Source organism: Thioalkalivibrio sp. ALE21 (genome assembly GCF_003208255.1).
Classification (GTDB): Bacteria; Pseudomonadota; Gammaproteobacteria; order Ectothiorhodospirales; family Ectothiorhodospiraceae; genus Thioalkalivibrio; species Thioalkalivibrio halophilus.
Genome location: NZ_QKMA01000005.1, coordinates 57,334 through 111,186, shown reverse-complemented (window position 1 = coordinate 111,186; position 53,853 = coordinate 57,334). Strand labels below are relative to the sequence as shown.

Sequence of the window (53,853 nt, the reverse complement as noted above, 5' to 3'; positions counted from 1 at the left end):
GGTGTGGCGGGCGCGCACGACCAGTGCGTTTCCGCCGCTTCCGCTTCCAAGGGAACAGTATCGAAGCATGCCGACAGTGCCGGTGCTCGGCGGTCAGCGGCGAAAGCCTTCCTCGATCTTTTCGAGGAGGAACCGGGTGTCGTCCTCGTCCAGCGGTTCGCCGTCGATGTCCCGTGCACGCAGGAGGGACTGGCCGTTGTCCGCGGAGAGTTCGATCCGGTAGCGCGTGTCTGCGCGGCGGTCACCGCGACCGAACAGGCGGCTGAAGAAGCCACCTTCGTCTTCGTCGGCGCTGTCCGGGCGATAGGTGACTTCGTGCACCCCGCTGCGGCGGTCGCGTTCGTCGACGAGGAGGCCGGAACGGTCGAGGCGGGTGCCGAGGTGCCGCCATACCTGGTCCGCGTCGCTGTCAAAGCGAAGAACCAGTTCGTCGCCGACATTCTCGATGCGTGCGCCCGGCACCCGCTGGACCTCCGATTCGTCGGCGCGCTGACCGCCTTCGCCGGGGTCGCCGGTGAGCAGGAACAGGCGCAGGCGATTGAGCATTTCCGCCTCCAGCTCCGGATCGGAGGGGCGGGAAACCCAGAGGAAGCGTTCTTCGCCCACGGGCTGTTCTTCGGCCCCGCGATGGGTGATGTAGACCGCGGTGCGACCGTCGTCCTCGCGTTCGACGCGCAGGCGGTACCGGTCACGGGTGTTCGAATCGTAGAGACCGCCAATGGTCCGGGCGATGAAACCGCGGGTGCCGCTGAACGGGATACCGGCGCGGTCTTCGGCCCACTGGGTTTCCATGATGCCGACTTCCGGTTCGTTGCGTTCCAGCGGCAGGTTCTGGCTGTCCCAGAACGCGGCCAGGCGATTCCACAGGTCGTCCGGGTCGGTATCGACCGTCAGCCAGCGCGTATCGCCGTCACGCCAGATCTGTACATCGCTGTCTTCGGGCAGGACCTGGACCTCGCCGGCTCGCGGCGCCAGGGCGCCCGTTCCGCCGGGTGTGCCGGTCTGTCGGGTATCGGGCTGCTGCATCTCGCGGGCGCTGACGCGTTCTCCCGGCGCGTCGGGGACGCGGTAGCCGTCGCGGCTGTCGGGGGCGCTGAGCTCGGGCGGAACCTCGAGGTCAGGGGCCTGACGGGATTCCTGATAAACAGGGCCACCGTCATCGGTACCGGCGCAGCCGGCGGTACCCAGGGCAAGGGCGACGGCCAGCGGCAGCGCCGCGGGCAGGTAAGCGCGTACGGTAGTACGAGCGGAAAAGGACGAAAAACGGGTCATGAACGGTTCATACCTCGATGCCGGCCTGGCGCATGGCGTCCAGAACCGGGGCGTGAAACGGAGCCGAAAGCGGTGTCAGCGGGAGGCGGATGCCTTCTTCCATCATGCCCATCTGCTGCAGCGCCCATTTGACCGGGATCGGGTTGGCTTCCAGGAACAGGGCCGAGTGCAGCCCGTCCAGCTGGCGGTTGATCTCGCGGGCTCGTTCGGCATCGCCTTCGCGTACTGCCCGGCACATCTCCGACATCAGACGCGGCGCGACGTTCGCCGTGACCGAGATGACGCCGTGGCCGCCGGCCAGCATGAAGGCAAGTCCGTTGGCATCCTCGCCGCTGAACAGGTCCAGGCGGCTCCCGACGCGTTCGACCAGCTCGGCAGTGCGCTCGTTGCTGCCGGTCGCCTCCTTGATGCCGACGATGTTGGGCACCCCGGCGAGGCGCTCGACGGTTTCGGGCAGGATGTCGACCGCCGTCCGGCCGGGCACGTTGTACAGGATCTGCGGGATGTCCACCGCCTCGGCGATGGTCTTGTGATGCAGATACAGACCTTCCTGGGTCGGCTTGTTGTAGTAGGGGGCGACCAGCAGGCAGGCATCGGCACCGGCTTCCTTCGCGCACCGGGTCAGGGCGATGGCCTCGCGGGTGGAGTTGGCTCCGGTTCCGGCAATGACCGGGAGGCGGCCATCGATGGTGCGCACGACGTGCGCGATGGCCTCGCAGTGTTCGTCGAAATCGAGGGTGGCCGATTCGCCGGTGGTGCCCACGGCGACGATGGCGTCGGTACCCGACTCGACATGGAATTCCAGCAGCCGATCCAGCGCTGGCCAGTCCAGGCTGCCATCGGCGTGCATCGGGGTCGCGAGCGCGACCATGCTGCCTTGAAACATCGCCCCCTCCAGGACAAGTAATGGTGCAGTCTAACGGGGGACTGACAGGGCATTCAAGAAAGCGCCGCGTTGGCCTGTACCCGGGGAGGTGATATGTTCCGGCATCATGATCCACGCGATGCGCCATTGCCGTTCGCCATCCTGCTCGCCGGTTGCAGGAGGCCGGGCCCGTGGCTGAGGTCGTCGGGGCCGGTACGCACACCGAGCTGGTGCTGAGTCTGCTGGGGCCGGACCGGCCGGGCCTGGTGACTCAGGTGACCCAGCACGTTGCCGAATCCGGTTGCAATCTGGAAGCCAGTCGCATGGTGGTGCTTTCCGGCTACGCCTGCATGGCGGTGACCGCCAGCGGAAACTGGAAGACCCTGGCGACCCTGGAAGGGCGGCTGGAACGTCTGGAACGCGAGAGCGGGCTGGTGGTGACCGCGCGTCGCGGGCCGCTGGAGGAGGCCGGAGAGGCCGCCATGGCCTATGCCGTGGACGTCATCGCCCTGGATGCCCCGGGGCTGCTGCACGGCCTGGCGAACTTCTTCGCCACGCGGGGCGTCAACCTGCGGGATGTACAAAGTCGCGTCTACACGGCGCAGCAGACAGGCGCCCGCATGTTCGCGGCGAACATCGTGATCGACATCCCGGCCGCGCAGCATCTGGCGACGCTGCGGGGCGAATTCATGGACTTCTGCGACGAACTCAATCTCGACGGGGTGCTGGAGCCGATCAAGGCCTGAATGCCGCCCCGTCCCCGACCGGAGACACGAGAATGACGGTTGCGATCGATCAGCCCGTACCTGCCGATATCCGCCTGCCGGCCACCGGCGACCAGGAGCTGGCGCTGGAGGATTTCCGCGGGCGCACGGTGGTCCTGTATTTCTACCCCAAGGACAACACGCCGGGGTGTACCAACGAGAGCCGTGACTTTGCCGAGCGCCTGGCCGATGTCGAGGCAGCGGGGGCGGTGATCCTCGGCTGCTCGCGCGACAGCGTGAAGAGCCACGAGAATTTCCGCAGCAAGCAGGAGCTGCCGTTCGACCTGCTCAGCGATGCGGACGAGCGCCTGTGCGAGGCCTTCGACGTCATTGGCATGAAGAACATGTACGGCAAGCAGGTGCGCGGCATCGAGCGCTCCACGTTCCTGATCGACGCGGACGGCGTGCTGCGCCGGGAATGGCGCAAGGTGAAAGTCCCCGGCCACGTGGACGAGGTGCTCGCCGCGGTGCGTGAACTCTCGGGCTGACATCGAGCGCGTTTCTGCCCCTGCCCCTGCGCCCCGGAGGCCCGATGATCGAAGACCGCGAACCCGGCCGTCATCTGTTCGTGCTGGACACCAACGTCCTGATGCACGACCCCACCGCGCTGTTCCGTTTCAAGGAACACGACATCTTCCTGCCGATGGTGGTCCTGGAAGAGCTGGACCGGGGCAAGAAGGGGATCTCCGAGGTGGCGCGCAACGTGCGTCAGGTGAGCCGGTTCATCGACGAGCTGATGACCGGGGCTACCCACGAGGCGATTGTCGCCGGGCTTTCGCTGACCGCGACGTCGCTGGAGGACTCGGATCTCGGCGGCCATGGCCGGCTGTTTTTCCAGACCCGCAGCCTGAATTCGCATTTGCCCGAGTCGCTGCCGGGCTCTTCGGCCGACAACGATATCCTCAGCACCGCGCAGGCGCTGGAAGAAGAGCTCCCGGATGTCCGGGTGACCCTGGTGTCCAAGGACATCAACCTGCGCATCAAGGCTGCGGTGATCGGCCTGCATGCGGAGGATTATCACAACGACCAGGTGCTGGATGACGTTTCTCTGTTGTACTCGGGGATGCAGGAGCTGCCCGGGGACTTCTGGGACACCCACGGCGCGGCGATGGATTCCTGGCAGGAGGCCGGCCGGACCTATTACCGGGTGAAGGGGCCGCTGGTTGCGGAATGGCATCCCAACCAGTTCGTCTATCGCGAGGGCGAGCAGCCCCTGAGTGCCATCGTGCTGGAGGTGGATCGGCCGGCCGAGAGCGCCGTGATCGAGCTGGTGGACGACTACATGAATCCCCGGCACACCGTCTGGGGCATCAATGCCCGCAACCGCGAGCAGAACCTGGCGCTGAACCTGCTGATGGATCCGGAGGTCGATTTCGTCTCGCTGGTGGGAGCGGCGGGGACGGGCAAGACCCTGCTGACCCTGGCGGCCGGCCTGGCGCAGACGCTCGAGGACGGGACCTACAAGGAAATCATCATGACTCGGGTGACGGTGCCGGTGGGCGAGGACATCGGCTTCCTGCCGGGTACCGAAGAGGAGAAGATGACCCCCTGGATGGGGGCCCTGATGGACAATCTCGAGGTCCTCGGCGGCAACACCGAAGGGGCCGGGGAATGGGGCCGGGCGGCCAGCGGGGACATCCTGACCAGCCGCATCAAGATTCGCTCGCTCAACTTCATGCGCGGGCGTACCTTCCTCAGCCGCTACATCATCCTGGACGAGGCGCAGAACCTCACCAGCAAGCAGATGAAGACGCTGATCACCCGTGCCGGGCCGGGGACCAAGATCGTCGCGCTGGGCAACATCGCGCAGATCGATACCCCGTACCTCACCGAGACCACCTCGGGGCTGACCTATGTGGTGGACCGCTTCCGTGAATGGACGCACAGCGGACACATCACGCTCACCCGCGGCGAGCGCTCGCGGCTGGCGGATTACGCTTCCAACAACCTGTAGGTGGCGCAGGTCGCGCTGCAACAACCGCGAAGGAAAATCCGGCCCCGTCATTGCGAGGAGCCGCAGGCAACGCGGCAACCTTCCGAAGCTGGCGCCGAGTCAGATACGGGCTCAGATGGTCCCGGACGGAGATCGCCACGTCGCTTCGCTCCTCGCGATGACGATGCAGGCGATAACCCGTCGCGATGACGATGCGGGCGATAACCCGTCGCGATGACGATGCGGGCGATAACCTGAGCCCGGCCCCCTGCGGCCCCCCGCAATGGCGGGGCGCGGGTGGAGCGGGTGGGGGTCTAGCCGTCCTCGCTGTAGCGCACGCAGGCGCGGTCGGTCTCCCACAGGGTCAGGGTGCTGACGCGCAGCCCGGGGCGGTTCAGGCGTTCCGCCAACTCGCGGAAGAACCAGCGGGCGATGTTCTCCGCGGTGGGATTGACGGTGTCGAACGGCGGCACGTCGTTGAGGTAACGATGATCCAGCTGCCCGGCGATCTCGCGTGCGGCGCTCTTGACCACCTTGAAATCCACCGCCATTCCGGTGTCGTCCAGGGTTTCGGCCTCGACCTCGGCTTCCACCTTCCAGTTGTGGCCGTGCATGTTCGCGCACTGCCCCGGGTAATCGCGCAGGGTGTGCGCGGAGGCGAAGTCGGTCAGGACGCGCAGGGTATAGCGGGCACTCATGTTCGGATTCCGGAAGCGGTCGGCCGGCGGGCCGGGAGATGGCTGTCAGCCTGCAAAGCCTAGCCGGCCGCCCGGTGCGGCGCAATTCTCCTGCCCGGCCGCGTGGCGAATCGCTGCCAGCACGCCGGCGGTATCGAGACCGCATTCGGCGAGGATGGTCTCGCGCGGCCCGTGTTCGGTGAAGCGGTCGGGGATGCCGAGGGTCTGGCAGGGGATGTCCAGCCCCTCCGCCGACAGCCACTCCAGGACCGCGCTGCCGGCGCCGCCGGCGCGGGCATGATCCTCCAGCGTCACCAGGCGGTCGTGTTCCGCCGCCAGGCGGGCCAGGCAGGCGGTATCCAGCGGCTTGACGAAGCGCATGTTGACGACCGTCGCATCCAGGGCTTCGCCGGCCTCCAGCGCCGTATCCAGCAGGGCGCCGAAGGACAGGATGGCGATGCGTTCCCCCGCACCGTCCGCGCCCGCCTCGCGACGGATCTCGGCCTCGCCCACCGGCAGCGGATCCAGACGGTCGCCCGGCTCCGTACCCGGGCCGCTGCCGCGCGGATAGCGCACCGCGGCCGGACCGTTCCAGGCAAAGCCGGTCGCCAGCATGCGGCGGCATTCGGCCTCGTCGGCCGGGGCCATCAGCAGCAGGTTGGGTACGCTGCGCAGCAGGGCGATGTCGAAGGTACCGGCATGGGTGGGGCCGTCGGCGCCGACGATGCCGGCCCGGTCGATGGCGAACAGCACCGGCAGATCCTGCAGGGCGACATCATGGATGACCTGGTCCATGGCCCGCTGCAGGAAGGTCGAGTAGATCGCGACCACCGGGTGCTGGCCCTCGCAGGCCATGCCGGCCGCCAGGGTCACTGCGTGCTGCTCGGCGATGCCGACGTCGAAGTAGCGCTGCGGGTACTGTTCGGAGAAGGCGACCAGGCCCGAGCCCTCGCGCATCGCCGGGGTGATGCCCAGCAGGCGCTCGTCGGCCGCCGCCTGGTCGCACAGCCACTGGCTGAAGACATCGGTGTAGGTCGGTGCCTTCGGGCCGGAGGGGGTGAGGCCGTTCTCCGGTTCGAACTTGGACACGCCGTGATAGCGGCAGGGGTCCTCTTCGGCCGGGGCATAGCCCTGGCCCTTGCGGGTGACCACGTGCAGCAGCTGCGGTCCGTGTCCGCCGCGCAGGTTCTTGAGGATGCCGGCCAGACCGCTGACATCGTGACCGTCGACCGGCCCGAAGTAGCGAAAACCGAGCTCTTCGAACAGCGTGCCGGGCACCAGCATGCCCTTCATGTGCTCCTCGGCGCGCTGGGCGAACGCCTTCATCGGCGGCACGAACTCCAGCATGCGCTTGGAGCCCTCGCGCATCGAACTGTACAGGCGCCCCGACAGCAGCCGGGTGAAGTACTGGTTCATCGCGCCCACGTTGGGCGAGATGGACATGTCGTTGTCGTTGAGGATGACCAGCAGGTTGCAGTCCAGCTCGCCGATGTGGTTGAGCGCCTCGAAGGCCATCCCGGCGGTCATCGCGCCGTCGCCGATCACCGCCACGTGGCGCCGGTCGAGGCCTGCGTGGCGGGCGGCCAGGGCCATGCCCGCGGCGGCGCTGATGGAGGTGCTGGAATGCCCGGCGCCGAAGGCGTCGTATTCGCTCTCCGCGCGCTTGGGGAAGCCCGCCAGCCCGCCGTGCTGGCGCAGGGTCGCCATGGCCTCGCGCCGCCCGGTCAGGATCTTGTGCGCATAGGCCTGGTGCCCCACGTCCCAGACGATCCGGTCGTCCGGGGTATCAAAGGCGTAGTGCAGGGCGATCGCCAGTTCCACCGTCCCGAGGTTGGCGGCCAGATGTCCGCCGGTGCGCGAGACACTGTCGATCAGGAAGGTGCGCAGCTCCCGGGCAATCTCCGGCAGTTCGGCGCCCGGCCGGGCGCGCAGATCGGAAGGCCACTCGATGGCATCGAGGAGGGGGGTGGCTTGCATCGCGGAGGGCACCGGCTCAGTGGATGCGGTCGACAATGTAACGCGCGAGATGGCGAAGCAAATCGGCCTCCGCATCCAGGGGTTGCAGCGCCTCGAGTGCCTGGTCGACCAGCGCCACCGCGCGTTCGCGCGAGGCTTCCAGGCCCATCAGCGCGGGGAAGGTCGACTTGTCCAGGCGCGCATCCGCTCCGCAGGCCTTGCCCAGGGTCTCCGGATCACCCTCGACGTCCAGGATGTCGTCGCGGATCTGGAAGGCCAGGCCGATGCATTCGGCGTAGTCGGTCAGGCGCGCCAGCAGGGCGTCGTCGGCGCCGCCGGCCAGCCCGCCCAGGCGAACCGAGGCGCGGATCAGGGCGCCGGTTTTCAGCCGGTGCATGCCCTCCAGACCCGGCAGGTCCAGGCGCCCGCCGCAGGCTCCCAGATCGATGGCCTGGCCCCCGGCCATGCCCTGCAGGCCGGCGGCGCGGGCCAGTTCCTGCAGCATGACCGGGGCGCGCCCGGCCGGCAGTGCCGCCGTCCCGCTCGACAGCGTGACAAAGGCCTGCGCCTGCAGGGCATCGCCGGCGAGGATCGCGGTGGCTTCGTCGTAGGCCCGATGACAGGTCGGGCGCCCGCGCCGCAGATCGTCGTCATCCATCGCCGGAAGGTCGTCGTGGATGAGCGAGTAGACGTGGATCATCTCCACCGCCGCGGCTGCGGCATCCAGCGCGTCCTGCGGGGCCCCCAGGGCCTCGCCGGTGGCATACACCAGCAGCGGGCGCAGGCGCTTGCCGCCGGAGAGCGTGGCATAGCGCATCGCCTCGATCAGACGGGCGTCGGGCGCGCCGGCCGGATCGAGGGCTCGGTCCAGGACCCCCTCGATGCGTTCCTGATACGCGGGGATGGCCTGTTCGGGCGAGGTGGTGGCTGTCACGTCGGGCGTCCGCGGGTCCGGATCAGAAGGGCACCGGGGCATCGTCATCCGTCGCGGGCGGGGTCCCGCTGGCGGCTTCCGGGTTGCCGGAGGTTTCGGTGGTCAGGGCTTCCATGCGCCGCTGGGCCTCGTCGAGGGCCCGCTGGCAGCGATCGACCAGCTGCATGCCCTGCTGGAACTCTTCCAGCGACTGTTCCAGACCCAGCTCGCCCGACTCCATGCGGGCCACCAGGGTCTCCAGGGCCTCCAGGCTGGCTTCGAAGTCGGCCGGGGTTCCGGGTGCGGGATCGGGAGTCTCGTCGGACATGGCGATTGTCGGCTGCAAAAACGGCCAAAGTACCGGATCCGCGCGTGCGTGAAAAGCACGAGGGGGCAGGTTGACAGGGCCGGGGGCAGGGCATACATTTGCGATACGGTTTAGACAGAGTCTAAATCACCCTCTGCACTCGATGCGACACTCGCTCGTTGTGTCTGTGTAGAACCCATACGAAGAAGGAGAGACATCATGGATCTGAAAGGCAGCAAGACCGAAGAAGCCCTGAAGGAAGCGTTTGCCGGCGAATCGATGGCGAACCGTCGCTATCTGTACTTCGCTTCCAAGGCGGACGTGGAAGGCTACAACGACGTCGCCACCGTGTTCCGTTCCACCGCCGAAGGTGAAACCGGCCACGCCCACGGCCACCTCGAGTATCTCGAGAGCTGCGGCGATCCGGCCACCGGCCTGGAGTTCGGTTCCACCGACGCGAACCTGAAGACGGCGGTCGCCGGCGAGACCCACGAGTACACCGACATGTACCCGGGCATGGCCAAGACCGCGCGTGACGAGGGCTTCGACGAAGTCGCCGACTGGTTCGAAACCCTGGCCAAGGCGGAGCGGTCCCACGCCAACCGCTTCCAGAAGGCGCTGGACCAGCTGGACGACTGATCGTCGCGGCTCGTGTCCCGCAGCGGGGCCGGTTCAGCCGGCCCCGTCTTGTCTGCAAGAACAGAACAATCAGAACATCCGGAGGGATGAATGTCTGCGCCGACCCATCAACGTGAAGGCAGTCTCGAAGCCCCGACCCGCCATCCACTGGACTGGAAGAACCCCGAGTTCTACAACGAGGAATCGTTGTTCAGCGAGCTCGAGCGCGTCTTCGACATCTGCCACGGCTGCCGGCGCTGCGTCAGTCTGTGTCATTCATTCCCCACGCTGTTCGATCTGGTCGACGAATCCGAGACCATGGAAGTCGACGGGGTCGACAAGAAAGATTTCTGGCAGGTGGTGGATCACTGCTACCTGTGCGACCTGTGCTACCTGACCAAGTGCCCCTACGTCCCGCCGCACGAGTGGAACGTGGATTTCCCGCACCTGATGCTGCGGGCCAAGGCATTCCGGTTCCAGAACGAGGGTGCGAAGACCTCGCACAAACTGCTCTCCAGTACCGACACGGTGGGCAAGCTGGCGGGCATTCCGGTGGTGGCCGGCGCGGTCAACGCGGCCAACAAGAACGCAACGGTGCGCAAGCTGCTGGACAAGACCGTCGGTGTGCACCCGGACGCCCCGGTGCCCGAGTATCACTCGAACAAGGGCCGTTCGCGCGTGGCGAAGGTGGCCGGCGGGGTGAGCAACCCGGAGCCGGCCGGCACCACTCAGGGCCGGGTCGCGCTGTATGCCACCTGCTACGGCAACTACAACGAGCCGCACCTGGTCGAGGATCTGGTCAAGGTCTTCGAACACAACGGCATCGAGGTCACGCTGGTCGAGAAGGAGCAGTGCTGCGGCATGCCCAAGCTCGAGCTGGGCGATCTGGAGTCCGTGGAGGCCTCCAAGGACGCGAACATCCCCGCGATGAAGAAGATGATCGACCAGGGCTACGACATCGTCGCCCCGGTCCCGTCCTGCGTGCTGATGTACAAGCAGGAACTGCCGCTGATGTTCCCCGACGAGCAGGACGTGGCCACGGTACGCGATCGCATCTTCGACCCGTTCGAGTACCTGATGGAGCGCCACAAGGACGGCAAGCTGAACACCGACTTCCCGGAAAAGCTGGGCAAGATCGCCTATCACGCCGCCTGCCATCTGCGCGTGCAGAACATGGGCCTGAAGACCCGCGATCTGCTCAAGCTGGTGCCGGACACCGAGATCGAGACCGTCGAGCGCTGTTCCGGGCATGACGGTACCTATGGCGTGAAGAGCGAATTCTACGAGACGGCCAGCAAGATCTGCCGGCCCGTGGTGAACCGGGTGCAGAAGGCCGAGGCGGACCACTTCTCCAGTGACTGCCCGATGGCCGGACACATGATCGAGAACGGACTGCAGGGCAAGGGCGAGGACAAGGCACCCGAGCACCCGCTGACCCTGCTGCGCCAGGCCTACGGCCTGTAACGACACTAAGGAGGGGAGTCTTCATGGCCAGCGACAGCTATCACGAACCCGTTGCGGAACTGAGCGACGAATCGCGCGAGATGCACCGCGCCATTTCCTCGCTGATGGAAGAGCTCGAGGCGGTGGACTGGTATCAGCAGCGCATCGACGCCTGCAAGGACGACGAACTGAAGGCGATCCTCGCGCACAACCGCGACGAGGAGATCGAACATGCCGCGATGGTGCTGGAATGGATCCGGCGCCGGAACCCGGTGTTCGATCGCGAACTCAAAGACAATCTCTGGTCCGACAAGGACTACACCGACAAAAGCCAGCATCACGACCACTGATGCCCCCCGCGCGGGTGATGTGGCTCCCGGTGCTCGAGGAGGTGAGAACATGGTAACGGAGGAAAACGTGGACAAGCTCAGCCGTGACGACCTGTATTCCCTGGAACAGTATTCCGAGGTACGGCCCAAATTCCGCCGCGACGTGATGGAGCACAAGCGCCACCGCGTGCTGCAGATCGGTCCTGCGGTCACCCTGCACTTCGAAGACCGCATGACCATGCAGTACCAGGTCCAGGAGATGCTGCGGGTCGAGAAGATCTTCGACCGCGAGGGCATCGAGGACGAACTGGGTGCCTACAACCCGCTGATCCCGGACGGCTCCAACTGGAAGGCGACCATGATGGTCGAATTCCCCGACGCGGACGAGCGCAAGGTGCAGCTGTCGAAGCTGATCGGCATCGAGCGTGCGACCTGGGTGCAGGTGGAAGGCCACGACAAGGTCTACCCGATCGCCAATGAAGACCTCGACCGCGAGACCGAAGACAAGACCTCGTCGGTGCACTTCCTGCGCTTCGAGCTGACGCCGGCGATGGTGTCGGCGGTCAAGTCCGGCGCGGCCATCGCCGCCGGCGTGGAGCACGAGAACTACAACCACCGCGTGGACGCCGTGCCCGAGGGCATGCGCGAATCGCTGGCGGCGGATCTCGACGCCGTGAACTGACGCGCGGATTCCCGCACGCAGCAGTGAAAAAGGCGCCTCCGGGCGCCTTTTTTGTGTGCAGGCCACGTGGATCCGCGGTCCGGCAGGTTCCGGCTCGCCCCGGGGTTTCAGGGATTTACCCGGGCCTCCCGCCGTTGCGCCGACTCGAAGGTGCTTGCAGATGAGCGGCGGTAGCCGCATTCCACCGATCCCTTGGGCCTGATCGTCCGACGAAACCGCCGCAAACGCCCGGCCTGGGTGGCATGCTGCACCTCGAGCGCGCGTGCCGAACCTCGCCAGAACTCCGAGTCGGACGGTGCCATCCATTCTGGGTTCACGACGTTATAAGGAATCCGTATAGCATCGCTGGGCTGTCCGAACTGCCAACCCTGTCCCGACGATTTCTGCCCCGCGCTGGTTCCGGTGCTGAGCAATGTCCTCCCCCCGAGTTTCGTCAGGCAACGCGCGGGGAGTGCGGTGATAAACCGGTCCACCCGGACCGCTTACCGGTGGGAGACCATGAGTTTAACCCCCTGAAAACAAGCACGTTCCGGTGCCTCTCTCCCAAACAGCGTCCGCTTCCGCCACGTCCTCCTGTCGCCACCAGCTCACCTCCCGGTTTAGCCATGATCCGATCGTGGCTAAACTGTCGGAGCAGAAGCCACCAGAGAGAGGGGGCGGTGCGGTGAGGTTCAGGTGATATACAGACTCTGTATATTACCAATATAACAGATTCTGTCTAATCTACTGTTGGGCACCATAGGGGGGCACATAGTGCCAGCGATGTATGACAAGCCAGTTCGAATTCTGATGCAGGAAATGATTCCGGCTTTGGGGATATCTCCCGGGGATACCTTTACGCGGGAACAAGTGGTTCAGTGGTTTGCCGAGAATTATCCAAAGATCAAGCAAGGAACAGTTGCTGCCCATCTGGTGCGGCTCTCCACCAATGTTCCCACGAGACTGCAATACAGTGTGCGAGCTGACGGTTCGGATGATCACTTCTTCAAGATCGACAGCAGTACGTTTCGCCTCTACGAACCAGGCCGCGACCCCACGCCAATCTCCGAGTCTACCCCTGTTCCGGAGGAACCAGTTGAATCGTCAGCAGAGGGGACTGGCGAGTTCGCTTATGAACATGACCTTCGGGATTTCTTGGCGAGGAATCTTCACCTTCTCGAATCAGGCCTCACTTTGTACACCGATGAGGGTATAACCGGCGTTGAGTTTCCTGTGGGCGGTCGATTCATCGATCTGCTCGCGGTTGATGCATCTGGAGATTACGTCGTCATCGAGCTGAAAGTCTCGAAGGGCTATGATCGAGTTGTTGGTCAGATTCTAAGATACATAAACTGGATCAAGATGAACCAAGCAGATGAAGGCCAGAATGTCAGAGGCGTGATCGTCGCAAAAAATATCAGTGAAGATCTGCGCTTGGCCTGCGCCGGGTTGCCGGACGTAGCCTTAGCTGAGTACGAACTAGAGGTATCCATTAGGCCAATTTCCGGTCTGAAGGCATGATGCCCAACAAGTAGTTGCAGTTCGTTCCGGCCCTGGCGGGCCTCCACCGGACCGGTTTTCCGTTGCACTCCAAACCGGCCGCTGAACATTGGCGTTAGCGGCTCATGAACCGACATCGCTGCACACATCAGGCACATGATCGGGCGAAGGTGGAAGGGGTGGGAGGCTTGCGGCGCCACAAGATCCACCAGCGGTGGGGCCGGGGGTAGGCACTGCACGGGAGGCGGCCCGGGCTCGACTACAGCGCGTCGAGGACCTCGCCCAGGCGTGAGACGGCGACTACCTCCATGCCCTTGATTGGCTTGCGCGGGGCGTTGGCGGCGGGGGCGATGGCGCGGGTGTAGCCGTGCTTGGCGGCCTCGCGCAGGCGTTCCTCGCCGTTGGGGACCGGGCGGATCTCGCCTGCCAGGCCCACCTCGCCGAAGGCCAGCAGTTCCTGCGGCAGGGGCCGGTCCCGCAGGCTGGAGAGTGCGGCGGCCAGCATCGGCAGGTCGGCGGCGGTTTCGGTCACGCGTACGCCGCCGACCACGTTGATGAACACGTCCTGGTCGAACAGGGCGACGCCGCCATGGCGGTGCAGCACCGCCAGCAGCATGGTCAGGCGGTTCTGCTCCAGGCCCACGGTGATGCGTCGCGGCTGCGAGGCGTGGCTCTCGGCGACCAGGGCCTGGACCTCCACCAGCAGCGGGCGCGTACCTTCGCGGGTGACCATCACTACGCTGCCGGGCACCGGGTTCTCGTGGCGTGACAGGAAGATCGCCGAGGGGTTGGAGACCGGTTTGAGGCCGGTCTCCAGCATCGCGAACACGCCCAGCTCGTTGACCGCGCCGAAGCGGTTCTTGACCGCCCGCAGCATGCGGTAGCGCCCGTCCGGATCGCCCTCGAAGTACAGCACGGTGTCGACCATGTGTTCGAGGATGCGCGGGCCGGCCAGCTGCCCGTCCTTGGTCACGTGGCCGACCAGGATCACGGTGATGCCGCGCTGCTTGGCGAGCCGCACCAGCGCCGCGGCGGCATCGCGCACCTGGCTGACCGAGCCCGGGGCCGACTGCGAGGCCGCGGTGAACAGGGTCTGGATCGAGTCGATCACCAGCACCCCGGGGCGTTCGCTTTCGCAGGTGGCGATGATGTTTTCGACCTGGGTCTCGGTCAGCAGGCGCAGGCCGTCCACTTCCAGCCCCAGGCGCTGCCCGCGCATGCTCACCTGCTGGGCCGACTCCTCGCCGGTCACATACAGGGTCTGCTCCGCCGGCAGGGCGGCCAGGGTCTGCAGCAGCAGGGTCGACTTGCCGATGCCGGGATCGCCCCCGATCAGGATCACCGAGCCGGTGACCAGGCCGCCGCCCAGCGCGCGGTCGAGTTCGGAGATCCCGGTGGAGGTGCGCGGCAGCTCGCCCGTCTCGACCTCGCCCAGCCGGGTGATGCGTGCGCTCTCGCCGGCATAGCCGCCGCCGCGCGGCCCGGCGGAGGCGACCGGCGCGGCCTCCTCGAGGGTGTTCCAGGCGCCGCATTCCCCGCACTGGCCGGCCCATTTGGGCGAGGTCGCGCCGCAGGCGCGGCAGATGTACTGGGTCTTGCTGCGGGCCATGTCAGTCTTCCGGGGTGGTCGGGCTGTGGTGTTCGGGCGGGATGCGCACGGTGCGGATGGTGTTGTTCTTGATCTGTACGATGTCCATCACCACGCCGTTGATGCGCACGCTGACCGGGGCTTCCGGGATGCTCTCCAGGTGCTCCACGATCAGGCCGCTGAGGGTGCGCGGGCCGTCCAGTGGCAGATCCAGGGCCAGCAGCCGGTTGAGCTCGCGCAGGTGGATGCCGCCGTCGACCATCGCCGCGCCGTCTTCCTGGAACAGGATATCGTCGCTCATGGTTGGCGAGTCGGTGGTGAATTCGCCGACGATGTCCTCCAGCAGGTCCTCCAGGGTGATCAGGCCCTGGATGTCACCATATTCATCCACTACCAGCCCGATCCGGCGACGCTGCTGCTGGAAGTTGATCAGCTGGCGGTTCAGCGGCGTCCCTTCGGGAATGAAACAGGGTGCCGTCACCACCTGGCGCAGCGCCTCGGGGCCGAATTCGTCACGCTCGATCAGCGGCAGGACGTCGCGCAGGTGAAGAAAGCCCAGCACTCGGTCCAGCTCGCCCTCCACCACCGGCAGCCGTGTGAAACTGCCGTGCAGCAGCTGATCCAGGACCTCGTTCCACGGCTCGGTCAGGTCCAGCACCACGATCTCGTTACGCGGGATCATGATGTCCTCGACCGTGGCCCGCTCCAGATCCAGCAGGTTGAGCAGCATGCGGCGGTGGTTCGGAGGGATCAGCGAGCCCGCCTCGGAGACCACGCTGCGCAGCTCGTCCGCATTGAGGGCCGAGCGCTGGCGGGCATCCACCGGCACCCCGAACAGCCGCAGGAAATTGTTGGCCAGCAGGTTGATGAGCCATACCACCGGCCACAGCACCCGCATCAGGATGCGGTAGATTCGTGCCGCGGGGTAGGCGACCCGCTCGCTGTGCAGGGCCGCCAGGGTCTTGGGCGCGGTCTCGGCGAAGATCAGCAGGGTCAGGGTCAGCACGCCGGTGGCGATCGCCACGCCGGTGTCCCCGAACAGCCGCCAGCCGATGATGGTGGCGATCTGGGCGATCAGGATGTTGACGAAGTTGTTGCCCAGCAGGATCAGCCCGATCAGCCGGTCCGGTTGTTCCAGAAGGTGTGCGGCATCCGCCGCCCCGCGGTGCCCGGTCTGGGCGCGATGCCGCATGCGGTAGCGGTTCAGCGCCATCAGTGCCGTCTCCGACCCGGAGAAGAAGGCCGACAGCAGGAACAGCACGACCAGCGCGCCGAACAGGACGGACAGCGGGATTTCTTGCAACGGGGCGACCTGCGGTCAGGGGTGGGCTGGCTCCATTTCAGGCAAGCCCCGCGAGGCTGTCAAGCGCCGGGGCAGGGGCTCAGACGCGCCCGAGGATGACCTCCAGCACCAGCTTGGTACCGAAGTAGGCCAGCACCAGCGCGACGAAGCCGCCGGTGGTCCAGGCCAGCGCGCGCGATCCGCGCCAGCCCAGCCGCCAGCGCCCCAGCAGCAGCACCGAGAAGATGAGCCAGGCCAGGATCGACAGCACCGACTTGTGCACCAGGTCCTGGGCGAACAGGTCGTCGACGAAGATGAAGCCCGAGATCAGGCTGAGCCCGAGGAACAGCCAGCCGATGAAGATCATGCGGAACAGCCACAGCTCCATGGAGAACAGCGGCGGCAGGTAGCGCACGATCCCGCGCGTGTGGTGATCGTGCAGGGCGCGGTGCTGGGCGGTCATCACCGCAGCCTGCGCGGTGGATAGTGCAAGAAAAGCCCAGCCCAGGGCGGAAAACAGTACGTGCACCGCGATGCCGGCCGAGGTCGCGTAGCGGGCGTCGCCGTCGCACAGCAGCGCGGTCAGCGCGGCCAGCAGGGTCAGTGGCAGGACCACCATCCCGAGACTGGCCAGCGGGTGACGCAGGGCGGTGACCCACAGCAGGGCCGCCACCAGCCACATCGACGCCGACAGCGCATTGCCCAGGCACAGGTTCCAGCCCGTGCCGGTGACAACCGCCGGCACCAGCGCCACCACGTGGGCGATCAGCGCCAGCAGCCACACTGCCAGCGGTCCGCGTGGCTGCCCGGCGGCCAGCGGTCGGTCGCGTATGCCCAGGGCCAGGTAGCCCAGCGCGATCAGGTACAGAAAAACGGCGATGGTTCCGGCGATCGTGATCATGCGCGGATTATCTCTTGTCGCGCCCGCGAATGCACTTCGTTACCGCGCGCTGCAGGAGACCCCCGGTCACGGGTATAATGTCGGATTCGATGCGGGCCGCTCCCCGCCGATTTCATCCGCAGGAGACACGTCCCATGTTCGACGGCCTTTCCAGTCGCCTCCAGGACACGATGAAGCGCCTGAAGGGTCAGGCGCGCCTGACCGAGGACAACATCCAGGAGGCCCTGCGCGAAGTGCGTATGGCCCTGCTCGAGGCCGACGTCGCGTTGCCGGTGGTGCGCGAGTTCGTGAAGGACGTCAAGGAAAAGGCGCTGGGCAAGGAGGTCATCGGCAGCCTGACGCCGGGGCAGGCCCTGATCAAGGTCGTGCACGACGAGCTGGTCGCGACCATGGGTGGCGAGAACGCCTCCCTCAATCTGGCCGCGCAGCCGCCGGCGGTGGTGCTGGTGGCCGGCCTGCAGGGTGCGGGCAAGACCACCAGTATCGGCAAGCTGGCGAAGCTCCTGCGCGAGCGCGACAAGAAACGCGTGGCCGTGGTCAGCTGCGACGTCTACCGCCCCGCCGCGATCCAGCAGCTGGAGACCCTGGCCGGCCAGGTCGAGGTGACCTTCTACCCCAGCGACACCTCGCAGAAGCCCGACGACATCGCCACCGACGCGGTGCAGCGGGCCCGCCGCGAAGGGGTCGACGTACTGCTGGTGGACACCGCCGGGCGCCTGCACGTCGACGAGGACATGATGGCCGAGGTGCAGAGCCTGCACGCAGCGGTCGAACCGGTGGAGACCCTGTTCGTGGTCGACTCCATGACCGGGCAGGACGCGGCCAACACCGCGCGCGCGTTTGGTGATGCCCTGCCGCTGACCGGCGTGGTGCTGACCAAGGCCGACGGCGATGCCCGCGGGGGTGCCGCCCTGTCGGTGCGGCAGATCACCGGGGTGCCGATCAAGTTCATCGGCACCGGCGAGCGCCCCGACGGGCTCGAACCCTTCCATCCGGAACGTATCGCGTCCCGTATCCTCGGCAAGGGCGACGTGGTCTCCCTGGTCGAGGAGGCCTCGCGCCAGGTGGATCAGGACAAGGCCGAAAAGCTCACGCGCAAGCTGAAGAAGGGGCGCGGCTTCGACCTCAACGACCTGCGCGAACAGCTGGCCCAGATGGAGAAGATGGGCGGCATGGGCAGCATGCTGGAAAAGCTGCCCGGCGGCGGCAAGATGCAGGAGGCGATCAAGAATCAGGCCGGCGACAAGGAGATCCGGCGCATGCAGGCCGTGATCTCCTCGATGACCGACGAGGAACGCCGCCACCCGGACATCATCAAGGGGTCGCGCAAGCGCCGCATCGCCGCGGGTTCCGGCTGCCAGATCCAGGACGTCAACCGCCTGCTCAAGCAGCACACCCAGATGAGCAAGGCGATGAAGAAATTTTCCAAGGGCGGCGCGTCGAAAATGATGCGGGCCCTCGGAGGACAAATGGGCGGCATGGGCGGCCCTGGAGGCCCCGGAGGGGGGCTGCCGAAACGCTGACGACGGGGCTTCGGCCTTGTCTTGGCGCTGCAATTCGTTATAATCGCGCGTTTTCTCGCGAAACCGAACTTCACGGGGTTCAAGACTTCATGCTTACAATTCGTCTGTCACGCCGCGGCGCCAAGAAGCGCCCCTTCTACTCGATCGTGGTGACCGACTCCCGCGCCCGCCGCGACAGCGGCTACATCGAGCGCGTCGGTTTTCACAATCCGGTTGCCCGCGGTCAGGAAATCCCGCTGAAGATCGACCTCGAGCGGGTCGATTACTGGCTGAGCCACGGCGCCGGCATGTCCGAGCGCGTGGAGCACCTGGTCAAGGGGTACCGCAAGCAGCAGGCTGCGGCGGCCTGACCTCCGGGAGACGCAGGTGAGCGAGGCGGGTGAGCGCATCCGCGTCGGACGCGTCTCCGGGGTCTACGGCGTCAGGGGCTGGGTCCGGATCTTTTCCGAGACCGAGCCGCGTGACGCCATCACCGGTTTCCCCCGCCTGTGGATGAAACAGGCCGAGGGATGGCGGCTGGTGGAGATTGAAAGCGGCCGCGCGCACGGCCCCGGTGTGGTCATCAAGTTCGCCGGGGTGGCCGATCGCGATGCCGCCTACGGACTGATGGGGGCCGAGCTGGCGATCGAGCGCGAGTGGCTGCCCCCGGCGGAAGAAGGTGAATACTACTGGGCCGACCTGCAGGGCCTGTCCGTTGAACATGTCGACGGCACGCCGCTGGGGACGGTCACCGGTTTCATGGAGACCGGCGCCAATGACGTGATGGTCGTGAGCGGTGAACGCGAGCGGCTGATCCCCTGGGTGCAGGGTCCGTACATTCTCGAGGTCGATCTCGAGGGTGGGCGGATCCGGGTGGACTGGGATCCGGAATACTGACGCGGCGATGCGCTTCGACGTCATCACCCTGTTCCCGGAGCTGGTCGCATCCGTGACGCAGTGGGGCATCCCGCGCCGGGCCGTGGAGGCCGGGCAGCTGGACCTGCGGACCTGGAATCCGCGGGACTGGGCCAGCGGGGTGCACCAGGCGGTGGACGACCGGCCCTATGGCGGTGGCCCCGGCATGGTCATGCAGGTGCCCCCGCTGAAGGGGGCGCTGGACGCCGCCCGGGCCGATGGTGATGAACCGCTGCACGTGGTGGCGCTGACGCCGCAGGGCCGGCCGCTGGACCAGGCCCGGGTGCGGGAGCTGGCGCAGCGGTCGCGGGTGGCGCTGGTCTGCGGCCGCTACGAAGGGATCGACGAACGCTTCATCGAAGCCGAAGTCGACGAAGAAATCTCGCTGGGGGACTACGTGCTCTCCGGCGGTGAACTGGGCGCCATGGCGATCATCGATGCCTGCGCCCGCCTCCGGCCCGGGGTGCTGGGGCATGCGGACTCCGCCGAGCAGGATTCCTTCAGCGAGGGCCTGCTGGACTGTCCGCACTACACCCGGCCGGAGGAACTGAACGGACACCGCGTCCCCGGCGTCCTCCTTGGAGGCGACCACGGCGCGATCCGCCGCTGGCGCCGCCGTGAGGCGCTGGGGCGTACATGGAGCCGCAGGCCGGATCTGCTGGCCCGGCTCGAACTGGGGGGCACGGATCAGGCCCTGCTGGACGAATACCGCGAGCGTCACCGACTGGGTGGCGTCCGCTCCGAGAGCGATGATTGAGGTCGAGCAATGAATAACGTCATTCAGCAACTGGAAGCCGAGCAGATGAAATCCGATGTCCCGGATTTCGGCCCGGGCGATACCGTGGTGGTGCAGGTCAAGGTCCGGGAAGGCGAGCGCGAGCGCCTGCAGGCCTTCGAGGGCGTAGTGATCGGCAAGCGCAACCGCGGGCTGAACTCCGCGTTCACCCTGCGCAAGACCTCCTACGGCAACGGAGTGGAGCGCACCTTCCAGACCCACAGCCCGCAGATCGCCGAGATCCAGGTCAAGCGTCGCGGCAAGGTCCGTCGTGCCAAGCTGTACTACCTGCGCGATCGTACCGGCAAGGCCGCGCGCATCAAGGAAGACGTCCGCGCCCGGGCCAAGGGTCGCGGCTGACCCTCCGGGCCGCGGTTGGTCCCGCGGACCCCCGCACGAGCGCATGCAGGGCCGGCGCTGCATCCTCCCGGGTGCATCGCTGGCCTTTGTGTATGCCTGCGACCCCGAAAACTCCCTCCTCCTGCTCGGCTGGGAAGGCCATGAAACGCGGGTTTCCGTCCCGCTGCGCCTGCCCTTCGCTCCCGAGGTCTACGTCCGGGACCCGCGTGCCTGGGTTCCGCCCGATTGCCTGCCGCCCGGCACCCCGCATCAGCAGCGGGTCTGGCACGCGCTGACCCGCATCCCCGTCGGCGAAACCCGCACCTACGGCCAGATCGCCCGCGCCATCGGCTCCTCGCCGCGGGCCGTGGGCCAGGCCTGTCGTGCCAATCCCTGGCCCCTGTTCATCCCCTGTCATCGTGTCCTGCCGGCCGGCGCCGCCCCCGATCGTGGATCTGCGGGGGGGTACGCCGGCCAGCTCGCGGGGCCCCTGGCCGGCGCCAAACAGGCCCTCCTGGGACACGAAGCTGACCGGAAAATCGAAATCAACGGGAACTTTTTGCAAAAAGGGGAATAGATCCGTTCCCCGGGGCGTCTGCCTATCGGTGCCGGGCTGCAAGAACCCTTGAAAAACAGACTTTTAGGAAACGCTAATATAGCGTTTGTTTGTTGACACGGTGTTCACGCATTCCGCACTCTGCAGCGTAGGTTCGGGCGACGGAGACCCGGGCCCATCGAATAAAACCGTGTGATGGAGGTTTCCATGTTCAAGAAAGCATTGCTCGCCTTGCCCGTAGCAATGGCGGTCGGGGGCGCTGCCCAGGCCGGCGAATGGCAGGACCCGACCGATGTCCTGCAGAAGCTGCTCGACGCCAATCCCGATTCGGTGTATCTGCATCAGAGTGAACAGAACATCATGATGATGCCGGACAACCCCGCCCTGTGGGTGGCGGAAGATGGCGAGCAGCTGTTCTACGAGGAGCGCGGGCCGAACAACGCGTCGCTCGAATCCTGCGACTTCGGCAAGGGCGAGGGCGTGCTGGAAGGCGCCTACGTGGAGCTGCCGCGTTACTTCGAGGACGTCGGCAAGGTCATGGATTTCGAGCAGCGCCTGGTGCACTGCATGAAGGAGATCCAGGGGTTCGACGAGGATGATGCCGCCATTGCCCAGCGTCATGGCAGCGGTTCGGACATCATGCAGCTGACCACCTATATCGCCATGCAGTCTTCCGGCATGGAGTGGCAGCCGCAGAACGAGCATCCCGAGGAGCAGGCGATGATCGCGGCCGGCGAGAAGCTGTTCTTCCGTCGCGGCGGAGCTCAGGACTTCAACTGCGCCTCCTGTCACGGTCAGTCCGGCAAGCGCATCCGTGCGTCGGTCCTGCCCGAGATGCGTAACTCCCAGGAATGGACCAAGGCGGTCTCCTGGCCGGCCCAGCGTGCCGGGCACGACAACGTCCGCAGTCAGAACCACCGCATCCGTGGTTGCGTGTGGCAGATGCGTCATGCCGCCATCAAGCCGGACTCGATGGCCAACACCGCGCTCATCGCTTTCTGGAATGACGCGGCGCGTGGCGAGCCGGCGATCCTGCCCGACCTGAAGCGGTAACCCCGGACGCAATAGGAGACAGCAAGCATGTTCAAGAAAAATACTGTTGCGGCCGGTGTGGCCGCCTTTGCAACCGTCGCGCTGGCAACGGGCTGCGCCGTGGCCGAGGGCAACAAGTCGGACGACGTCGACATCACTGCGATGAGCGCGGACGAGCTGGCCGAATACATGATCTTCGAGTCGGGCAGCTTCCGCTTCGATCAGGTCCCGCAGGAAGGCGGTACCATGGAAGAGCGCATGACCCAGGACGAGATCCAGGCGGCCTGCTCGATCGAGGGTGATCCGGACGGCGAGACCGCCGGCCGCGTGGTGGCCCTGGCTCGTGAGCAGTACGAGGCTCCCGAAGGCGACCTCGAACTGGGCGACTGGGAGCGCGGCGAAGAACTCGCGTTCTCCGGCTACGGCTATCGGATCGGTCACAACATCGATGATCATTCGACCCGGGAAGCCGGCGGCAACTGCGTCAACTGTCACGTGTTCGACGAGGACGGCCCCACTCAGGGCACCATCGGGCCGAGCCTGGTGAACTACGGCGCAGACCGTGGCGACAGCCAGGCCATCCGGGAATACGTCCATCAGGTCATCCACAACCCGCACCAGTACTTCCCGTGTGCGGAAATGCCCCGGTTCCAGGGCCTGCTGAGCGAGGAGCAGATCAGCCACATCATGGCCTATCTGCTGGATCCGGAGTCCCCGGTCAACAACTGACCCGGGGCAGCCGCAAGGCTGCATGACGATCCGTTCGGCGGATCGTGACCCGGGCCGCCGCGTTCCTCGCGGCGGCCCCCTCCCGGGGCATTCGCCACGGGACCAGACATTATTCACCATCGCACCCGCGAGCCGGGGTCAACCAGGCGCCGCCGTGCACCCTGCCGGTGCCGCCGGCGTGGCCGCGGTCGCGGGTTCGAGGGCGAAACGGAATCGGGGAGACATCAGGGATGCCAGGCCAAAGCGTACGTTGGGGGTTGCCGCTTGCCGTGTCGGCAGCGTTATTCACCACCGGGTGTCAGTTTTTCGGCGACGCCGGCGAGGGCGAAACTGATATCGCCGCGATGGAAACGGACGAACTCGTTGAACACATCGTGTTCGAATCGGACAGCTATCGACTGGATCAGCCCGTTCAGGAAGGTGGTTCGGCCCGCGGGCGCATGGAACAGGATGACCTGCAGCGTGCGTGTTCCGTGGTCGGAGGGGAGCTTCCGGACGATCAGGTGCAGGAGGTGATTACCCTCGCCCGGGAAAGCTACGAGGCTCCCCCCGGGGGACCGCGTCTGGGTGACTGGGAGCGGGGCGCAGAGCTGGCCCGTTCGGGCTACGGTTTCCGCGTGGGTCATCGCAATGACGACCATTCCACGCGCACTCCCGGCGGTAACTGCTACGCCTGTCACCAGATGGACCCGAACGAGCCGGTTTATGGCACGATCGGGCCGAGCCTGGCCGGGTACGGGAGCGGCCGGGGTACCGACGAGGCGTCGCTGCGGTATGCGCATGAGGTGATCTCGAATCCGCACCAGTATTTCCCCTGTACGGAGATGCCCCGGTTCGGTGCCAACGAACTGCTGAGCGAGCGGGAGATCAGCCACATCATGGCCTATCTGCTGGACCCGGAGTCCCCGGTAAACCAGTAAACTGCATCCGCAGCGGGCGCCGTGCTCCGTGAGCCGGAGCCGGCCGCAAGGAAGTCCAGCCACCGTGGTCCGCCGCGGTGGTTTTTTTATGGCCGGGGCGTAAGGGAGCGAACCATGCTCAGCTATCAGCACGACTACCACGCCGGCAATTTCGCCGATATCCACAAGCATCTGGTGTTGCGTGCGGTGCTCGCGGCATTGCAGCGGCGGACCAAGCCGTTCGTGGCGCTGGATCTGCATGCCGGGGCCGGAGTTTATGACCTGGACGGCGAGCGGGCGCGCAAGACCGGCGAGGCGGCGCTCGGCATCGAGCGCCTGCGCGCCTGTGCCTGCGAAGCCGCGCTGCCGGAGGCGGTGACCGGGTTTCTGGAGACCGTGCAGCAGGTGGCCGGGACCGACGGGTATCCGGGATCACCGGCGCTTATCCGCGCGTCTCTGCGCGAGAATGACCGACTGGTGGCGTGCGAGATGCACCCCGAGGCCCACGAACGTCTGCAGGGCGCGTTCGCCGGGGATGCGCGCTGCCATGTGCACCGGCGCGATGCGCGCGAGGCCGCCCGAGGGCTGTTCCCGCCGCAGCCGCGGCGCGGGTTCGCCCTGCTGGACCCCTCGTACGAACGCCCGGCCGAATACCGTGAAATCGCGGAGATGGCGGAGATCATCCTGGAGCGCTGGAACACCGGGATGGTGCTGGTCTGGTATCCGGTGCTGGCGGGACGTCCGGATCATGCCCTGGTCGAACGGCTGTGCACCCGGAGCATCCCCTGGCTGCGCAGCGAACTGCGCCTGCGTGATGATCCCGGCGTGGAGCGCGGGACGTCTCCCGGGCTCGCGGGGTCCGGCATGCTGGTGCTGCGTCCGCCGTGGCAGCTGGAAGAAGAACTGGCCGCAACGCTGCCTGCGGTGCTGGGCTGCCTCGACCCGGAGGGCGAGGGGGCGCTTTATCGTTCCGAGGGGCTTGAAGAAGGTCGCGGCGACCCCAGACTCCGGCGTGTCACCAATGTCTGAACCCATCCGAACCCATCACGGAGTCGTAATCCCATGACCGAAACCCGGACCGAGCAAGCCGCCGGCGCGGAAACCCGTCAGTTCGAGACCGAGGTCAGCCAGCTGCTGCAGCTGATGATCCACTCGCTGTATTCCAACCGCGAGATCTTCCTGCGCGAGCTGATCTCCAACGGCGCTGACGCCTGCGACAAGCTGCGCTTCGAGGCGACCGCGAACCCCGACGCGATCCCGCAGCCGGCCGAGCTGCACATCAACGTGGACGTGGACAAGGACGCCCGCACCGTGACCGTGCGCGACAACGGCATCGGCATGTCGCGCGACGAGGTGATCCGGCAGATCGGGACCATCGCCCATTCCGGTACCCGCGCGTTCCTGGAGAAGCTGACCGGCGATCAGCAGAAGGATGCCCAGTTGATCGGGCAGTTCGGGGTCGGGTTCTATTCCTCTTTCATCGTCGCCGACCACGTGCGCGTGGAGACCCGGCGCGCGGGTGCCGGAATCGAGGCCGGCACGCGCTGGGAGTCGAAGGGCGACGGCGAGTACACCCTGTCAGACTGCGAACGCGCGGAACCGGGCACCGAGATTACCCTGACCCTGAAGGAAGACGCCGACGAGTTCCTCGAGCCGATGCGCCTGCGCCACGTGATCGGGCGCTACTCGGACCATGTGGCCTTCCCGATCCGCATGCGCAAGCAGGACGACGAAGGCAATCCCACGGACGAGTGGGAGACCGTCAACCGCGCCAGCGCGCTGTGGACGCGGTCGAAGAGCGAGATCTCCGACGAGGAATACCGCGAGTTCTACAAGCACATCGCGCACGACTTCGAGGACCCGGTGGCCTGGACCCACAACCACGTGGAAGGCCGTCAGGAGTACACCACGCTGTTCTACATCCCCGGCCGGGCGCCGTTCGACCTGTGGGATCGCGACGCCCGCCACGGGGTGAAGCTGTACGTGAAGCGCGTGTTCATCATGGACGACGCGGAGAAACTGCTGCCGAACTACCTGCGCTTCGTGCGCGGGGTGGTGGACTCGTCCGATCTGCCGCTGAACGTCTCGCGCGAGATCCTGCAGGATAACCGCCTGGTGGATTCCATCCGCTCGGGGTCGGTGAAGAAGATCCTCGGCCTGCTGGAGAACATCGCGAAGAACGAGCCGGAGAAATACGCCGGGATCTGGGACAACTTCGGTCGCGTACTCAAGGAAGGCCCCGGCGAGGACTTCGCCAACCAGCAGCAGATCGCGGGCCTGCTGCGTTTTGCCAGCACGTACAACGACGATGACACGCAGAACGTTTCTTTCGCCGACTACAAGGCACGCATGAAGGAAGGGCAGGACGCGATCTACGTGATCAGCGCCGACAACGCCGCCGCCGCGCGCAACAGCCCGCACCTGGAGGTGTTCCGCAAGCACGGCATCGAGGTGCTGCTGCTGTCCGACCGGGTGGACGAGTGGCTGCTGTCCAACCTGCGCGAGTTCGACGGTACCCCGATCAAGAACGTGGCCAAGGGCGACCTTGATCTCGACAACATCATCGGCGAGCAGGATTCCGACGACGCGGACAATACCGAGGACCGGAAGGACGACGAGCTGGGCGACCTGCCCGAGCGCATCCAGAGCGCGCTCGGCGATCGGGTCGACTCCGTGCGTCCGTCGAAGCGGCTGGTGGACTCTCCGGCCTGCATCGTCCTAGGCGAGCACGAGATGGCACTCTATCTGCAGGAACTGCTGAAACAGGCCGGGCAGGAGACCTTCTCCTCGAAGCCGGTACTGGAGGTCAACGCGCAGCATCCGCTGGTCGAACGGCTGAAGACGGCGGAAGGCGACGACTTCAACGATCTCGCCTCGCTGCTGTTCGAGCAGTCGCTGCTGGCCGAGGGCGGGCAGCTGGAGGACCCGTCGGGTTTTGTCCACCGACTCAACCGGTTCTTGCTGCAGGCCGGCTGACCCCCGTTCCGTCGCGGACGGTCAGTGCATGCGCCGGGCCCAGTGCCCGGCGTTTTCGTTGGTGTGCCCCGGAGCGGATTCGGCCACTGTCAGCGGGGACTGTGACGCGAGGGGGCTGGTCGGGTTACCCTGTCGGGCCACATTTCAAGAGAGCAGTGTCCATGCAAGTCGCGCAGAATTCCGTAGTGTCCATCCACTACAAGCTCACCAACAACGATGGCGAGACCATCGACAGCTCCGAAGGCCGCGAGCCGCTGGCCTATATGCACGGTAATGGCCAGATCGTGCCCGGTCTGGAACGCGAGCTGGAAGGCAAGGCCGCCGGCGACAAGGTCCAGGCCACCGTGCCGCCGGAAGAAGGTTATGGCGAAAAGATCGATGCCATGGTGCAGGAAGTCCCGATGGAGGCCTTCCAGGGCGTCGACTCGATCGAGCCGGGCATGCAGTTCCAGGCTCAGACCGAAAACGGCCCCCTGACCGTGACGGTCACCAACGTCGAGGGCGACACCGCCACGGTGGATGGAAACCATCCGCTGGCCGGCCAGACGCTCAATTTCGACGTCGAGGTGGTGGAGGTGCGCGAACCCTCCGCCGAAGAGCTGGAGCATGGCCACGCCCACGGGCCGGGCGGTCACGAGCACTGATCCTGCCTGCCGGGCCGGCCCCCGCCCGGTCCGGATCCCCCGGCGGTCGCAGCCCCGCGGCCGCCGGGACTTTCTTCCTTCTCCCGCTTCCCTAGAGCGCCAGCCGTGGCCAGTGCGCCGGCATGCGCCGGGGTGCGTGGGTCACGATGACCGTCTGCCGTGCCTCCAGCCATGGCCCGATGCGCTCCAGGATCGCCGCCTCGGTGGCTTCGTCCAGTCCTGCAAAGGGTTCGTCCAGCAGGGCGACCGGTCGGTCCTGCAGCAGCAGCCAGGCCAGCGCCACCCGGCGTGCCTGCCCGCCGGAGAGGTTGCCGGCATCCTCGCCCAGCGGATACTCCAGGCTGTAGCCCATGCGCTGCAGCAGCGGCGCGATCCGCACCTGATCCAGCACGGCCCACAGCCGGTCAGCGGAAAGTTCCGGCTGCCCCAGCCGCAGGTTGGCGGCCAGGCTGTCGTCCAGCAGGCGCACGCGCTGGGGCAGGTAGCCGATTACCCGGTGGCGGGTATCGGGGTCCAGCGTGGTCAGGTCCCGCTCGCCCCACAGCAGTTCGCCGCCGGTCGGCGTCAGCTCGCCGGCCAGGCTCTCCAGCAGGGCAGTCTTGCCGCGCCCGCTGATCCCGTGAACCACCAGCGGGTACCCGGGCTCGGGCCGGATGTCCAGCGGGCCGGCCAGCGGGCGGTCGGCGCGGAAGCCGACGCTCAGGCCACGCGCCTCCAGCGGGCCGGGGGGCAGTTCGACCGGTTCTGCCCCGGCGGGCTCCGGAGCCTCGGCTCCGGCCTCGGTCTCGCGCAGGCGCCGGGCCGCTTCCAGGCTCTCGCCGAGGCGCCACCAGGCGCCGGGCAGGCTGCCCAGCGCCTCGTTGAGGCCCAGGGTCATCAGGGTGAGCAGCACCGCGACCGGCCCGGAGATCAGCCCCTCGGCGTAGGCATGCAGCGCGTAGCCCAGCATGGCGAGGGTGGTCAGCATCACCACCAGCTGCACGCCCTGTTCGCCCAGCACCCCCGCGCGTTCCTGGGTCAGGCGCCGCGCGGCACCCTCGCGGGCCCGGCGGGCCAGGGCCGCCCGGTGCTCCTCCAGGCGGCCGAAGGCGGTGAGCTCCGGCAGCCCGCCGAAGTAGTCCAGCAGGGCCACGCGTTCATTGGACTCTTCCCGCACGAGCCGGCGGCCGTGGCGCTGGCCGGCGGCCGCGGCGATCGCTGCCGTGATCAGGGTGATCGCGGCGGCGACCAGCAGTAGCAACGCCGCCTGCGGCGGGGCCAGCCACAGGGCGATCGCCACTGCGCTGACCAGCGCCAGCAGGGCCCCGACCATCGGTCCCACCACCCGCAACGGGATGGCGTCCAGGGTGTCGATGTCGCTGGTCAGGCGGGCCTGCAGGTCGCCGCTGCGCAGACTCGCCAGGCTTCGCGCCGGCCAGCGCGCCAGCTGGCGGAAGGTGGTCGCGCGCAGGTCGGCGAGGATGCGCAGGACCGCTTCGTGTCCGGTCACGCGCTCGAAATACCGGGCGATCGTGCGCAGCACCGCCGCCGCACGTATCCCGCCGGACGGTGAATAGATGTCCAGGGTGGCCAGCATGCCGGCCCCGGCCAGAGCGGTGGCGGTGATGAACCAGCCCGACAGGGCGAGCAGCACGATGCCGCTGACCCAGGTCACCGCCAGCAGCAGCCAGGCGAGCAGGCTCCAGCCGAGCCGCGAGGCAAACAGGCGTTGCAGGTATTCGCGGTCCGTCATGCCAGGCTCTCCACGCGGCCTTCGGCCAGCCGGACCACTCGGCTGGCACGTTCCCGGACGGCCTCGCGGTGGGCCGCGATGACCAGGGTGATGTCGTGCTCCGCCGCAAGGGCGAACAGGGTGTCCAGCAGGGCGGCCTCGGTCGCCTCGTCGAGCGCGCTGGTGGGTTCGTCCAGCAGCCACAGGGGATGCCCGGCGAGGATCCCGCGGGCCATCGCGATGCGCTGGGCCTGCCCCCCGGAGATCCCGGTGTTGCCTTCGCCGATGGCGGTATCCAGCCCGTCCGGAAGCTGCGGGTCATCTACCGGCAGCCCGGCGCGGGCGAGGGCGTCATTCATCGCCGCGTCGCTTACCGGTTCGGCAATGGCGAGCTGCAGATTGTCGCGCAGGCTGCCGTGGAACAGGTGGGCATCCTGGCCAATCCAGACGAACTGCTGCAGGTCGCTTGCTACGCGGATCGCGCCGTCGGCCGGCCGCAGGAAACCGGCCAGCAGCGCCAGCAGGGTGGACTTGCCGGAGCCGCTGGGGCCGGTCACCGCCAGGTGTTCCCCGCGACCGATCTGCAGGTCGATGTCGTGCAGGGTCGGTTGGGCGGTATCCGGATACTGCACCTGCACTCCGGCCAGGTGTATCGCCGTGCGCGGGCTGTCCGGCGCCCCGGCCGGGGCGGTGGCGGGGCCACCGGCCGGCTGCAGCAGCGGCGCCAGGGACTCGGCCGCGGCCAGGGCGGCGGCCCGGTCGTGATAGCTCTGCGCGAACTGGCGCAGGGGCAGGAAATATTCGGGCGCCAGCACCAGGATGAACAGACCGGTGAACAGGGTCAGGCTGCCGGCCGGGCCGTAATCGATGGCCCCGAACAGGCCGAAACCGATATAGATGGCCAGCAGGCCGATCGCGACCGCGCTGAAGAATTCCATGATCGCCGACGACAGGAACGCGACCCGCAGCACGCGCATGGTCAGGCGGCGGTGTTCGTCGCTGGCGGCCACCACCGCCTCGCGGGCTGCCTGCGTGGCGCGCGCGCGGCGCAGGAAGTCGAGGCTGCGCAGGCGGTCGAGGAAATGCCCGGCCAGGCGGTTCTCCTCGTCCTGCTGGCTGCGGTGGATCTGTTCGGCGCCCATGCCGACCAGGGCCATGAAGGCGGGGATCAGCGGCGCCGAGAGCAGCAGCAGGCCGGCGGCGAGCCAGTCCAGCCAGGCGACCGTCAGCAGCAGCACCAGCGGGGTCAGGATCACCATGCGGGTGCCGGGCAGGTAGCGGGCGTAGTGGCCCGTCAGGTCTTCCACCCGCCGCAGGTAGTGATCGACCCAGGCCCCGGACGGCGCGCGGTGCGCCAGATGCACGGGGCCGTCGCGCCGGGCCGCGTCCAGCAGTTCCTCGCGCAGTTCGCCCTTGACCGCATCCGCCAGACGATGGCCGGCGCCATCGCGCAGGGCCTGCAGGGCATAGCGCAAGACCGCCGCCACCGCCGCTCCCGCCAGCACCATTCCCAGTGGCAGGCGTTCCGGTGCGAACAGCGCCATGTGGACCGCCCAGGCGATCAGGCCGGCCAGGGCCACGGTGGCGAGGGTGGCGCCCAGCCCGGCGGCGGTGGCGCCCAGCAGCCAGTGGCGGTGCGGACGCATGCGCGCCTGCAGCCAGGGGCCGGGGCGTGGAAGGCCGGAGTCGGGGGCGTCGGCGGGCATCGAAATCCTTCCGTGACGGGGCGGGGTCCGCGGGTCCGGGGCGGCCCGGGGACGGAAATTCGAAACTAATCTATAAGAAGATGCTGATCAATGGACCCGGCAACGGGTGGGGCCGACACACCACGACACACCTGAAAAGAATAGTGTTGAAAAGCATTCTCATTAGCGGTAATGTCGCCTCATCCACCCATTGCCATGGGCCGGAGCCGTCAAAGATGATTGTATGTGTCTGCAATGCCGTGCGCGAACGCCAGATTCGGGAGCTGGTGGCGCAAAGCGATACCCGCGTCCGTATGCGCGATCTGCGCGAACAGCTGGGTGTGTGCGGTGATTGCGGCAAGTGCGCACGGCGGGCCCGGGGGATCCTGCGCGACTGCGCGGATCGCGCGGGCGACCCGGTGGCCGGACACGCGCCGGCCGGGGGCTTCGCGGGCATTCCGGTGACGGCCGGGACCACGGCAGCGGGGGCCTGCGCGGCCACCTAGGGAACTCCCTGGTCCGGTGCGCCCCGCGCGCCCCTTCAGGCAACGAATTCGGGATCCAGCATGAATGCATTGATCGAGTCCCTGGCGGGCAAGCGCTTCGCCGGGTTTCTGGACGCGGGCGGGCCCGTGGTGGCCATCCTGCTGGTGGCGTCGGTGGTGGCACTGGCGTTCGTACTGGTAAAGCTCTGGCAGCTCTGGCAGCTGCGGGTGACCGACGTGCGTCCGGCCGAACAGGCCCTGGAGTTGTTCCACGGCGGGGACCCGGAGGCCGCCATTCGGCATGCCGAAGCCACGCCCAACCCCGCAGCGCGCGCAGTGGCGCGCGGCATCCGCGGACTGCGTGCCGGTGCCCCCGAGGCCATGGTGCGGGAAGAGGTCGTGCGTTATGGCAACGCGACCATCCAGTCCCTGCGCCAGGGTCTGCGGCCGCTGGAGGTGATCGGTGCGCTGGCACCGCTGCTGGGCCTGCTGGGGACGGTGATGGGCATGATCAGGGCCTTTCAAGCGCTGGAAGAGGCAGGCAGTCAGGTGGATCCCGCCGTGCTTTCCGGCGGGATCTGGGAAGCGTTGCTCACTACCGCCGTGGGACTGGCCGTGGCCATTCCGGTGGTGGCCGCACTGAACTGGCTGGAGACCCGGGTCGAGCGGGTGGCGCATCGCATGGATGACGCGGTCACGCGGCTGTTCACCGGCCAGCTGATGACCCCGGCCCCGCGCGAGAAGGCCGCGGATGCGGAGCCCGCCAGCCAATGACCGGTGACCCGGCGGAACAGCCGACGCTGGACACCGGTCGTCCGCGCCGGCGCAACCTGATCAGCCTGACGCCGTTGATCGACGTCGTTTTCATCCTGCTGGTGTTCTTCATGCTCGCCTCCAGTTTCCTCGACTGGCGCGCCGTGGAGCTGGAGGCCCCGGCCGAGGCCGGGGGAGCCGGCTCCATGGAAGGCGCAATGCTGGTGGAGGTGCGGCCCGATGACCTGCGTCTGGGCGGCATTGCGGTACCCGCCGCTGAACTGCGCGAACGCGTGTCCGCGCGGCTGGCGGAGGATGCCGACACCCGCGTGCTGGTGATGCCGGTGGCCGGGGTGAACATGCAGCGCACCGTCGAGATCCTCGAGGCGCTGGCCGATGCCGGGGTCCGCGACCTGTCCGTGATCCGGGAGGGTGGCTCATGATCGGCCAGCGTCGCCATTTCCAGGTTGCGCACCGGCCGCGCAACGACGACGAGAGCATACTGCCGCTGATCAACATCGTGTTCCTGCTGCTGATCTTCTTCATGGTGGCGGGGCAGCTGAGCGCGGTGGATCCGTTCGAGGTCGAGCCGGTGGAGTCCGCGGTGGATGGCCAGCCCGGCCCCGACGAATTCATGGTCATCGTGGGTACCGAGGGGCGCCTGGCGGTCAACCAGGACGAAACTGATCTCGAGGGCATGGCGAGGCTGGTGGCTGAGCACCTGCAGCGGCACGGCGATGCGGCGCGGGTGCGGGTGAAGGCCGACGGGCGCGCCGAGGCCGTCGAGGTGGTCGGCATTCTCGAACGCCTGCGCGAGGCGGGCGTGGAGCGCATCGATCTGCTGACCGTGCCGGAGACCTGAGGCATGCAGCCCGGCATTCGACACTGGGTGGTCGCGCTGATCCTGGCCGTGGTGCTGCACGGACTGGTCGCGATGGCCCTGTTGCTGCGCGAGCCACCCACCGGGGCCGAGGACGCCGGGGTCGGCGGCCTGGAGATCTCCATGGCGGCCGGGGGCTCCGCACCCCCGGCCGCCGCGGCGGAGCCGCCCGCGGAGACGGCCGAGGCCGAACCGGTCGAGCCCGAAATGCCCGAGCCCGCCCCGGCCGAGCCGGTCCGGCCGGAGGAGGCCGAGGTTCGGGAACCGGAACGTCAGCCCGTCCGCGAAGCGGAGGAGGTCGAGCCCGAGCCCGAACCGGAACCGGAACCGGAACCCGAGCCGGAACCCGAACCCGAGCCGGAACCCGAACCCGAGCCCGAACCGGAGCCCGAACCGGAGCCCGCTGGCACGGCCGAGACGGTCGCCGAAACCGATGCCGTGGCCGATGAGCCGGGCGAAGCGGATCCGACGGCCGACGAGTCCGGCCCCTCCGGGGACGCGGAGGGGGCTGCCGAGACGGATGCCACGGGCGGTGGCGACCCCGGGGCGGAGAGTGACTACCTTGCCGAACTGCAGGCCTGGATCGAGCAGCACAAGCGCTATCCCAGAGCGGCCCAGCGTCGCCGGCAGGAAGGTACCGTGGAGGTCCGGCTGCAGCTCGCCCGTGATGGTTCGGTGATCGACTACGAGATCCAGGAGAGTTCCGGCTCGGGGATCCTGGATCGCGCGGTGGAAGACATGGTGCAGCGGGCCGACCCGTTCCCGGCGCCGGACAGTATCGGTCTGGACGGCTACGAGATCGTGGTGCCGGTGAATTTTTCGGTGCGCTGACGAACGACGGATCGACGCGTTGTGGAGGCAGGCGAGATGACACGAAAGCGGCAGATTCACGGCGGACTCGCGGCAGGCGTGCTGGGGCTGGTCCTGGCGCTGCCGGCACTGGCGGAGGACGGCGGCGGGATCGGCGTCCAGCTGAACAAGCTGGAGCCCGACGGCGACGACTGTCGCGCCCATCTGGTACTGGAGAACGGCCTGGATCAGGCGCTGGAGTCGCTGCAGCTGGATCTGGTGGTGTTCGGCGATGACGGCATCATCCAGAGCCGGACGCTGCTGGAGATGGCACCGCTGCGGGCGGGGAGCACCGCGGTGCGGGCCTTCCGCATGACGGATACGTCCTGCGATCGCGTCGGCCGCATCCTCGTCAATGACGTCGCAGCCTGCGAGGGCCCCGACGGCGCGGTCGCGGACTGTGCCGACCGCATCGAGATCGAAAGTCTGGCGGATCAGCCGCTGATTCGTTGAGTTGTGTTTCGGGCAGCTCCGCTCCGGAGCGGCTCCGGAGAAGACGTGAAGACCTCACGGGTTCCGTACGCGGACGCCAGCCGCAATACCGTGGACTACCGGCGGTCGAACGCCTGCAGCGAATGGCTGCCCGGAGCTTCCATGACCTTTGACTTGGACGATCGCTGGCAGCTGCTGGCCGGTGTGCATCGCGGCTTTCCGCCGGCCGGAGGCGGAGCCGGGTCCGGTACCGCCCCCGAGACCAGTATCAACTGGGAGCTGGGCGGGCGCTATATCACCCCCGGACGATTTCCGCAGGAATGACGCACCGGTGCTGAGCTGCAGGGGTTCCTGATCCCCGGTCCCCGCTCGCAGGTTGCAGGCGGGAAGCAATAAAAGGCCCGATCGGGGACGGTTCCCGATCGGGCCTTTGTGGCCGGGGAATGCGATGGCATCGCCCGGCGGAGCTTTCGGGGCGCGATCAGAACTGGGGTTCGTCGTCGCCTTCCATGTCGCCACCCATGCCGTCGTCCATGCCATCGCCTTCGGGCTCCATTCCCTGGCCACCCATGTCACCTTCCGGCGGGGCGCCTTCCTGCATGCCGCCTTCCATACCGTCCTCGGCCGGCGGCGCGCCTTCTTCCATCTGCTGTTCTTCGAACTCGTCCATGCCCATGTCGTCACCGCCGCAGCCGGCGATCAGCAGGGCAAAGGGCACGATGGCGGTGGCAGCCAGCAGTTTCGTGGAACGTTTCATTGAGGTCCTCCTCATTGGGACAAGGGTAAGAATCAGGGACAGGGTCCCGTTACCCCTGTGTCTCCTGCCCCCGGGGGTGAGTTCCCGACTCGCGCCCGGCGGATCCGCACGCAAGCGGGATGCCGGTGAAAAAATGAGAATGGCGTCACGCTCTGTGGTTCGCGTGCCCGGTCGCCGTGGGGGACATCGACGCTGCGTTGTCCGGTCGGTACATTGCCGGCCGACATGTCCCGAACCGAGTTCGCACCATGAATGCATCAAATGATCCGCGCGGGCTGCTCGAGCAGGCGCGCGCGGCCTGGACGGACGGAGACACCGCGCGGGCGGTGGACCGCTGGCAGCAGGCCGCCACCGCGGGTGATCCGCTCGCGGCCTACAACCTGGGGGTGCTGCTGGATGAAGGCACGCATATGCCGCGCGACCCGGCGCGTGCCGCGATCTGGTATCTGCAGGCGGCCGAGGCGGGCTGGCCGGATGCCGCGTTCAATCTGGCGGTGCTGTTCGAACAGGGCGACGGCGTGGAGGCCAGCCCGAACGAGGCGGCGCGCTGGTTCCATGCCGCCGCCGAGGGCGGCAATCCGCAGGCGATGTTCAACCTGGGCCTGAAGTTCGACGAGGGGCGCGGGTTGCCGCAGGACGCCGAGCAGGCGGCGCAGTGGTATCTGCTGGCGGCCGAGGCCGGCGAGGGCCGCGGGGCCGCCAACCTGGCGCGGCTGTTCGCGATGGGCGAGGGCGTGGAGCGCTCGGATGTCTCCGCCTTCAAGTGGTATGCGATCGCGGCGGAGATGGGCGTGGCCAGTGCGGCGCGCTATCGCGAGCGGGTGGCACGCGAACTCAACGCGGACGAGCGGCTGCATGCGGGGGAGCGGGCGCAGGAGTGGCTGGCGGAATTCCCCCGGCGCGGGGATGCCTGATCTCGCAGGGCGGTACCGCCGCGGTCAGACGACGATGTTCAGCTCGCGGCGGGGTTCCTCGGCCGGACCGGCAAAGCTGAAGGCCAGTTCCACACGCCGGCGCAGGGCCTCGACCCCGGAATCCTCCAGTGCGCCACCGTCGGCGATGCGCTCCTCGCCCGGACGGGCGTCGTCGGTCGTGCCGGACTGAAACGCCTCGATCTCGGCCGCCAGGCGCGCCTGGCCGGCCATTTCGCGGTCGTTGCGGGGCAGGACCAGGTCGGCACGCGGGTCGCCCTCGTCCCCGTTGCGGTTGCGCTGCTGCTCGGCGCGGTCCTCGATCGGACGGCGCGCGGCCCCGGCTTCGGGGTCGTTCAGCGGGCGATCGAACTCCGATGGCGCAGACAGCTGGCCGAGACCCAGGCGGTCCGAACCGCTCGGCCGGGTGGCCGGGACGGTCGGCGGTGCCGGATTGGTCAGCGGTGCTTCCATGGTGTCCCTCGCTTCCGCGTCAGGCGCGGACGTCGAGCAGGCTCCCGATCATGCGGTCTTCGGCTTGCAGGGTCTTCACGTTCGCTTCCACGTGACGCTGGCTCGCGCTCATCTCGACCATCGCCGTGTTGCTCTGGCGGCTGCCGGCGTTCTCGGTGGCCACGGTGTGGGCCTGCTGACGCATCTGCGTCATGCCCTTCTGGATGCCCTGCAGGCCGCTGCTGCCGTCGATCATTTTCCGGTCCGGATTCGCGCTTGTTTCAAATTATAGACCAGACCCCGGGAGATATGCTAAGGGCGCTCAGGAAGCCGCGGGGGCAGCCCCGAGATGTTCGGCCAGGCGGGCCGCGACCCGTTCGCGGGCCGTGGCCTGTCGTTCCAGCCATCGGGTCAGCCGCGTCTGGCGCTGCCCGGCATCCGGCAGGGTCGAAAGGGTCTCGAGAATCGCCCCGGCCACGGCATCGGGATCTTCTCCGCGGCGGATCAGGCCGGTGGTCTCCGCGGCGCGACGCAGACGGACCTCGTCTTCCGGGGCGTCGCCGCTGGCGGCCGGGCCGGTCACCACGGCACTGCCGCAGGCAAGGGGGCGTGCCAGATCCGGCGGGGTCCGCGTGGCCGCCAGGGTACCCCCGGGCAGGGTGATGTCGGCGCAGGCGTAGGCGGCCTGCAGGGTCTGCGGATCCTCGATGTAGTAGACCCGGTTCTTGCGCGGGACATACGACGTCATGAACCGGTTGTGGCGCACGATCGGCAGCGAGTACTTGATTGCGTCGCGGTAGACCGGCTCGTGGCGTTCGGGGTCCGCCGGCGCCAGCAGGAGCAGGGCGGCGGTCTTCTGCAGGACCGCGAACAGTACTGCGAAGGCGAACGCCTCCTCGTCCGGGCCGGTGTTCGGGGCCAGCAGGATCGGGTGGCCGCGCTCGCGGTATTCGGCGAAGCGTTCGCAGAACGCGCGCTCGGGATCCGGGTCTTCCGGTGCGGGGGGCAGGGATACGGCCCCGGCGAGCGGGTCGCCGGTGGTCTCGGCGCCCAGTGCCGGGTCCACGGCGCCATCCCGTGCGGACAGCACGGTGGCGAAGGTGACCCCTTCCGGGGCGGGGCCCTCGGCGTTGATCCAGGCCACGCCGGCCCCGGCGGCCACGGTGGCCCGCAGCGCCTCGCCGGGGAGATCGACCGGGCCCAGCAGCACCACGGCCCGGGGGCGCAGGCGGGCCAGGCGCACCGGGGCGAGTTCGGGGGGCAGGGCCACCGCCGGCAGGTCATCGGGGGCTCCGGGCACGGCGGCCTCCCTGTCGCGGGGGGCATCGCTGACGCCCAGCAGCAGCGGGCCCAGGGCCTCGCCGAGACCGGCGAGCCAGTCGGGCGCCCGCGCGAGTTCGCGGTGCGAGGCGATGATCAGGGTGCGGCCGGTGTATGCGGACGGGACCGAGCGGGCCGTGATCCAGGCAGACAAACGTGAGATCATGCGTGATCGGACGCGGGGCGCCGGGTGGTTTGCGAGCCGCCCAGTATAGCGACCCCGCGAGGATTCGCGCAGGGGTGGCTCGGGAGCAGAAGTCGGCATGAATCTACGCTGGACCATCGGGGCGGTCGTCCTCGCGGGCATTCTGGCCCTGGCGATGTTCGTCTACATGCAGCCCGGCGGGCAGCAGACCCGGCAGTTCGAGAGCCTGCCCTGGCAGGTGGAGGTGCTGGACCGGCAGCACACGCGGGTGCTGGGGATTACCCTGGGCGAGACCACCATGGCGGATCTCATGGGGCGGTTGCCGGTGCCCGAGATCCGGATGTTCGAGGATCCCGACGGGACGCGCTCGGTGGAGGCGTATTATGTGAACGCCCGCATCGAGCCGTTCGAGACCAACCTGATCCTGCGCCCCGATCTGGACGAGGCCGACCTGGACCGTATCGAGGCGGGGACGACCTCCGAACGGCCGATGCCGTCGGGTGCCCGGCGCTACGGCCTGGACGACGACACCCTTGCATCGCTGGGTAACGTGCCGGTGGTGGAGATGAGCTATATTCCCCGGGCACGCTGGGACGCGGATCTGCTGCGCCGGCATTTCGGCGAGCCGGCCGAGCGCATGCAGATCGACAGCGACCACGCCTACTGGCTTTATCCCGATCAGGGTGTGGCCGTGCTGCTGCCCGACCGCGGACGGCCGACCATGCACTACACCACGCAGGAGCGCTGGAGCCGGGTCGAGCAGCGCCTGCAGGAAGAGGGGCGCCGGCGGCTGGGCGAAGAGGACCACCGGGCGGAGACGCCGTGAGCGGCGAACGGCCCTTTTACCAGCGCCCGCTGGAGGAACTCGACGCGGCCGAATGGGAGGCCCTTTGCGACGGCTGCGGGCGCTGCTGCCTGCACAAGTTCGAGGACGAGGATACCGGCGAACTGGCCCACACCTGGCTGGCCTGTGACCTGCTCGACTGCGAGACCGGCCATTGCTCCGACTATGCCCGGCGTCGCGAGTCCGTGCCGGACTGTCTGCAGCTGACCCTGGAGAAGGTGGCGCAATACGACTGGCTGCCGCCCACCTGCGCCTATCGCCTGCGCTTTGCCGGGCAGCCCCTGCCCAGCTGGCACCCGCTGCTGACCGGCGATCCGGACAGCGTGCGCCGCGCCGGGGTGTCGGTGGCCGGGCGGGTCCTGCGCGAATGCGATGCCCCGGATCTGCCGATCATCGATTACGTGGTGGACTGGCCGGGCGAGGTTCCGCTGGCTGCCCGCCTGTTGCAGCCGGCGTCGGATGCCACCGGGGGATGCGAGTGATTCAGCCGCGGCGCAGTGCGGCCGCCAGTTGCCGGGGCGCGGTGCCGGTCTGGCCATCCAGGTAGGTGGCCAGGCGCTGCGAGAAATCCGCCGGTACCGAGTCGCGTACTGCGTCCATCGCCTCCAGCCACTGCCAGCGCGCCGCCAGCCGCGGGAAGGATTCGGGGTCCCAGGGGCTGTCTTCGTGGGTGAGCAGCGCGTAGCGCATCAGCAGCGGCGCCAGGGTCGCGTCCACCAGCGAGAACTCCGCCCCGGCCAGCGCGTGGTCGTCGGCCATCTGGCGTTCCAGTCGCTCCAGACCTCGTGCCGCCTCGTGTGCGGCCCGTTCGAAGGCGTCCTCGTCGGCCGCGGTCATCCAGCGGTACTGCGCGAAGGTCTGTTCCGACAGGTACTCGATCCAGGCGCGGGCCCGGGCGCGTTCCAGCGGTTCCGGAGGCAGGCGTTCGGGCGGGGTGACGGCGTCGATGTATTCGTTGATGACCGCCGATTCGAACAGGACCGTGTCCCCGTTCACGATCAGGATCGGGACCTTGCCCAGCGGCGAGCGTTCCCGGAACCAGTCGGGCGGGTCGGCGAGGTCGATGCGGGTGAGTTCGTACGGCGCTGCCTTGTAATTCAGCGTGATGAGGCTACGCTGGACGAAAGGACAAATATCGAAGCTGACCAGGTGCAGATGCGGAAAGTCCATGGCATGGCCCGGTGGCCCGCGGGCGACCGGTTCCCCCTCCGGAAATATCGGTGCATGAAGGCGGCATTCTGGTCGCTCCGGTCCGCGGATAAAAGCCCGGGCCGGCCTGTCCCGGGTGTGCGCGGGGTGTTCGGTACCTCCGCGCGGGGGTGCACATGAGCCGGACGGGTGCAGCGGCGCCTGCGTCCAGCCTGCGTCTGGACAAGTGGCTGTGGGCGGCGCGTTTCTTCAAGACCCGCGCCCTGGCGACGGAGGCGGTGTCCGGCGGCAAGGTCCATGTCAACGGCGAGCGCTGCAAGCCCGCGCGCAAGCTGCATCCGGGGGATCGCGTACGGGTGCACAAGGGGAGCTGGTCCATGGAGGTCGACGTGGTGGCGCTGGATGATCGGCGGCGCCCGGCGACCGAGGCGGAGCAGCTCTATACCGAAACCCCGGAGAGCCGCGAGGCGCGCGAGCAGGAGGCATCCCGCCGGCGGCTCGAACGCGAGGCACGGGCCCCGGCGCCCTCGGGGCGTCCGGACAAACGCGAGCGCCGCAAGATCCGGCGTTTCGTGCGTCAGGATCAGGGAGGAACCGATGAGTGACCGACGCCCGCGTACGCCGGCCCTGGCGGTGGATCTGGTGATCCGGCATGCCGCCGAGCCCGGCCGGATCCTGGTCATCGAGCGTCACAACCCGCCGCACGGGTGGGCGCTTCCCGGGGGCTTTGTCGACGTGGGCGAGAGCGCCGAACATGCCGCCGTGCGCGAGGCCCGCGAGGAAACCGGTCTGCAGGTCGAACTGCAGGCCCTGCTGGGGGTGTATTCGGCGCCCGATCGCGACCCCCGCGGGCACACCGTGAGCGTGGTGTATCTGGCTCAGGGGAACGGTCAGGCGCGGGCCGCCGACGATGCGCGTGACTGCGCCTGGCTGGATCCGGGCGACCCCGGTCTGCCGCTGGCCTTCGATCACCGCCGCATCGTGGACGACTACCTGCACTATCGCCTTACCGGCGAAGTGGCTCCCCTGAGAACAAGGACGGATTAGCTGTTAAGATACGCTCCCGAAGCCATTCTGACGGCCCTGTGTGACCCGCCCTGATACCGAAATCCCGGCCCCGGCCGAATCCGATTCCCGCGACGACGCTTCGCGCGCCGGCGATGAACACGTCGTGCCGCGCGTCTATACCCGCGAGGAACACGGCATCTCGCGCGCGGCCATCGACAACAACGCGCTCAAGGTGCTGTACCGCCTGCGCGACGCCGGGTACCGCGCCTGTCTGGTCGGCGGCGGCGTGCGCGATCTCCTGCTGGGGCGCGAACCCAAGGACTTCGACGTGGCCACCGACGCCACCCCCGAGGAAGTCCGCGGGGAGTTCCGCAACTGCCGACTGATCGGTCGGCGGTTCCGGCTGGCTCACGTGCTGTTCGGCCGCGAGGTGATCGAGGTCGCGACCTTCCGTGCTCCGCACGATGCCGGTGGGGACGATGACGACGACGACGGCGACGTGGTCCTGAGCGACGACGGCCGCATCCTGCGCGACAATCGCTACGGCACCATCGAGCAGGACGCCCTCCGGCGCGATTTCAGCGTCAACGCGCTGTACTACGACATCAACGACTTCTCGGTGCTGGACTACACCGGCGGCGTCGAGGACCTGCGCGAAGGCGTGCTGCGCCTGATCGGCGACGATCCCGAGACGCGCCTGCGCGAGGATCCGGTACGCATGCTGCGGGCCGTGCGTTTCTCCGCCAAGCTGGGGCTGCGCATCGACCCGGCGGTGGACGATGCGATGCACCGGCTGGCGCCGCTGATGCGGGAGGTCGCCCCGGCACGGCTGTTCGACGAGGTGATCAAGCTGTTCCACAGCGGCGAGGCGGTCACCTGCCTCGACGAGCTCGAACGCTTCGGCCTGTTCGAGGCGATGTTCCCGTCCACCGCCGAGGCCTTCGACGACCCCGACGATCCCGAGGCCGGTCTCAGCCAACGTGCTTTCCTGGTCGAGGCGCTGCGCAACACCGACAAGCGTCTGGCCGAGGACCAGGGCGTGCACCCGGCGTTTTTGTATGCCGCGCTGATGTGGGCGCCGCTGCACTGGGAGGCCACGGCGCGCATCGAGGAAGGCGAGGATCCGGCGCCGGCCTGGGATCAGGCGATGTCCCAGATCCTCGAGGAACAGGGCGAAACCGTCACTATCCCGCGGCGTTTTGCCCTGGTGATCCGCGAGATCTGGGAGATGCAGAATCGGCTGGAGACCCACTCCGGGGCGCGCGCCCTGAAGCTGCTGACGCATCCGCGTTTCCGCGCCGGTTACGATTTCTACTGCCTGCGGGCGCAGGTGGGCGAGGCCGACGAGCAGATCTGCAGCTGGTGGACCGAACTGCAGGAAAAGGACGAAGCCGGACGCAAGGAAATGAGCGGGGCCTCCGGCGGGGATGGCAAGCGCAAGCGCCGCAAACGCAAGCCGCGGGGGCGCGCCGGCGGTTCGGGCGCAAAAAAGGCGGGGGAAGGCTCGGCATGACCCGGATCCAGTCCGGCGGGCGCACTGCGGCCGTGTCGGCCTACATCGGCATCGGCGCCAACCTGGGGGATCCGGTGGCACAGGTTCGCGGTTCCTTTGCCCGCCTTGCCGTTGAGGTGCCCGATACGCGGCTGGCCGGACGCTCGCGGCTGTACCGCAATCCGCCGATGGGACCGCCGGATCAGCCGGACTACGTCAATGCCGTGGCCCGGCTGCATACCCGCCTGACGCCGCGCGAACTGCTGCATGCGCTGCAGGCCATCGAACAGCGCTGCGGGCGCGTGCGCGACGGCCAGCGCTGGGGGCCGCGGCTGCTGGATCTGGACCTGCTGCTGTACGGCGACCGGGTGCTGGACGAGCCGGGACTCGCGGTGCCGCATCCGGGGGTGGCCGAGCGCAATTTCGTGGTCCTGCCGCTGCAGGAGCTGGCACCGGGGCTGGAGATCCCCGGGTGCGGCCCGCTGGCGGCGCTGGCCCGTGCCTTTGACCCCGCCGCCCTGATCCCGGTGGAGGAGTCGGGCGACAGTGAAGCGGAGGCCGCCGCGGTGGAGCCACCACCGGGCCGCCGCGCGGGGGCGGGCGCATGAGCCTGGGCCATTTCGACTTCATCGCGGTCGAGGGGCCGATCGGCGTCGGCAAGTCCTCGCTGGCGCAGCGGCTGGCGGAACACCTGCGCGCGGAGCTCCTGCAGGAGGCCCCCGACGAGAACCCGTTCCTGGAACGTTTCTATCAGGATCCGGCCAAGCATGCCCTGGCCACCCAGCTGTATTTCCTCGTGCAGCGGGTCCGCCAGCTGACCCCGGTGGCGCAGAAGGGGCTGTTCCAGCAGGCGCATGTGGCCGACTACCTGATGGACAAGGACCCGCTGTTCGCCGAACTCAATCTGGCCCCGGACGAGCTGGAGATCTACCACGAGATGTTCCGCCGGCTGCGCCAGGGGCTGCCGCAGCCGGATCTGGTGATCTATCTGCAGGCGCCGGTGGACGTGCTGCAGGAACGCATCCGTCAGCGCGGACGGGCCTATGAACGCCGGATCGAAACCGCCTATCTGGAGCGGCTGAACGCCGCCTACGCGGATTTCTTCTATCATTTCGAGGGACCGGCGCTGGTGATCGTCAACGCGACCGAGATCGACTGGGTGAACAACCCGGCCGATTTCGACCAGCTGCTGCAGTTTCTCGAACCGATCCAGGGCGGGCGACACTACTTCAACCCGCTGCCGATCACGCTGTAGGGGACACGCATGGGGGCGATCACCGTCAACACCCTGGCCGAGCGTCGGCGGGCCGGCGAGCGCTTTGCCTGTCTGACCGCCTACGACGCCGCGTTCGCGCGCCTGCTGGACGAGCAGGGCGTGGAGGTGATCCTGGTCGGAGATTCGCTGGGCATGGTGGTGCAGGGGCACGCCACCACGCTGCCGGTAACCCTGGAGGACATGGTCTATCACACCGCCGCGGTGGCCCGCGGGGCACGCCGGGCCCTGATCATGGCCGACCTGCCGTTCCTGGGGGATGCCGATCCGGCCACCGCGCTGGCCCAGTCCGGGGCTCTGATGCGGGCCGGGGCGCACATGATCAAGATTGAATGTGGCGCGACGCAGATCCCGGTGGTGGAGCGGCTGGTGGATGCCGGTATCCCGGTGTGCGCCCACCTCGGACTGACCCCGCAGGCGGTGCACCGCATGGGCGGATATCGCGTGCAGGGGCGCGATGCCGAAGCCGCGGCCCAGCTGGAATCCCTGGCCGGGCGGCTGGAGAAGGCCGGGGCCCAGGCCCTGCTGCTGGAAGGCGTGACCGAGGGGCTGGCGACCGCGGTGGCGCGGGCGGGCGACGTGCCGGTGATCGGGATCGGCGCCAGCCCCGCCTGCGACGGCCAGGTGCTGGTGATCGCCGACGTGATCGGTCTGACCCCGAATCCGCCGCGCTTCGCCCGCGATTTCCTCGCCGAAGGCGGCTCGCTGGCCGGTGCGGTCCGGGCCTATGTCGGCGCGGTGCGCGAGGGGCGCTTCCCCGAGTCCGGCGTGCATACCTTTTCGTAGCGAACTCCGGTTCAGACGAGGCTCGGGACGGCCATGAGAATCCTTCGAGATCGACCACAGATCCAGGCGATGCGCCGTGAGTGGACCCGGCGCGGCAGCCAGGAAACCATTGCCCTGGTGCCCACCATGGGACACCTGCACGAGGGGCACATGACCCTGGTTCGCGAGGCCCGGGCGCGCGCCTCGCGCGTGGTGGTGTCGATCTTCGTCAATCCGCTGCAGTTCGACCGCGAGGAAGACCTCGCGAACTACCCGCGTAGCCTGGAAGAAGACTCCCGCCGGCTGGCGGATGCCGGCGTCGACGCCCTGTTCTGCCCGGACGAATCGGTGATGTACCCGGACGACGGGCTGCCGCCGGTGAAGGTGGTCGTGCCGGTGCTGTCGGAGATCCTCGAGGGGGCGTTCCGTCCGGGCCATTTCGACGGTGTGGCGACGGTGGTCGCCAAGCTGTTCAACCTGGTGCGCCCCGACATCGCCCTGTTCGGCGAGAAGGATTACCAGCAGTTCCGCCTGATCGAGCGCATGGTCGGCTCGCTGGACATGCCGGTGCGGGTGGATGCGGTACCCACGGTGCGCGAGCCGGACGGGCTGGCCTGTTCCTCGCGCAACAGCCGGCTGACCGCGGAGTCGCGCGCGCGAGCGCCGGCGCTCAAGCGCGTGCTCGACGAGGTCGCCATCGTCTGCCGGCGCGACCGCAGCGGCGCGGCCGACCGGGTCACCGAGATCGAGGCGGAGGCCTGCGACCGCCTGCGCGAGGCCGGGCTGGATGCCGAATACGTGGCCATCCGCCGGGCGATGGATCTCGCCGAGCCGGTAGCCGGCGAGGCCCTGTGCGATCAGGACCTCGTGATCCTCGGGGCCGCCTGGCTGGACAGCGTGCGCCTGATCGATAATCGCCGGCCCTGAGTCGGACGCGGGACATTGCCGCTCCCGCGTGCATCGCGCATAATTCCCGGCCCCGTGAAAAGACCGTTCGCCGACGGAAGACGCTTATGCTGGTCACCATGCTCAAGGGCAAGCTGCACAAGGCCCGGGTCACGCACTGTGAACTCGAGTACGAGGGGTCCTGCGCGATCGATACGCGTCTGCTGGAGGCCTCCGGGATCCTGCCGTTCGAGCAGATCCAGATCTACAACGTGGACAACGGCGAACGCTTCACCACATACGCGATCGAGGCGGAAGCCGGGTCCGGGGTGATTTCGGTCAATGGCGCCGCTGCGCACAAGGCATCGGTGGGCGATCGCGTGATCATCTGCGCCTACGGCCAGCTGGATGCCGCCGAGGCGCGCGAGTTCACCCCCGATCTGGTGTATCTCGACGCCGACAACGCCATCGCCCGCACCGGGCACGATATCCCCGTCCAGGCCGCCTGAGTACGGCATTATTGGCCCGGGGCCCTGCATGAGCCCCGGGCCCCGGCCAGTGCGTGTCCCGCTCCGGTCTCAGCCGGTGTTGCGCATCCCCGCGGCGATCGCGTTGATCGAGCGCAGCAGCGGCGAGATCCAGGGGTTCTCCCGGGCGTCCCCGTTCCCTTCGTTCTCGGCCTCGAAACCCCGTGACTGGCGCAGCAGGTGGATCTGGATGCTGTTGAGCGGATCCAGATAGGGGTTGCGCCGCTGCAGCGAGCGCGCCAGCAGGGGTGTTTCTTCCATCAGCCCGTCCAGCTGAGCCACCCGCAGAACCTCGTTGACGGTGCGGCTGTGTTCCTCGCGTACCCGCGAATAGATGCGCTCGGACAGGTCGGTGTCGTGCGACAGCCGGGCGTACTCGGCGGCGGTGCGCATGTCGGCCTTGGTCAGGGCCATCTGGCAGTTGGACAGCAGCGAACGGAAGAACGGCCACTCCTGATACATGCGCTGCAGCTGTTCCAGGCGTGCCGGATCGTCGCCGCGCCAGGTTTCCAGCGCGGTGCCGATGCCGTACCAGGCGGGCAGGGTGTGGCGCGACTGGGCCCAGCCGAAGACCCACGGGATCGCGCGGATCGAACTCTTGGAACGGTCGGTCTTGCGCCGGTGCGAGGGTCGCGAGCCGATGTTGAGATAGCCGATCTCCTGCACCGGGGTGATCTCGTAGAAGTAGTCGAGCGTGCCCGGGGTGTGGTCGATCAGATCGCGGTAGGCATCCTCGCCCAGGCGCGCCAGTTCCTCCATGGTCTCGCGGTAGTCGTCGCGGTCGCAGCGCGGCGGGCGGATCAGGCTGCGCGAGGCGAGCATCAGGCCGGTCGCGCCCATGCCCAGTTCGTATACCGCGGTCTCCACGTTGGAGTACTTGTACGACAGGACCTCGCCCTGTTCGGTGAACTTGATCCGACCCTGCACGGTGGCCGGGGGCTGGGCGAGGATGGACTCGTGGGTCGGGCCGCCGCCGCGCCCGACGGTGCCGCCGCGGCCGTGGAACAGCTGGCAGCGCACGCCGTAGCGGTCGGTGATGCCGACGATCTTCTTCTGCGCCTCGTAGAGGTTCCAGCTGGAGGCGAGGATGCCGCCGTCCTTGCAGGAGTCGGAGTAGCCCAGCATCACGTCCTGGACGTTGCCGGAGGCGGCCAGCAGGCGCGCGTAGACCGGATTCGACAGCAGGCCCTCCAGGACGTCCTCGACGTGCAGGAGGTCCTCGATGGTCTCGAACAGCGGCGAGATGCGCAGGTGACAGAAGGCGCCGTGTTCCGGGTGCTCGCCGGCCAGTCCGGCCAGGCGGCCCAGCAGCAGGACCTCCAGTACGTGCGAGGCCGCATGGGTCATGGAGATGACGTAGGTGCCGATGCCGTCCGGACCGACCTCGCCGCGCATGCGCCGGATGACCTCGAAAACTTCCAGGGTCTCGCGGGTACGTTCGTCGAGGGCGGCGCGATCGGGCTGCGGCAGCTCGTCGCCGCGGCCAATCAGCTCCGCCAGACACTGCTGACGGGCGGGCTCGTCCATGGCCGCGTAGTCCAGGGACGGATCGATGTGGCGCAGGATCTCGGCGACCGCCTCGGTGTGCACGGTGGATTCCTGGCGCACGTCCAGGTGATGCAGATGGAAACCGAAGGTCTCCACCAGGCGGATGAGGTCGGTCAGCGCGCCGCTGGCGATATTGCGGTCACCGTGGCTGATCAGGGAGTCACGGATCAGCTTCAGGTCCTGCAGGAAGGTTTCTGGCGTGGCGTAGGCGCTGTTGGTCGGCAGCACGGCGGCCTCGCCCCGGATCCGCCGGGTGACCGTGGCCAGGGTTTCCTGCAGGCGGTAGCGCATGATGTAGAGCTTGCGCCGGTAGGGCTCGGTCTCGAAGCGGTCGGAGGCGCCCTGGAACACGGCATTGGAGATGGTCGAGTCCGCCTGAAGGCTGGCGAGGAATTCGGCCGATGGCTCGCACATGTAGGAGGAGTGGGTGAGGACGTTGCGCAGTTCGTTGACCCGCTTGATGTACTCGCGCAGCACCTGTTCCATCGCCAGACGCGAGGCCAGTGCCGTGACCTCCGGGGTGACGTTGGGGTTGCCGTCGCGGTCGCCGCCGATCCAGGAGCCGAAATGCAGGAACGCGGGGATCCGCATCGGCAGGGAGCCGTCCGGGTTGACCCCGTAGATGCGGCGGATCGCCTTCTCGAGGAAGCGGTAGCTCTGCGGCACCGCCTCGAACAGGCTCTCCTCGAAATAGAACAGGCCGTACTTGATCTCGTCCTGGACCTCCGGCTTCCTCACCCGGACCTCGTTGGTGCGCCACAGGATCTGGATCTGGCCTTCCAGCTCCTCGGTGATCAGGCGACGTTCCTCGTCGCCCAGTCCCGGCTGGTTGAGGCGGTCGGCGGTTTCGAACACCCGGCGCTGGTTTTCCATGGTGGTCCGCCGCCGGGCCTCGGTGGGATGCGCGGTGAACACCGGCTGGTAGTGCAGCTGCCCCAGCAGTTCCTCCAGTTCCTGCGCTGTGACGCCGTCGTCGTGCAGTTCGCGCAGGGCCTGGTCGAAGGAGCCCAGCCACAGCGGCTCGCCACTGGAGACCTGGGCGCGGCGCCAGCGGTAGAACAGGTCTTCCTCGGCGATGTTGACCAGCGAGAAGTAGATGCTGAAGGCACGGATCACGCGTTCGGTCAGGGTCGTGTCGAACTGCGTGATGTCATCCATCAGTCGCTGGCGCAGCTCCGGGTCTTCCTCCTTGCGCAGGCTGACAAATCCACGGCGCAGGGTTTCCACCGCGTCGAAGACGGTCTTGCCCTCGAGTTTCCAGATGACGTTGCCCAGCAGTTCTCCGAACAGGCGCACGCGCGCGCGCAGTTCCTTGTCCTGGGGCAGGAAACGGTCGTTGTGATCGGCTTGGTTCATGAGGCGGCCCGCGCAGCAGGGGGCCGGCCGCAGCCGGCCCCGCCGTGGTGGTTGCTTGCCTGCCGGCCCGTGCCGGTCGGCGGCGAAAGCCGGCGATTATAGCGCAGATGCGCCCGCGCGCGCCCGGGGGCGGTGTGCGCGATAGAGTTCGAGATAGGCCCCGGCCGCGACCTGCCAGTCGAAGTTCTGCTGCATCCCGGTGCGCATCAGCTGTTCCCAGCGGCCGTCGGCGCGGGCATGGTAAAGCGCCAGGGCCCGCTCCAGGGCGTCGCCGAGCGCCGGGATGCTGTCGGGTGTGAAGCTGAATCCGGTGGCGGTTCCGGCCTCCAGCGCTTCGGGGGTGGCGTCGACCACGGTATCGGTCAGGCCGCCGGTGGCATGCACCACCGGCGGGGTGCCATAGCGCAGGCTGTAGAGCTGGTTGAGCCCGCAGGGCTCGAAGCGCGACGGCATCGCGAACAGGTCGGCACCGGCCTCGATCTGATGCGCCAGCGGTTCGTCGTAGCCGATGTGGACACCAACCCGCCCGGGGTGGGCCCGCGAGAGGGCGCCCGCGGCGTGCTCCAGGTCCGTCTGTCCGGAGCCGACCAGCGCCAGCTGGATGTGCCCGGCCTCGGCCAGCGGGGCGGCCACCGCCAGCAGCAGGTCCATGCCCTTCTGCTCGACCATGCGCCCGACGTGTCCCAGCAGCGGGATGTCCGGGTCTTCGGTCAGCCCCAGGCGGCGCTGCAGCGCGGCCTTGCAGGCGGCCTTGCCGGAGAGGTCGTCGGGGTCGTAGGCGGCGGCGATGTGCGGATCGCGGGCCGGGTCCCAGGCGCGGTAGTCGACGCCGTTGAGGATGCCGTGGAACACGTTGGCCCGGGCGCGCAGCACCCCGTCCAGGCCCATGCCGTGTTCCGGTTGCCGGATCTCGCGGGCATAGGTGGGCGAGACCGTGGTGATGGCGTCGCTGAACATGAGGCCGGCCTTCATGAAGGACAGCTGCTGGTGGAACTCGACGCCGTCCGGGTGCCAGAGCTCGGCGGGCAGACCCAGTGCGGTCGCGGTTTCGGCCGGAAACAGGCCCTGATAGGCGAGGTTGTGGATGGTGAATACCGACGCCGGTGCATCCCGCGTGCCGCAGGCCTCGCGCAGGTAGATCGGCAGCAGGCCGCATTGCCAGTCGTTGCCGTGGACGATCTCCGGGGTCCAGTTCAGCCCGGCGTCATCCGCGGCCACTCGGGCCACCGCACGGGCGAAGCCGGCGAAGCGCTGCGCGTTGTCCGGCCAGTCCTGGTCGTTGGAGGCGGTGTACGGGTTGCCGGCGCGCTGGAAATATTCCGGCCAGTCGACCAGGTAGACCGGCATGCGCGTGCCCGGTAGATGGCCCTCGATCAGCTGCCACGGAGCGTCTTCCGGTCCCGGGTGGGTGACCGGCCGGCGCAGGCGCTGCACCGCCTCGGGGTAGGCCGGCAGGATCAGGCGCGCGTCCTGTCGCCGGCGCCGCAGGGCGACAGGCAGGCTGGCGCTGACATCGGCGAGACCGCCGGTCTTGACCAGTCCGAAGACCTCGCTGGTGGCGAAAAGGATGCGCATGACGGCTTCTCCGTAACGAGACGTTGAGTGTAACGCAGCCGGCCCCGGTGAATGGCAATGCAGGCTGACGGCTGCCGGGTGGCGGATTATGCTGTATCGACACCCCCCGACGTCGAGGTAGCCGCATGAACCGTTCCCACCGAATCGCCGCGCGCGAGGTCCTGCAGAACGAAGCCCGGCGCCTGGAGCCGGAGCATCTGCGCGAGCTGCTGGAGCGCGAGCCGGAACGGGTGGAGCGCGATGTCTGCGAGGTGGCCGGCCTGCGCCTGGACTGGACGCGCCAGCGGCTGGATGCCGATGCCTGGGAGGCGCTGTTCGCGGCGGCGCGGGCCGCCGATATCCCTTCGGCGCTGGGGCGGCTGTTCGGGGGCGAGCGGGTGAACGTGACCGAGGGGCGGGCCGCGTTGCACACCGCGTTGCGCCTGCCCCGCGAGGCTCGCTGCGAGCTGGACGGCGAAGACGTGGTGCCGGCGGTGCATGAGGTCCTGGACCGAATGGAGGCGTTCGTGACGGCGGTGCACGACGGGACGCACCGGGGATTCAGCGGACGGCCGATCGAGGCGGTGGTGAACATCGGGATCGGGGGCTCCGATCTGGGGCCGCGCATGGTCTGTCGCGCGCTTGCCGACCATGCATGCCCGGCTGCCGGGGGAAGCCCGCTGGACATGCATTTCGTTTCCAATGTCGACGGCGAGGCCCTGTCCCGGGTGCTGCGCGAAGTGGATCCGGAGACTACGCTGTTCGTGGTCGCCTCCAAGACCTTCACGACTCAGGAGACCCTGACCAACGCCCGTGCGGCCCGCGAGTGGCTGGTGGAGCATGCGGCCGGCGATGCGTCCGCGGTCGCGGCTCATTTTGTGGCGGTTTCCACCGCGCGCGAGCGCGTCGAGGCCTTCGGTATCTCGCCCGAACGCATGTTCGGTTTCTGGGACTGGGTGGGTGGTCGTTATTCGGTATGGTCGGCGATCGGCCTCCCGGTGGCCCTGATGCTGGGGGCGGAGGGCTTCCGCCGCTTCCTGGCGGGGGCCCACAAGATGGACGAGCACGTGCGCACCGCTACGGTAGAAGACAATGCCGCGGCGCGCATGGCCCTGGTGGACCTGTGGAATCAGGACACCCAGGGGGCGGAATCGCGCGCGGTGCTGCCCTACGACGAGCGGCTGTACTTCCTGCCGCCGTATCTGCAGCAGGCGGAGATGGAGAGCCTGGGCAAGCGGGTGCGGCTGGACGGCACGCCGGTGGAAGGGCATACCGGGGCGCTGGTCTGGGGCGCAGTGGGCACCGATGGGCAGCATGCGTTCTATCAGCTGCTGCATCAGGGTACGCGGCGGGTTCCGGCGGAATTCATCGGCGTTGCGCGCGCCGAACACGACCTGCCGCAACAGCACCCCATGCTGCTGGCCAATCTGGTGGCCCAGGCCGAGGCGCTCGCCCTGGGGCGCAGCGAGGACGAGGCCCGGGCGGAGATGGCCGCCGCCGGTCGTGATGCGGCCGAGATCGAGGCGCTGGCGGCGCATCGCAGCTTCCCCGGCGACCGGCCGAGCACGCTGATCCTGCTGGAAGACCTGGATCCGGAGCGCCTGGGCGCGCTGATCGCCCTGTTCGAGCACAAGATCTACGTGCTTGCGAGCCTGTGGGAGATCAACGCCTTCGATCAGTGGGGCGTGGAGCTGGGCAAGCAGCTGGCCGGCCGGGTGCTGGCGGATCTCGACCCGGCCGGCGAGCCGGGTCCGCACGACCCGGCGACCGCCGCCAGCATCGACTGGCTGCGCCGGCACATGCGCTGAAGCGCCCGCGGAGGGACCCGGCGGCGCGCGTTCAGGCCTGAATCGCGTCTTCGTCGTCCGGCAGCACCGGGACGTCGGTGGGCAGCGTGATGGTGCGGGTCTCGCCGTCCAGCCAGAAGCGCAGTTCGGCTTCTTCGTCGTCCGGGGTGGTTCCCACGGCCTCGAGGAAGTCGATCGGGGTTTCCGGGCTGCGTCCGTTGACCTCCAGGATCAGCGCGCCCTGCTCCAGGCCGGCCTCGGCGGCGGCTCCCTCGGCACGGCTGACGAGGACGCCGGGCTCGTCCGGCAGGCCCAGGGCCTCGCGCAGATCGTCGCGTGCTTCGATTACGGTGATCCCCAGCGCGGTGACGATCTCGTCGTCACCGGGGGGCTGGAAATCGAAGGGGACGTCGGCCTCGAGGATTTCCGGCGCCACCGCGATGGGCGCGCCGGTGCGCACTGCCAGCGCGAGGGCGTCGCTGGGCCGGGCATCGATCCGCCGCGGTGCCCCCTCGCCGGGGACACGCAGCTCCAGCATGCCGAGATAGGTGCCGTCTTCCAGCCCGTCCACGATGACCCGTTCCAGCTCCGCGTCGAGTTCGCGCAGCAGGTCGACCATCAGGTCGTGGGTCATGGGCCGCGGTACGTCGACATCCTGCATGGCCAGGAGGATGGCGCGGGCCTGGTCGGTGCCGATGACGATGGGCACGACGTCGGCGGATTCGGGGTCGCGCAGCAGGGCAATGGGCAGGCCGCTATGCGCGTCCACCCCCACGGTGGCCAGCTCCACCGGCAGGAGGGTGTCCGGGTCGCTGGCCGGCTCGCGTGCGTCGGCGTGAGAGGTGGCGGCCACGGCGCCGAGGAGCAGCCCCAGGGCGGTGGCCCATGCAGCGATCCGGGAGCGGGCGGGACGATGCGGGTAGCGGGACATGGGGGCTCTCCGTAAAAGGGACCTGAATACGGATCATGGCAGTCCCGCACCCGCGGGGTCCATCGCGGACCTGAGGAACGTGCGGTCTTGCACGTGGGCGCTTCGGGCGTCGTTTATGCTGGGCCGGAACCCGCACACCGCAGACCGGAGAACCCCATGGAAGTGACGCAGCGCCCGTATGCCCCGGCGGCCGAACAGAACCGCGAGCCGATCCTGGGGATCCTGGAACAGTGGTTCATCCGTCCGGGTGCCCTGCTGGAGCTGGGGGCGGGGACCGGCCAGCATGCGGCTTTCATGGCGCCGCGCCTGGGGCATCTGCAGTGGCTGCCCACCGATGTCGCCGAACACCTGCCGGGGATCGAGGCGTGGCGGCGCGAGGCGGCGGCGCCCAACCTGCAGCCGCCGCGCGCGCTGGATGTCGCCGCTGATCCCTGGCCGGACGGTCCGTTTCGTTACGTCTACAGCGCGAACACGGTCCACATCCTGCACTGGCCGGGGGTGGAGGCGCTGTTCTCCGGGGTCGCCGGGGTCCTGGAACCGGACGGGCTGTTTGCGCTGTACGGGCCGTTCGCGCACGACGGGGAGCACACGGCCGAATCCAATGCGCGCTTCGACCGTTCTCTGCGCCAGCAGGACCCGGGGATGGGGGTGCGCGATCGCGCCGACCTGGACGCGCTGGCGAGCGCCTGCGGCCTGACCCGGGAGGCGGTGGTGGACATGCCGGTGAACAACCAGATCCTGATCTGGCGGCGGGATACGGTCTGAGCCGTACGGTTTGTGGACCGGGTCACTGTCCGGCGGGAACTTCGGGCGAGGTGGCGACACCAATGGTTGACCATGAAATGGCCATGGAAATGGATCCAGGGCGACTCATAGGATTAGGCGATCGGTGTGATTGATATAATAGAATTCACATCATAAGAATTCGCCGATATAGTGATGCACATGATCGATAACGATCATCTGCCACTAACCGA

The 53,853-nt window shown here is 68.0% G+C and carries 59 protein-coding genes and 1 pseudogene (1 of these 60 only partly in view); 40 read left to right on the top strand and 20 right to left on the bottom strand.

Features of this window, described 5'->3' with window-relative positions; genetic code table 11:
• The 3 genes in view from D893_RS06530 to dapA are tightly spaced (at most 24 nt apart) and all read right to left on the bottom strand, a layout consistent with a single transcriptional unit that may run on beyond the window.
• Window positions 1–69, bottom strand: partial view of an MBL fold metallo-hydrolase gene (locus D893_RS06530; RefSeq protein WP_110619402.1) — the start only. Its footprint begins 693 nt before the window's first position; 69 of the gene's 762 nt are visible here — the first part of the coding sequence; it begins with the start codon at window positions 67–69; the stop codon falls past the left edge of the window.
• A 24-nt stretch (window positions 70–93) separates the two neighbouring features.
• A complete protein-coding gene (bamC, locus tag D893_RS06525) occupies window positions 94–1,272 on the bottom strand; it encodes an outer membrane protein assembly factor BamC (protein ID WP_110619401.1) in 1,179 nt (392 codons plus the stop codon).
• Window positions 1,273–1,279: 7 nt separating this feature from the next.
• Window positions 1,280–2,158 (bottom strand): 4-hydroxy-tetrahydrodipicolinate synthase, encoded by an 879-nt coding sequence (gene dapA, locus D893_RS06520; protein ID WP_018946589.1) that lies wholly within the window; start codon window positions 2,156–2,158, stop codon window positions 1,280–1,282.
• Between the two features lie 170 nt (window positions 2,159–2,328).
• On the opposite strand from dapA, the gene D893_RS06515 reads away from it, so the two are divergent.
• From D893_RS06515 to D893_RS06505, 3 genes are read left to right on the top strand one after another with little or no spacing between them, the layout of a single operon-like run.
• Window positions 2,329–2,883, top strand: coding sequence for an ACT domain-containing protein (locus tag D893_RS06515; RefSeq protein WP_018870622.1), 555 nt, complete (start codon window positions 2,329–2,331; stop codon window positions 2,881–2,883).
• A gap of 32 nt (window positions 2,884–2,915) precedes the next feature.
• Entirely contained in the window at window positions 2,916–3,389 is a 474-nt protein-coding gene (locus D893_RS06510) for a peroxiredoxin (protein ID WP_110619400.1), read from the top strand.
• A 44-nt stretch (window positions 3,390–3,433) separates the two neighbouring features.
• Window positions 3,434–4,855, top strand: a complete 1,422-nt coding sequence (locus D893_RS06505; RefSeq protein ID WP_110619399.1) for a PhoH family protein — start codon at window positions 3,434–3,436, stop codon at window positions 4,853–4,855.
• A 293-nt stretch (window positions 4,856–5,148) separates the two neighbouring features.
• Here D893_RS06505 and queD read toward each other — a convergent pair whose 3' ends face one another.
• The 4 genes from queD to xseB are packed head-to-tail and all read right to left on the bottom strand — an operon-like array spanning window position 5,149 to window position 8,708.
• The gene (queD, locus tag D893_RS06495; protein WP_110619398.1) at window positions 5,149–5,532 is read right to left on the bottom strand and encodes a 6-carboxytetrahydropterin synthase QueD; all 384 of its coding nucleotides are present in this window, start codon (window positions 5,530–5,532) and stop codon (window positions 5,149–5,151) included.
• Between the two features lie 45 nt (window positions 5,533–5,577).
• The gene (gene dxs / locus D893_RS06490) at window positions 5,578–7,488 is read right to left on the bottom strand and encodes a 1-deoxy-D-xylulose-5-phosphate synthase (protein WP_110619397.1); all 1,911 of its coding nucleotides are present in this window, start codon (window positions 7,486–7,488) and stop codon (window positions 5,578–5,580) included.
• Between the two features lie 16 nt (window positions 7,489–7,504).
• Entirely contained in the window at window positions 7,505–8,443 is a 939-nt protein-coding gene (gene ispA / locus D893_RS06485) for a (2E,6E)-farnesyl diphosphate synthase (RefSeq protein ID WP_110619396.1), read from the bottom strand.
• Window positions 8,424–8,708 carry an exodeoxyribonuclease VII small subunit gene (xseB, locus tag D893_RS06480; protein WP_110619395.1) on the bottom strand — a complete coding sequence of 95 codons (285 nt, stop codon included), beginning with the start codon at window positions 8,706–8,708 and terminating at the stop codon, window positions 8,424–8,426. The genes ispA and xseB overlap by 20 nt, the downstream gene beginning before the upstream one ends.
• 198 nt (window positions 8,709–8,906) lie before the next feature.
• On the opposite strand from xseB, the gene D893_RS06475 reads away from it, so the two are divergent.
• The 5 genes from D893_RS06475 to D893_RS06455 all read left to right on the top strand — a co-directional run bounded on the left by D893_RS06475 (window position 8,907) and on the right by D893_RS06455 (window position 13,259).
• Complete coding sequence (locus D893_RS06475; protein WP_018946582.1) at window positions 8,907–9,326, top strand: rubrerythrin family protein; 420 nt, start codon at window positions 8,907–8,909, stop codon at window positions 9,324–9,326.
• Between the two features lie 90 nt (window positions 9,327–9,416).
• The gene (locus D893_RS06470; protein WP_018946581.1) at window positions 9,417–10,769 is read left to right on the top strand and encodes a heterodisulfide reductase-related iron-sulfur binding cluster; all 1,353 of its coding nucleotides are present in this window, start codon (window positions 9,417–9,419) and stop codon (window positions 10,767–10,769) included.
• Between the two features lie 23 nt (window positions 10,770–10,792).
• A complete protein-coding gene (locus D893_RS06465) occupies window positions 10,793–11,098 on the top strand; it encodes an encapsulin-associated ferritin-like protein (RefSeq protein ID WP_018946580.1) in 306 nt (101 codons plus the stop codon).
• A gap of 49 nt (window positions 11,099–11,147) precedes the next feature.
• Window positions 11,148–11,759 carry a DUF3501 family protein gene (locus tag D893_RS06460; protein WP_077244719.1) on the top strand — a complete coding sequence of 204 codons (612 nt, stop codon included), beginning with the start codon at window positions 11,148–11,150 and terminating at the stop codon, window positions 11,757–11,759.
• Between the two features lie 789 nt (window positions 11,760–12,548).
• Entirely contained in the window at window positions 12,549–13,259 is a 711-nt protein-coding gene (locus D893_RS06455) for an endonuclease NucS domain-containing protein (RefSeq protein ID WP_210434086.1), read from the top strand.
• Between the two features lie 238 nt (window positions 13,260–13,497).
• Here D893_RS06455 and radA read toward each other — a convergent pair whose 3' ends face one another.
• The 3 genes from radA to ccsA form a co-directional block, all read right to left on the bottom strand.
• A complete protein-coding gene (gene radA / locus D893_RS06450; RefSeq protein WP_018946577.1) occupies window positions 13,498–14,847 on the bottom strand; it encodes a DNA repair protein RadA in 1,350 nt (449 codons plus the stop codon).
• A gap of 1 nt (window position 14,848) precedes the next feature.
• Complete coding sequence (locus D893_RS06445; RefSeq protein ID WP_110619393.1) at window positions 14,849–16,129, bottom strand: HlyC/CorC family transporter; 1,281 nt, start codon at window positions 16,127–16,129, stop codon at window positions 14,849–14,851.
• Window positions 16,130–16,208: 79 nt separating this feature from the next.
• Window positions 16,209–17,009, bottom strand: coding sequence for a cytochrome c biogenesis protein CcsA (ccsA, locus tag D893_RS06440; RefSeq protein WP_018946575.1), 801 nt, complete (start codon window positions 17,007–17,009; stop codon window positions 16,209–16,211).
• A 134-nt stretch (window positions 17,010–17,143) separates the two neighbouring features.
• On the opposite strand from ccsA, the gene ffh reads away from it, so the two are divergent.
• The 12 genes from ffh to D893_RS06380 all read left to right on the top strand — a co-directional run bounded on the left by ffh (window position 17,144) and on the right by D893_RS06380 (window position 27,376).
• Complete coding sequence (gene ffh / locus D893_RS06435; RefSeq protein ID WP_018946574.1) at window positions 17,144–18,532, top strand: signal recognition particle protein; 1,389 nt, start codon at window positions 17,144–17,146, stop codon at window positions 18,530–18,532.
• Window positions 18,533–18,621: 89 nt separating this feature from the next.
• The gene (gene rpsP, locus D893_RS06430) at window positions 18,622–18,882 is read left to right on the top strand and encodes a 30S ribosomal protein S16 (protein WP_018870607.1); all 261 of its coding nucleotides are present in this window, start codon (window positions 18,622–18,624) and stop codon (window positions 18,880–18,882) included.
• 16 nt (window positions 18,883–18,898) lie between these two features.
• Window positions 18,899–19,408 carry a ribosome maturation factor RimM gene (gene rimM / locus D893_RS06425; protein WP_018870606.1) on the top strand — a complete coding sequence of 170 codons (510 nt, stop codon included), beginning with the start codon at window positions 18,899–18,901 and terminating at the stop codon, window positions 19,406–19,408.
• A 7-nt stretch (window positions 19,409–19,415) separates the two neighbouring features.
• On the top strand, window positions 19,416–20,183 hold the full coding sequence (trmD, locus tag D893_RS06420) for a tRNA (guanosine(37)-N1)-methyltransferase TrmD (protein WP_018946573.1): 768 nt from the start codon (window positions 19,416–19,418) through the stop codon (window positions 20,181–20,183).
• A 9-nt stretch (window positions 20,184–20,192) separates the two neighbouring features.
• Entirely contained in the window at window positions 20,193–20,561 is a 369-nt protein-coding gene (gene rplS / locus D893_RS06415) for a 50S ribosomal protein L19 (RefSeq protein WP_018870604.1), read from the top strand.
• 43 nt (window positions 20,562–20,604) lie between these two features.
• Complete coding sequence (locus D893_RS06410; protein WP_018946572.1) at window positions 20,605–21,117, top strand: methylated-DNA--[protein]-cysteine S-methyltransferase; 513 nt, start codon at window positions 20,605–20,607, stop codon at window positions 21,115–21,117.
• A 222-nt stretch (window positions 21,118–21,339) separates the two neighbouring features.
• Window positions 21,340–22,149, top strand: a complete 810-nt coding sequence (gene soxA, locus D893_RS06405) for a sulfur oxidation c-type cytochrome SoxA (RefSeq protein WP_018946571.1) — start codon at window positions 21,340–21,342, stop codon at window positions 22,147–22,149.
• Window positions 22,150–22,176: 27 nt separating this feature from the next.
• Window positions 22,177–22,857: a sulfur oxidation c-type cytochrome SoxX gene (gene soxX, locus D893_RS06400; RefSeq protein WP_110619392.1), complete on the top strand. Its 681-nt coding sequence runs from the start codon at window positions 22,177–22,179 to the stop codon at window positions 22,855–22,857.
• 230 nt (window positions 22,858–23,087) lie between these two features.
• On the top strand, window positions 23,088–23,777 hold the full coding sequence (gene soxX, locus D893_RS06395) for a sulfur oxidation c-type cytochrome SoxX (protein WP_168409931.1): 690 nt from the start codon (window positions 23,088–23,090) through the stop codon (window positions 23,775–23,777).
• A 114-nt stretch (window positions 23,778–23,891) separates the two neighbouring features.
• A complete protein-coding gene (gene rlmJ / locus D893_RS06390) occupies window positions 23,892–24,785 on the top strand; it encodes a 23S rRNA (adenine(2030)-N(6))-methyltransferase RlmJ (protein WP_110619390.1) in 894 nt (297 codons plus the stop codon).
• A 33-nt stretch (window positions 24,786–24,818) separates the two neighbouring features.
• The gene (gene htpG / locus D893_RS06385; RefSeq protein ID WP_110619389.1) at window positions 24,819–26,732 is read left to right on the top strand and encodes a molecular chaperone HtpG; all 1,914 of its coding nucleotides are present in this window, start codon (window positions 24,819–24,821) and stop codon (window positions 26,730–26,732) included.
• A 161-nt stretch (window positions 26,733–26,893) separates the two neighbouring features.
• A complete protein-coding gene (locus D893_RS06380) occupies window positions 26,894–27,376 on the top strand; it encodes a peptidylprolyl isomerase (protein WP_018946566.1) in 483 nt (160 codons plus the stop codon).
• 91 nt (window positions 27,377–27,467) lie between these two features.
• Here the strand turns inward: D893_RS06380 and cydC are convergent, their stop codons facing one another.
• Together cydC and cydD are read right to left on the bottom strand one after the other, a co-directional pair.
• Complete coding sequence (gene cydC, locus D893_RS06375; RefSeq protein WP_110619388.1) at window positions 27,468–29,108, bottom strand: thiol reductant ABC exporter subunit CydC; 1,641 nt, start codon at window positions 29,106–29,108, stop codon at window positions 27,468–27,470.
• Window positions 29,105–30,793 carry a thiol reductant ABC exporter subunit CydD gene (cydD, locus tag D893_RS06370; protein WP_110619387.1) on the bottom strand — a complete coding sequence of 563 codons (1,689 nt, stop codon included), beginning with the start codon at window positions 30,791–30,793 and terminating at the stop codon, window positions 29,105–29,107. The genes cydC and cydD overlap by 4 nt, the downstream gene beginning before the upstream one ends.
• Window positions 30,794–31,008: 215 nt before the next feature.
• On the opposite strand from cydD, the gene D893_RS06365 reads away from it, so the two are divergent.
• From D893_RS06365 to D893_RS06335, 7 genes and pseudogenes are all read left to right on the top strand, one after another.
• Window positions 31,009–31,278, top strand: a complete 270-nt coding sequence (locus D893_RS06365) for a (2Fe-2S)-binding protein (protein WP_018946563.1) — start codon at window positions 31,009–31,011, stop codon at window positions 31,276–31,278.
• A 60-nt stretch (window positions 31,279–31,338) separates the two neighbouring features.
• Complete coding sequence (locus tag D893_RS06360) at window positions 31,339–32,031, top strand: MotA/TolQ/ExbB proton channel family protein (protein ID WP_077244734.1); 693 nt, start codon at window positions 31,339–31,341, stop codon at window positions 32,029–32,031.
• Complete coding sequence (locus tag D893_RS06355; RefSeq protein ID WP_018870592.1) at window positions 32,028–32,453, top strand: biopolymer transporter ExbD; 426 nt, start codon at window positions 32,028–32,030, stop codon at window positions 32,451–32,453. The genes D893_RS06360 and D893_RS06355 overlap by 4 nt, the downstream gene beginning before the upstream one ends.
• Window positions 32,450–32,872 carry a biopolymer transporter ExbD gene (locus tag D893_RS06350; RefSeq protein ID WP_110619386.1) on the top strand — a complete coding sequence of 141 codons (423 nt, stop codon included), beginning with the start codon at window positions 32,450–32,452 and terminating at the stop codon, window positions 32,870–32,872. The genes D893_RS06355 and D893_RS06350 overlap by 4 nt, the downstream gene beginning before the upstream one ends.
• Window positions 32,873–32,875: 3 nt before the next feature.
• A complete protein-coding gene (locus D893_RS06345) occupies window positions 32,876–33,721 on the top strand; it encodes an energy transducer TonB (protein ID WP_110619385.1) in 846 nt (281 codons plus the stop codon).
• Window positions 33,722–33,757: 36 nt separating this feature from the next.
• On the top strand, window positions 33,758–34,192 hold the full coding sequence (locus D893_RS06340; RefSeq protein WP_110619416.1) for a Tat pathway signal sequence domain protein: 435 nt from the start codon (window positions 33,758–33,760) through the stop codon (window positions 34,190–34,192).
• 39 nt (window positions 34,193–34,231) lie between these two features.
• Window positions 34,232–34,465, top strand: a pseudogene (locus D893_RS06335) (TonB-dependent receptor); the annotation flags it as partial.
• A gap of 187 nt (window positions 34,466–34,652) precedes the next feature.
• Here the strand turns inward: D893_RS06335 and D893_RS06330 are convergent.
• A complete protein-coding gene (locus tag D893_RS06330; protein ID WP_018946557.1) occupies window positions 34,653–34,928 on the bottom strand; it encodes a hypothetical protein in 276 nt (91 codons plus the stop codon).
• A 248-nt stretch (window positions 34,929–35,176) separates the two neighbouring features.
• Between D893_RS06330 and D893_RS06325 the strand changes: the two genes are divergently transcribed.
• Window positions 35,177–35,842 (top strand): tetratricopeptide repeat protein, encoded by a 666-nt coding sequence (locus D893_RS06325; protein WP_018946556.1) that lies wholly within the window; start codon window positions 35,177–35,179, stop codon window positions 35,840–35,842.
• 24 nt (window positions 35,843–35,866) lie between these two features.
• Here the strand turns inward: D893_RS06325 and D893_RS06320 are convergent, their stop codons facing one another.
• From D893_RS06320 to D893_RS06310, 3 genes are all read right to left on the bottom strand, one after another.
• Window positions 35,867–36,313, bottom strand: a complete 447-nt coding sequence (locus tag D893_RS06320; protein WP_077244112.1) for a hypothetical protein — start codon at window positions 36,311–36,313, stop codon at window positions 35,867–35,869.
• A 19-nt stretch (window positions 36,314–36,332) separates the two neighbouring features.
• Complete coding sequence (locus tag D893_RS06315) at window positions 36,333–36,548, bottom strand: hypothetical protein (protein WP_018946554.1); 216 nt, start codon at window positions 36,546–36,548, stop codon at window positions 36,333–36,335.
• 66 nt (window positions 36,549–36,614) lie between these two features.
• Window positions 36,615–37,778 (bottom strand): hypothetical protein, encoded by a 1,164-nt coding sequence (locus D893_RS06310; RefSeq protein WP_018946553.1) that lies wholly within the window; start codon window positions 37,776–37,778, stop codon window positions 36,615–36,617.
• 97 nt (window positions 37,779–37,875) lie between these two features.
• Here D893_RS06310 and D893_RS06305 point away from each other — a divergent pair, with 97 nt between their 5' ends.
• Both D893_RS06305 and D893_RS06300 read left to right on the top strand, forming a co-directional pair.
• Window positions 37,876–38,583, top strand: a complete 708-nt coding sequence (locus tag D893_RS06305; RefSeq protein WP_018946552.1) for a hypothetical protein — start codon at window positions 37,876–37,878, stop codon at window positions 38,581–38,583.
• Window positions 38,580–39,083 (top strand): YcgN family cysteine cluster protein, encoded by a 504-nt coding sequence (locus tag D893_RS06300; protein ID WP_018946551.1) that lies wholly within the window; start codon window positions 38,580–38,582, stop codon window positions 39,081–39,083. The genes D893_RS06305 and D893_RS06300 overlap by 4 nt, the downstream gene beginning before the upstream one ends.
• 1 nt (window position 39,084) lies before the next feature.
• On the opposite strand, the gene D893_RS06295 is transcribed toward D893_RS06300, so the two are convergent.
• The gene (locus tag D893_RS06295) at window positions 39,085–39,771 is read right to left on the bottom strand and encodes a glutathione S-transferase family protein (RefSeq protein WP_018946550.1); all 687 of its coding nucleotides are present in this window, start codon (window positions 39,769–39,771) and stop codon (window positions 39,085–39,087) included.
• A 155-nt stretch (window positions 39,772–39,926) separates the two neighbouring features.
• On the opposite strand from D893_RS06295, the gene D893_RS06290 reads away from it, so the two are divergent.
• From D893_RS06290 to panD, 8 genes are all read left to right on the top strand, one after another.
• On the top strand, window positions 39,927–40,355 hold the full coding sequence (locus D893_RS06290) for a S4 domain-containing protein (RefSeq protein WP_018946549.1): 429 nt from the start codon (window positions 39,927–39,929) through the stop codon (window positions 40,353–40,355).
• Window positions 40,348–40,797 carry an NUDIX hydrolase gene (locus tag D893_RS06285; RefSeq protein ID WP_110619384.1) on the top strand — a complete coding sequence of 150 codons (450 nt, stop codon included), beginning with the start codon at window positions 40,348–40,350 and terminating at the stop codon, window positions 40,795–40,797. The genes D893_RS06290 and D893_RS06285 overlap by 8 nt, the downstream gene beginning before the upstream one ends.
• Before the next feature lie 40 nt (window positions 40,798–40,837).
• Entirely contained in the window at window positions 40,838–42,271 is a 1,434-nt protein-coding gene (gene pcnB / locus D893_RS06280) for a polynucleotide adenylyltransferase PcnB (RefSeq protein ID WP_018946547.1), read from the top strand.
• Window positions 42,268–42,858: a 2-amino-4-hydroxy-6-hydroxymethyldihydropteridine diphosphokinase gene (folK, locus tag D893_RS06275; RefSeq protein WP_018946546.1), complete on the top strand. Its 591-nt coding sequence runs from the start codon at window positions 42,268–42,270 to the stop codon at window positions 42,856–42,858. The genes pcnB and folK overlap by 4 nt, the downstream gene beginning before the upstream one ends.
• Window positions 42,855–43,505: a deoxynucleoside kinase gene (locus D893_RS06270; RefSeq protein ID WP_018946545.1), complete on the top strand. Its 651-nt coding sequence runs from the start codon at window positions 42,855–42,857 to the stop codon at window positions 43,503–43,505. Before folK ends, D893_RS06270 begins: the two co-directional genes overlap by 4 nt.
• A 9-nt stretch (window positions 43,506–43,514) precedes the next feature.
• On the top strand, window positions 43,515–44,309 hold the full coding sequence (gene panB, locus D893_RS06265; RefSeq protein ID WP_018946544.1) for a 3-methyl-2-oxobutanoate hydroxymethyltransferase: 795 nt from the start codon (window positions 43,515–43,517) through the stop codon (window positions 44,307–44,309).
• Window positions 44,310–44,342: 33 nt separating this feature from the next.
• Entirely contained in the window at window positions 44,343–45,215 is an 873-nt protein-coding gene (gene panC, locus D893_RS06260) for a pantoate--beta-alanine ligase (protein ID WP_026288924.1), read from the top strand.
• A gap of 86 nt (window positions 45,216–45,301) precedes the next feature.
• Complete coding sequence (gene panD / locus D893_RS06255) at window positions 45,302–45,682, top strand: aspartate 1-decarboxylase (RefSeq protein WP_018871149.1); 381 nt, start codon at window positions 45,302–45,304, stop codon at window positions 45,680–45,682.
• Window positions 45,683–45,751: 69 nt separating this feature from the next.
• Here panD and ppc read toward each other — a convergent pair whose 3' ends face one another.
• On the bottom strand, window positions 45,752–48,604 hold the full coding sequence (gene ppc / locus D893_RS06250; protein ID WP_110619383.1) for a phosphoenolpyruvate carboxylase: 2,853 nt from the start codon (window positions 48,602–48,604) through the stop codon (window positions 45,752–45,754).
• A 96-nt stretch (window positions 48,605–48,700) separates the two neighbouring features.
• The gene (gene glgA / locus D893_RS06245) at window positions 48,701–50,179 is read right to left on the bottom strand and encodes a glycogen synthase GlgA (protein WP_110619382.1); all 1,479 of its coding nucleotides are present in this window, start codon (window positions 50,177–50,179) and stop codon (window positions 48,701–48,703) included.
• A 125-nt stretch (window positions 50,180–50,304) separates the two neighbouring features.
• Between glgA and pgi the strand changes: the two genes are divergently transcribed.
• Window positions 50,305–51,966, top strand: a complete 1,662-nt coding sequence (gene pgi, locus D893_RS06240; protein WP_110619381.1) for a glucose-6-phosphate isomerase — start codon at window positions 50,305–50,307, stop codon at window positions 51,964–51,966.
• Between the two features lie 31 nt (window positions 51,967–51,997).
• Here the strand turns inward: pgi and D893_RS06235 are convergent, their stop codons facing one another.
• Window positions 51,998–52,876 (bottom strand): bifunctional nuclease domain-containing protein, encoded by an 879-nt coding sequence (locus D893_RS06235; protein WP_018946539.1) that lies wholly within the window; start codon window positions 52,874–52,876, stop codon window positions 51,998–52,000.
• 156 nt (window positions 52,877–53,032) lie between these two features.
• On the opposite strand from D893_RS06235, the gene D893_RS06230 reads away from it, so the two are divergent.
• Entirely contained in the window at window positions 53,033–53,641 is a 609-nt protein-coding gene (locus D893_RS06230) for a DUF938 domain-containing protein (RefSeq protein WP_110619380.1), read from the top strand.
• The last annotated feature ends 212 nt before the right edge of the window (window positions 53,642–53,853 follow it).

What these genes read in the sequence shown, in the direction of transcription:
- soxX (WP_110619392.1), top strand. Translation starts at nt 22,177, where the DNA reads ATGTTCAAGAAAAATACTGTTGCGGCCGGTGTGGCCGCCTTTGCAACC.
- xseB (WP_110619395.1), bottom strand. Translation starts at nt 8,708, where the DNA reads ATGTCCGACGAGACTCCCGATCCCGCACCCGGAACCCCGGCCGACTTC.
- rlmJ (WP_110619390.1), top strand. Translation starts at nt 23,892, where the DNA reads ATGCTCAGCTATCAGCACGACTACCACGCCGGCAATTTCGCCGATATC.
- D893_RS06365 (WP_018946563.1), top strand. Translation starts at nt 31,009, where the DNA reads ATGATTGTATGTGTCTGCAATGCCGTGCGCGAACGCCAGATTCGGGAG.
- D893_RS06285 (WP_110619384.1), top strand. Translation starts at nt 40,348, where the DNA reads ATGAGTGACCGACGCCCGCGTACGCCGGCCCTGGCGGTGGATCTGGTG.
- D893_RS06455 (WP_210434086.1), top strand. Translation starts at nt 12,549, where the DNA reads ATGCAGGAAATGATTCCGGCTTTGGGGATATCTCCCGGGGATACCTTT.
- ispA (WP_110619396.1), bottom strand. Translation starts at nt 8,443, where the DNA reads ATGCCCCGGTGCCCTTCTGATCCGGACCCGCGGACGCCCGACGTGACA.
- D893_RS06325 (WP_018946556.1), top strand. Translation starts at nt 35,177, where the DNA reads ATGAATGCATCAAATGATCCGCGCGGGCTGCTCGAGCAGGCGCGCGCG.
- D893_RS06345 (WP_110619385.1), top strand. Translation starts at nt 32,876, where the DNA reads ATGCAGCCCGGCATTCGACACTGGGTGGTCGCGCTGATCCTGGCCGTG.
- queD (WP_110619398.1), bottom strand. Translation starts at nt 5,532, where the DNA reads ATGAGTGCCCGCTATACCCTGCGCGTCCTGACCGACTTCGCCTCCGCG.
- D893_RS06270 (WP_018946545.1), top strand. Translation starts at nt 42,855, where the DNA reads ATGAGCCTGGGCCATTTCGACTTCATCGCGGTCGAGGGGCCGATCGGC.
- D893_RS06295 (WP_018946550.1), bottom strand. Translation starts at nt 39,771, where the DNA reads ATGGACTTTCCGCATCTGCACCTGGTCAGCTTCGATATTTGTCCTTTC.
- D893_RS06350 (WP_110619386.1), top strand. Translation starts at nt 32,450, where the DNA reads ATGATCGGCCAGCGTCGCCATTTCCAGGTTGCGCACCGGCCGCGCAAC.
- dapA (WP_018946589.1), bottom strand. Translation starts at nt 2,158, where the DNA reads ATGTTTCAAGGCAGCATGGTCGCGCTCGCGACCCCGATGCACGCCGAT.
- radA (WP_018946577.1), bottom strand. Translation starts at nt 14,847, where the DNA reads ATGGCCCGCAGCAAGACCCAGTACATCTGCCGCGCCTGCGGCGCGACC.
- dxs (WP_110619397.1), bottom strand. Translation starts at nt 7,488, where the DNA reads ATGCAAGCCACCCCCCTCCTCGATGCCATCGAGTGGCCTTCCGATCTG.
- pgi (WP_110619381.1), top strand. Translation starts at nt 50,305, where the DNA reads ATGAACCGTTCCCACCGAATCGCCGCGCGCGAGGTCCTGCAGAACGAA.
- D893_RS06305 (WP_018946552.1), top strand. Translation starts at nt 37,876, where the DNA reads ATGAATCTACGCTGGACCATCGGGGCGGTCGTCCTCGCGGGCATTCTG.
- ffh (WP_018946574.1), top strand. Translation starts at nt 17,144, where the DNA reads ATGTTCGACGGCCTTTCCAGTCGCCTCCAGGACACGATGAAGCGCCTG.
- D893_RS06410 (WP_018946572.1), top strand. Translation starts at nt 20,605, where the DNA reads ATGCAGGGCCGGCGCTGCATCCTCCCGGGTGCATCGCTGGCCTTTGTG.
- D893_RS06230 (WP_110619380.1), top strand. Translation starts at nt 53,033, where the DNA reads ATGGAAGTGACGCAGCGCCCGTATGCCCCGGCGGCCGAACAGAACCGC.
- htpG (WP_110619389.1), top strand. Translation starts at nt 24,819, where the DNA reads ATGACCGAAACCCGGACCGAGCAAGCCGCCGGCGCGGAAACCCGTCAG.
- D893_RS06505 (WP_110619399.1), top strand. Translation starts at nt 3,434, where the DNA reads ATGATCGAAGACCGCGAACCCGGCCGTCATCTGTTCGTGCTGGACACC.
- ppc (WP_110619383.1), bottom strand. Translation starts at nt 48,604, where the DNA reads ATGAACCAAGCCGATCACAACGACCGTTTCCTGCCCCAGGACAAGGAA.
- D893_RS06360 (WP_077244734.1), top strand. Translation starts at nt 31,339, where the DNA reads ATGAATGCATTGATCGAGTCCCTGGCGGGCAAGCGCTTCGCCGGGTTT.
- folK (WP_018946546.1), top strand. Translation starts at nt 42,268, where the DNA reads ATGACCCGGATCCAGTCCGGCGGGCGCACTGCGGCCGTGTCGGCCTAC.
- glgA (WP_110619382.1), bottom strand. Translation starts at nt 50,179, where the DNA reads ATGCGCATCCTTTTCGCCACCAGCGAGGTCTTCGGACTGGTCAAGACC.
- D893_RS06470 (WP_018946581.1), top strand. Translation starts at nt 9,417, where the DNA reads ATGTCTGCGCCGACCCATCAACGTGAAGGCAGTCTCGAAGCCCCGACC.
- D893_RS06315 (WP_018946554.1), bottom strand. Translation starts at nt 36,548, where the DNA reads ATGATCGACGGCAGCAGCGGCCTGCAGGGCATCCAGAAGGGCATGACG.
- D893_RS06290 (WP_018946549.1), top strand. Translation starts at nt 39,927, where the DNA reads ATGAGCCGGACGGGTGCAGCGGCGCCTGCGTCCAGCCTGCGTCTGGAC.
- soxA (WP_018946571.1), top strand. Translation starts at nt 21,340, where the DNA reads ATGGCGGTCGGGGGCGCTGCCCAGGCCGGCGAATGGCAGGACCCGACC.
- D893_RS06310 (WP_018946553.1), bottom strand. Translation starts at nt 37,778, where the DNA reads ATGATCTCACGTTTGTCTGCCTGGATCACGGCCCGCTCGGTCCCGTCC.
- rplS (WP_018870604.1), top strand. Translation starts at nt 20,193, where the DNA reads ATGAATAACGTCATTCAGCAACTGGAAGCCGAGCAGATGAAATCCGAT.
- trmD (WP_018946573.1), top strand. Translation starts at nt 19,416, where the DNA reads ATGCGCTTCGACGTCATCACCCTGTTCCCGGAGCTGGTCGCATCCGTG.
- soxX (WP_168409931.1), top strand. Translation starts at nt 23,088, where the DNA reads ATGCCAGGCCAAAGCGTACGTTGGGGGTTGCCGCTTGCCGTGTCGGCA.
- rpsP (WP_018870607.1), top strand. Translation starts at nt 18,622, where the DNA reads ATGCTTACAATTCGTCTGTCACGCCGCGGCGCCAAGAAGCGCCCCTTC.
- D893_RS06510 (WP_110619400.1), top strand. Translation starts at nt 2,916, where the DNA reads ATGACGGTTGCGATCGATCAGCCCGTACCTGCCGATATCCGCCTGCCG.
- panD (WP_018871149.1), top strand. Translation starts at nt 45,302, where the DNA reads ATGCTGGTCACCATGCTCAAGGGCAAGCTGCACAAGGCCCGGGTCACG.
- cydC (WP_110619388.1), bottom strand. Translation starts at nt 29,108, where the DNA reads ATGACGGACCGCGAATACCTGCAACGCCTGTTTGCCTCGCGGCTCGGC.
- D893_RS06320 (WP_077244112.1), bottom strand. Translation starts at nt 36,313, where the DNA reads ATGGAAGCACCGCTGACCAATCCGGCACCGCCGACCGTCCCGGCCACC.
- panB (WP_018946544.1), top strand. Translation starts at nt 43,515, where the DNA reads ATGGGGGCGATCACCGTCAACACCCTGGCCGAGCGTCGGCGGGCCGGC.
- panC (WP_026288924.1), top strand. Translation starts at nt 44,343, where the DNA reads ATGAGAATCCTTCGAGATCGACCACAGATCCAGGCGATGCGCCGTGAG.
- D893_RS06235 (WP_018946539.1), bottom strand. Translation starts at nt 52,876, where the DNA reads ATGTCCCGCTACCCGCATCGTCCCGCCCGCTCCCGGATCGCTGCATGG.
- D893_RS06465 (WP_018946580.1), top strand. Translation starts at nt 10,793, where the DNA reads ATGGCCAGCGACAGCTATCACGAACCCGTTGCGGAACTGAGCGACGAA.
- D893_RS06330 (WP_018946557.1), bottom strand. Translation starts at nt 34,928, where the DNA reads ATGAAACGTTCCACGAAACTGCTGGCTGCCACCGCCATCGTGCCCTTT.
- D893_RS06355 (WP_018870592.1), top strand. Translation starts at nt 32,028, where the DNA reads ATGACCGGTGACCCGGCGGAACAGCCGACGCTGGACACCGGTCGTCCG.
- D893_RS06340 (WP_110619416.1), top strand. Translation starts at nt 33,758, where the DNA reads ATGACACGAAAGCGGCAGATTCACGGCGGACTCGCGGCAGGCGTGCTG.
- bamC (WP_110619401.1), bottom strand. Translation starts at nt 1,272, where the DNA reads ATGACCCGTTTTTCGTCCTTTTCCGCTCGTACTACCGTACGCGCTTAC.
- D893_RS06380 (WP_018946566.1), top strand. Translation starts at nt 26,894, where the DNA reads ATGCAAGTCGCGCAGAATTCCGTAGTGTCCATCCACTACAAGCTCACC.
- D893_RS06460 (WP_077244719.1), top strand. Translation starts at nt 11,148, where the DNA reads ATGGTAACGGAGGAAAACGTGGACAAGCTCAGCCGTGACGACCTGTAT.
- cydD (WP_110619387.1), bottom strand. Translation starts at nt 30,793, where the DNA reads ATGCCCGCCGACGCCCCCGACTCCGGCCTTCCACGCCCCGGCCCCTGG.
- D893_RS06475 (WP_018946582.1), top strand. Translation starts at nt 8,907, where the DNA reads ATGGATCTGAAAGGCAGCAAGACCGAAGAAGCCCTGAAGGAAGCGTTT.
- ccsA (WP_018946575.1), bottom strand. Translation starts at nt 17,009, where the DNA reads ATGATCACGATCGCCGGAACCATCGCCGTTTTTCTGTACCTGATCGCG.